Annotated in this window: 56 protein-coding genes (1 of these 56 only partly in view); 34 read left to right on the plus strand and 22 right to left on the minus strand. The window is 70.7% G+C overall.

Translation table 11 applies throughout. The features are described from left to right. Positions 1-244: 244 nt before the first annotated feature. The 8 genes from ACFQ6X_RS30860 to ACFQ6X_RS30895 form a co-directional block, all read right to left on the minus strand. Positions 245-1,702: a catalase gene (locus tag ACFQ6X_RS30860; protein WP_383186271.1), complete on the minus strand. Its 1,458-nt coding sequence runs from the start codon at positions 1,700-1,702 to the stop codon at positions 245-247. A gap of 186 nt (positions 1,703-1,888) precedes the next feature. Continuing rightward, complete coding sequence (locus ACFQ6X_RS30865; protein ID WP_383186272.1) at positions 1,889-2,782, minus strand: 2-hydroxy-3-oxopropionate reductase; 894 nt, start codon at positions 2,780-2,782, stop codon at positions 1,889-1,891. 43 nt (positions 2,783-2,825) lie between these two features. Continuing rightward, positions 2,826-3,668 (minus strand): TIM barrel protein, encoded by an 843-nt coding sequence (locus tag ACFQ6X_RS30870; RefSeq protein WP_383186274.1) that lies wholly within the window; start codon positions 3,666-3,668, stop codon positions 2,826-2,828. A 155-nt stretch (positions 3,669-3,823) separates the two neighbouring features. Next, a complete protein-coding gene (locus tag ACFQ6X_RS30875) occupies positions 3,824-5,257 on the minus strand; it encodes a cellulose binding domain-containing protein (protein WP_383186276.1) in 1,434 nt (477 codons plus the stop codon). Between the two features lie 37 nt (positions 5,258-5,294). Next, positions 5,295-6,857: a beta-N-acetylhexosaminidase gene (locus ACFQ6X_RS30880; protein ID WP_383186278.1), complete on the minus strand. Its 1,563-nt coding sequence runs from the start codon at positions 6,855-6,857 to the stop codon at positions 5,295-5,297. A gap of 53 nt (positions 6,858-6,910) precedes the next feature. Then, positions 6,911-7,750 (minus strand): carbohydrate ABC transporter permease, encoded by an 840-nt coding sequence (locus ACFQ6X_RS30885; RefSeq protein ID WP_329206068.1) that lies wholly within the window; start codon positions 7,748-7,750, stop codon positions 6,911-6,913. Next, positions 7,747-8,712: a carbohydrate ABC transporter permease gene (locus tag ACFQ6X_RS30890; protein WP_383186280.1), complete on the minus strand. Its 966-nt coding sequence runs from the start codon at positions 8,710-8,712 to the stop codon at positions 7,747-7,749. The genes ACFQ6X_RS30885 and ACFQ6X_RS30890 overlap by 4 nt, the downstream gene beginning before the upstream one ends. A 47-nt stretch (positions 8,713-8,759) precedes the next feature. Beyond that, positions 8,760-10,025 carry an extracellular solute-binding protein gene (locus tag ACFQ6X_RS30895; RefSeq protein ID WP_383186282.1) on the minus strand — a complete coding sequence of 422 codons (1,266 nt, stop codon included), beginning with the start codon at positions 10,023-10,025 and terminating at the stop codon, positions 8,760-8,762. 250 nt (positions 10,026-10,275) lie between these two features. Between ACFQ6X_RS30895 and ACFQ6X_RS30900 the strand changes: the two genes are divergently transcribed. From ACFQ6X_RS30900 to ACFQ6X_RS30935, 8 genes are all read left to right on the plus strand, one after another. After that, entirely contained in the window at positions 10,276-11,118 is an 843-nt protein-coding gene (locus ACFQ6X_RS30900) for a GntR family transcriptional regulator (protein ID WP_383186284.1), read from the plus strand. Positions 11,119-11,188: 70 nt separating this feature from the next. Beyond that, positions 11,189-11,440: a hypothetical protein gene (locus tag ACFQ6X_RS30905; protein ID WP_356420857.1), complete on the plus strand. Its 252-nt coding sequence runs from the start codon at positions 11,189-11,191 to the stop codon at positions 11,438-11,440. 53 nt (positions 11,441-11,493) lie between these two features. After that, on the plus strand, positions 11,494-11,814 hold the full coding sequence (locus ACFQ6X_RS30910; RefSeq protein WP_383186410.1) for a helix-turn-helix domain-containing protein: 321 nt from the start codon (positions 11,494-11,496) through the stop codon (positions 11,812-11,814). Positions 11,815-11,980: 166 nt separating this feature from the next. Continuing rightward, entirely contained in the window at positions 11,981-12,502 is a 522-nt protein-coding gene (uraD, locus tag ACFQ6X_RS30915) for a 2-oxo-4-hydroxy-4-carboxy-5-ureidoimidazoline decarboxylase (RefSeq protein WP_383186286.1), read from the plus strand. A 5-nt stretch (positions 12,503-12,507) separates the two neighbouring features. Continuing rightward, positions 12,508-12,900: a hydroxyisourate hydrolase gene (gene uraH / locus ACFQ6X_RS30920; RefSeq protein WP_383186288.1), complete on the plus strand. Its 393-nt coding sequence runs from the start codon at positions 12,508-12,510 to the stop codon at positions 12,898-12,900. A gap of 6 nt (positions 12,901-12,906) precedes the next feature. Continuing rightward, on the plus strand, positions 12,907-13,830 hold the full coding sequence (gene pucL, locus ACFQ6X_RS30925; RefSeq protein ID WP_383186290.1) for a factor-independent urate hydroxylase: 924 nt from the start codon (positions 12,907-12,909) through the stop codon (positions 13,828-13,830). A gap of 158 nt (positions 13,831-13,988) precedes the next feature. Then, positions 13,989-15,386: an 8-oxoguanine deaminase gene (locus tag ACFQ6X_RS30930; protein WP_383186292.1), complete on the plus strand. Its 1,398-nt coding sequence runs from the start codon at positions 13,989-13,991 to the stop codon at positions 15,384-15,386. Between the two features lie 253 nt (positions 15,387-15,639). Beyond that, positions 15,640-17,055, plus strand: coding sequence for a nucleobase:cation symporter-2 family protein (locus ACFQ6X_RS30935; protein ID WP_383186294.1), 1,416 nt, complete (start codon positions 15,640-15,642; stop codon positions 17,053-17,055). 78 nt (positions 17,056-17,133) lie between these two features. Here the strand turns inward: ACFQ6X_RS30935 and ACFQ6X_RS30940 are convergent, their stop codons facing one another. Both ACFQ6X_RS30940 and ACFQ6X_RS30945 read right to left on the minus strand, forming a co-directional pair. Continuing rightward, positions 17,134-18,021, minus strand: coding sequence for a chitosanase (locus ACFQ6X_RS30940; protein WP_383186296.1), 888 nt, complete (start codon positions 18,019-18,021; stop codon positions 17,134-17,136). A gap of 173 nt (positions 18,022-18,194) precedes the next feature. Beyond that, complete coding sequence (locus ACFQ6X_RS30945; RefSeq protein ID WP_383186298.1) at positions 18,195-18,995, minus strand: chitosanase; 801 nt, start codon at positions 18,993-18,995, stop codon at positions 18,195-18,197. A 64-nt stretch (positions 18,996-19,059) separates the two neighbouring features. On the opposite strand from ACFQ6X_RS30945, the gene ACFQ6X_RS30950 reads away from it, so the two are divergent. Next, positions 19,060-19,740, plus strand: coding sequence for an alpha/beta fold hydrolase (locus ACFQ6X_RS30950; RefSeq protein ID WP_383186300.1), 681 nt, complete (start codon positions 19,060-19,062; stop codon positions 19,738-19,740). Between the two features lie 132 nt (positions 19,741-19,872). Here the strand turns inward: ACFQ6X_RS30950 and ACFQ6X_RS30955 are convergent, their stop codons facing one another. After that, positions 19,873-20,481, minus strand: coding sequence for a TIGR03086 family metal-binding protein (locus tag ACFQ6X_RS30955; RefSeq protein WP_383186303.1), 609 nt, complete (start codon positions 20,479-20,481; stop codon positions 19,873-19,875). Between the two features lie 128 nt (positions 20,482-20,609). Here ACFQ6X_RS30955 and ACFQ6X_RS30960 point away from each other — a divergent pair, with 128 nt between their 5' ends. The 4 genes from ACFQ6X_RS30960 to ACFQ6X_RS30975 all read left to right on the plus strand — a co-directional run bounded on the left by ACFQ6X_RS30960 (position 20,610) and on the right by ACFQ6X_RS30975 (position 24,629). Further along, positions 20,610-21,602 (plus strand): fibronectin type III domain-containing protein, encoded by a 993-nt coding sequence (locus tag ACFQ6X_RS30960; protein WP_383186305.1) that lies wholly within the window; start codon positions 20,610-20,612, stop codon positions 21,600-21,602. A 96-nt stretch (positions 21,603-21,698) separates the two neighbouring features. After that, positions 21,699-22,295, plus strand: a complete 597-nt coding sequence (locus tag ACFQ6X_RS30965; protein ID WP_383186307.1) for a QsdR family transcriptional regulator — start codon at positions 21,699-21,701, stop codon at positions 22,293-22,295. Between the two features lie 106 nt (positions 22,296-22,401). Next, positions 22,402-23,757, plus strand: coding sequence for a hypothetical protein (locus ACFQ6X_RS30970; protein WP_383186309.1), 1,356 nt, complete (start codon positions 22,402-22,404; stop codon positions 23,755-23,757). 515 nt (positions 23,758-24,272) lie between these two features. Further along, positions 24,273-24,629 carry a hypothetical protein gene (locus ACFQ6X_RS30975; RefSeq protein WP_383186311.1) on the plus strand — a complete coding sequence of 119 codons (357 nt, stop codon included), beginning with the start codon at positions 24,273-24,275 and terminating at the stop codon, positions 24,627-24,629. A gap of 33 nt (positions 24,630-24,662) precedes the next feature. Here the strand turns inward: ACFQ6X_RS30975 and aceB are convergent, their stop codons facing one another. Together aceB and ACFQ6X_RS30985 are read right to left on the minus strand one after the other, a co-directional pair. After that, positions 24,663-26,282: a malate synthase A gene (gene aceB / locus ACFQ6X_RS30980; RefSeq protein ID WP_383186313.1), complete on the minus strand. Its 1,620-nt coding sequence runs from the start codon at positions 26,280-26,282 to the stop codon at positions 24,663-24,665. Positions 26,283-26,537: 255 nt separating this feature from the next. Further along, a complete protein-coding gene (locus ACFQ6X_RS30985; protein WP_383186315.1) occupies positions 26,538-27,143 on the minus strand; it encodes an NTP transferase domain-containing protein in 606 nt (201 codons plus the stop codon). 202 nt (positions 27,144-27,345) lie between these two features. Here ACFQ6X_RS30985 and ACFQ6X_RS30990 point away from each other — a divergent pair, with 202 nt between their 5' ends. After that, positions 27,346-27,648, plus strand: a complete 303-nt coding sequence (locus ACFQ6X_RS30990) for a DUF5955 family protein (RefSeq protein WP_329214973.1) — start codon at positions 27,346-27,348, stop codon at positions 27,646-27,648. Positions 27,649-27,707: 59 nt separating this feature from the next. On the opposite strand, the gene ACFQ6X_RS30995 is transcribed toward ACFQ6X_RS30990, so the two are convergent. Together ACFQ6X_RS30995 and ACFQ6X_RS31000 are read right to left on the minus strand one after the other, a co-directional pair. Next, a complete protein-coding gene (locus ACFQ6X_RS30995; protein ID WP_383186317.1) occupies positions 27,708-28,340 on the minus strand; it encodes a response regulator in 633 nt (210 codons plus the stop codon). Beyond that, positions 28,337-29,542, minus strand: a complete 1,206-nt coding sequence (locus ACFQ6X_RS31000; RefSeq protein ID WP_383186319.1) for a sensor histidine kinase — start codon at positions 29,540-29,542, stop codon at positions 28,337-28,339. The genes ACFQ6X_RS30995 and ACFQ6X_RS31000 overlap by 4 nt, the downstream gene beginning before the upstream one ends. A 110-nt stretch (positions 29,543-29,652) precedes the next feature. Between ACFQ6X_RS31000 and ACFQ6X_RS31005 the strand changes: the two genes are divergently transcribed. Beyond that, positions 29,653-30,732: an ABC transporter permease gene (locus ACFQ6X_RS31005; protein WP_383186321.1), complete on the plus strand. Its 1,080-nt coding sequence runs from the start codon at positions 29,653-29,655 to the stop codon at positions 30,730-30,732. After that, positions 30,729-31,409, plus strand: coding sequence for an ABC transporter ATP-binding protein (locus ACFQ6X_RS31010; protein WP_383186323.1), 681 nt, complete (start codon positions 30,729-30,731; stop codon positions 31,407-31,409). Before ACFQ6X_RS31005 ends, ACFQ6X_RS31010 begins: the two co-directional genes overlap by 4 nt. Before the next feature lie 83 nt (positions 31,410-31,492). Here the strand turns inward: ACFQ6X_RS31010 and ACFQ6X_RS31015 are convergent, their stop codons facing one another. Further along, entirely contained in the window at positions 31,493-32,293 is an 801-nt protein-coding gene (locus ACFQ6X_RS31015; RefSeq protein WP_383186325.1) for an IclR family transcriptional regulator, read from the minus strand. Positions 32,294-32,665: 372 nt separating this feature from the next. On the opposite strand from ACFQ6X_RS31015, the gene allB reads away from it, so the two are divergent. From allB to ACFQ6X_RS31030, 3 genes are all read left to right on the plus strand, one after another. Beyond that, a complete protein-coding gene (gene allB, locus ACFQ6X_RS31020) occupies positions 32,666-33,994 on the plus strand; it encodes an allantoinase AllB (RefSeq protein WP_383186412.1) in 1,329 nt (442 codons plus the stop codon). A 2-nt stretch (positions 33,995-33,996) separates the two neighbouring features. After that, entirely contained in the window at positions 33,997-35,112 is a 1,116-nt protein-coding gene (gene alc / locus ACFQ6X_RS31025) for an allantoicase (RefSeq protein WP_383186327.1), read from the plus strand. Between the two features lie 112 nt (positions 35,113-35,224). Further along, entirely contained in the window at positions 35,225-35,554 is a 330-nt protein-coding gene (locus ACFQ6X_RS31030) for a putative quinol monooxygenase (protein ID WP_329214970.1), read from the plus strand. Between the two features lie 54 nt (positions 35,555-35,608). Here the strand turns inward: ACFQ6X_RS31030 and ACFQ6X_RS31035 are convergent, their stop codons facing one another. The 4 genes from ACFQ6X_RS31035 to ACFQ6X_RS31050 all read right to left on the minus strand — a co-directional run bounded on the left by ACFQ6X_RS31035 (position 35,609) and on the right by ACFQ6X_RS31050 (position 38,627). Then, positions 35,609-36,445, minus strand: coding sequence for an aldo/keto reductase (locus ACFQ6X_RS31035; protein WP_383186329.1), 837 nt, complete (start codon positions 36,443-36,445; stop codon positions 35,609-35,611). Between the two features lie 77 nt (positions 36,446-36,522). Further along, positions 36,523-36,960, minus strand: a complete 438-nt coding sequence (locus tag ACFQ6X_RS31040; protein ID WP_383186331.1) for a hypothetical protein — start codon at positions 36,958-36,960, stop codon at positions 36,523-36,525. Between the two features lie 58 nt (positions 36,961-37,018). Further along, positions 37,019-37,756 carry an SDR family oxidoreductase gene (locus ACFQ6X_RS31045; protein WP_383186333.1) on the minus strand — a complete coding sequence of 246 codons (738 nt, stop codon included), beginning with the start codon at positions 37,754-37,756 and terminating at the stop codon, positions 37,019-37,021. A gap of 226 nt (positions 37,757-37,982) precedes the next feature. Continuing rightward, positions 37,983-38,627: a TetR/AcrR family transcriptional regulator gene (locus ACFQ6X_RS31050; RefSeq protein ID WP_383186335.1), complete on the minus strand. Its 645-nt coding sequence runs from the start codon at positions 38,625-38,627 to the stop codon at positions 37,983-37,985. Between the two features lie 225 nt (positions 38,628-38,852). Between ACFQ6X_RS31050 and ACFQ6X_RS31055 the strand changes: the two genes are divergently transcribed. Beyond that, complete coding sequence (locus tag ACFQ6X_RS31055) at positions 38,853-39,782, plus strand: DMT family transporter (protein WP_383186337.1); 930 nt, start codon at positions 38,853-38,855, stop codon at positions 39,780-39,782. On the opposite strand, the gene ACFQ6X_RS31060 is transcribed toward ACFQ6X_RS31055, so the two are convergent. After that, positions 39,772-39,975 carry a hypothetical protein gene (locus tag ACFQ6X_RS31060; RefSeq protein WP_383186338.1) on the minus strand — a complete coding sequence of 68 codons (204 nt, stop codon included), beginning with the start codon at positions 39,973-39,975 and terminating at the stop codon, positions 39,772-39,774. The two genes, ACFQ6X_RS31055 and ACFQ6X_RS31060, sit on opposite strands and share 11 nt — an antisense overlap. A 145-nt stretch (positions 39,976-40,120) precedes the next feature. Between ACFQ6X_RS31060 and ACFQ6X_RS31065 the strand changes: the two genes are divergently transcribed. The 4 genes from ACFQ6X_RS31065 to ACFQ6X_RS31080 are packed head-to-tail and all read left to right on the plus strand — an operon-like array spanning position 40,121 to position 43,711. Next, positions 40,121-41,341, plus strand: a complete 1,221-nt coding sequence (locus tag ACFQ6X_RS31065; protein WP_383186340.1) for a sensor histidine kinase — start codon at positions 40,121-40,123, stop codon at positions 41,339-41,341. Next, positions 41,338-42,063, plus strand: coding sequence for a response regulator (locus tag ACFQ6X_RS31070; RefSeq protein WP_383186342.1), 726 nt, complete (start codon positions 41,338-41,340; stop codon positions 42,061-42,063). Before ACFQ6X_RS31065 ends, ACFQ6X_RS31070 begins: the two co-directional genes overlap by 4 nt. Before the next feature lie 30 nt (positions 42,064-42,093). After that, positions 42,094-43,266: a cytochrome P450 gene (locus tag ACFQ6X_RS31075; protein ID WP_383186344.1), complete on the plus strand. Its 1,173-nt coding sequence runs from the start codon at positions 42,094-42,096 to the stop codon at positions 43,264-43,266. A 22-nt stretch (positions 43,267-43,288) separates the two neighbouring features. Beyond that, positions 43,289-43,711, plus strand: a complete 423-nt coding sequence (locus tag ACFQ6X_RS31080) for a PaaI family thioesterase (RefSeq protein ID WP_383186346.1) — start codon at positions 43,289-43,291, stop codon at positions 43,709-43,711. Positions 43,712-43,713: 2 nt separating this feature from the next. On the opposite strand, the gene ACFQ6X_RS31085 is transcribed toward ACFQ6X_RS31080, so the two are convergent. Next, the gene (locus ACFQ6X_RS31085) at positions 43,714-44,718 is read right to left on the minus strand and encodes a Gfo/Idh/MocA family oxidoreductase (RefSeq protein ID WP_383186348.1); all 1,005 of its coding nucleotides are present in this window, start codon (positions 44,716-44,718) and stop codon (positions 43,714-43,716) included. A 93-nt stretch (positions 44,719-44,811) separates the two neighbouring features. Here ACFQ6X_RS31085 and ACFQ6X_RS31090 point away from each other — a divergent pair, with 93 nt between their 5' ends. From ACFQ6X_RS31090 to ACFQ6X_RS31135, 10 genes are all read left to right on the plus strand, one after another. Beyond that, on the plus strand, positions 44,812-45,573 hold the full coding sequence (locus tag ACFQ6X_RS31090; RefSeq protein ID WP_383186350.1) for a GntR family transcriptional regulator: 762 nt from the start codon (positions 44,812-44,814) through the stop codon (positions 45,571-45,573). Positions 45,574-45,692: 119 nt separating this feature from the next. Beyond that, positions 45,693-46,691 carry a sugar ABC transporter substrate-binding protein gene (locus ACFQ6X_RS31095; RefSeq protein WP_383186352.1) on the plus strand — a complete coding sequence of 333 codons (999 nt, stop codon included), beginning with the start codon at positions 45,693-45,695 and terminating at the stop codon, positions 46,689-46,691. Positions 46,692-46,873: 182 nt separating this feature from the next. Next, positions 46,874-47,857: a sugar ABC transporter substrate-binding protein gene (locus ACFQ6X_RS31100; RefSeq protein WP_383186354.1), complete on the plus strand. Its 984-nt coding sequence runs from the start codon at positions 46,874-46,876 to the stop codon at positions 47,855-47,857. Then, on the plus strand, positions 47,854-48,906 hold the full coding sequence (locus ACFQ6X_RS31105) for an ABC transporter permease (protein WP_383186356.1): 1,053 nt from the start codon (positions 47,854-47,856) through the stop codon (positions 48,904-48,906). The genes ACFQ6X_RS31100 and ACFQ6X_RS31105 overlap by 4 nt, the downstream gene beginning before the upstream one ends. Next, positions 48,903-49,763 carry an ATP-binding cassette domain-containing protein gene (locus ACFQ6X_RS31110; protein ID WP_383186358.1) on the plus strand — a complete coding sequence of 287 codons (861 nt, stop codon included), beginning with the start codon at positions 48,903-48,905 and terminating at the stop codon, positions 49,761-49,763. The genes ACFQ6X_RS31105 and ACFQ6X_RS31110 overlap by 4 nt, the downstream gene beginning before the upstream one ends. Positions 49,764-49,894: 131 nt before the next feature. Next, on the plus strand, positions 49,895-51,061 hold the full coding sequence (locus tag ACFQ6X_RS31115) for an ROK family glucokinase (RefSeq protein WP_383186360.1): 1,167 nt from the start codon (positions 49,895-49,897) through the stop codon (positions 51,059-51,061). A 65-nt stretch (positions 51,062-51,126) separates the two neighbouring features. Next, positions 51,127-51,735 (plus strand): hypothetical protein, encoded by a 609-nt coding sequence (locus ACFQ6X_RS31120; RefSeq protein ID WP_383186362.1) that lies wholly within the window; start codon positions 51,127-51,129, stop codon positions 51,733-51,735. Between the two features lie 36 nt (positions 51,736-51,771). Continuing rightward, positions 51,772-53,826, plus strand: a complete 2,055-nt coding sequence (locus ACFQ6X_RS31125; protein ID WP_383186364.1) for an alpha/beta fold hydrolase — start codon at positions 51,772-51,774, stop codon at positions 53,824-53,826. A 12-nt stretch (positions 53,827-53,838) separates the two neighbouring features. Next, entirely contained in the window at positions 53,839-54,486 is a 648-nt protein-coding gene (locus tag ACFQ6X_RS31130; protein ID WP_383186366.1) for an MBL fold metallo-hydrolase, read from the plus strand. A 58-nt stretch (positions 54,487-54,544) separates the two neighbouring features. After that, positions 54,545-54,627: the start of an exodeoxyribonuclease III gene (locus tag ACFQ6X_RS31135; RefSeq protein ID WP_383186368.1), read on the plus strand. The gene runs 697 nt beyond the window's last position; the window shows 83 of its 780 coding nt (coding positions 1-83); its start codon is at positions 54,545-54,547; its stop codon lies off the right edge, out of view.

The raw sequence follows: 54,627 nt of genomic DNA on the forward strand, positions 1-54,627 counted from the left end.
CCCGCCGACCTAAACGGGGGGCGGGGCGCCGGTTTTGGCCGGGCCCCCCCGCCCCTCGGAACAGGGGGCCGCGGCGGCGGTGACCGGGCCGGCGCCCCGGCTTCTTCAGGTCAGAAGCCGGGCCGTCCGGGCCCTTCGCCACCGCACTGGCGTCGTCCGCCGCCGCGGCCTCGTCCTGCCCGCGCCGCGCATGACCCCTCATCCGGGTGTGCGCGGCACGGGCAGGGCCCATGGGGAGGGAGGGTCAGTCCTCGCGCAGCGCGCGGACCGCCTTCTCCACGCGGGTGCCGTAGTCGGCGTCCGCGGCATGGAAGTGGGCCAGGTTCTTCTCGATCACGTCGTCGCGGGTGACCTGCGAGAGGCCGCCGGCGATGTTGGCGATCAGCCGGTCCTTCTCGTCCGCCGACATCAGCCGGTAGAGCTCTCCGGCCTGGAAGAAGTCGTCGTCCTTCGTGTGGGCCGGAGCCTCGTGCGTACCCGTCCAGCCGTGGACGGCGAGCGGAGCGGCCAGGGCCGCGCCGGTCTCCGCGGGACCGGAGTACGAGTTGGGCTCGTAGTTCTTGTCCTGGCGCGAGCCGTAGCGCGTCGCGTGCAGGCCGTCGCGGCCGTAGTTGTCGACGACGGCAGCCTTCGGCGCGTTGACCGGGAGCTGGGTGTGGTTGATGCCCAGCCGGTAGCGGTGCGCGTCGGCGTACGCGAACAGCCGGCCCTGCAGCATCTTGTCCGGCGACGGGCCGATGCCCGGCACGAAGTTGTTCGGGGAGAAGGCGGCCTGCTCGACCTCGGCGAACACGTTGTCCGGGTTGCGGTCGAGGACCAGGCGGCCCACCCGCTGCAGCGGATAGTCGCTGTGCGGCCACACCTTGGTGACGTCGAACGGGTTGAAGCGGTAGTCGGCGGCCTCCGCGGCCGGCATGACCTGCACGTGCAGCGTCCACGACGGGTTGACCCCGCGCTCGATGGCCTGGAGCAGATCCGTCTGGTGCGAGGAGGCGTCCTTGCCGGCGAGCTCGGCGCCCTGGTCGGCGGAGAGGGAGCGCACGCCCTGGTTCGTCTTGAAGTGGTACTTCACGAAGAAGGCCTCGCCCGCCGCGTTCGTCCACTGGTAGGTGTGCGAGCCGTAGCCGTTCATGTGGCGGTACGAGGCGGGGATGCCGCGGTCACCCATCAGCCAGGTGATCTGGTGCGTCGCCTCGGGGGAGTGCGCCCAGAAGTCCCAGACGTTGTCCGGCTCCTGGCGGCCCGTGAACGGGTCGCGCTTCTGGGAGTGGATGAAGTCGGGGAACTTGATCGGGTCCTTGATGAAGAACACCGGGCTGTTGTTGCCGACGAGGTCGTAATTGCCCTCGTCCGTGTAGAACTTGAGGGCGAAGCCCCGCGGGTCGCGTACGGCGTCCGCGCCGCCGAGGGAGTCGGCGACCGTCGAGAACCGGATGAACGTCTCGGTGCGTCGGCCCACCTCGGAGAGGAAGTCGGCGCGGGTGAAGCCCGTGACGTCGTCCGTCACCTCGAAGTAGCCGTACGCGCCGGAGCCGCGGGCGTGGACGACGCGCTCCGGGATGCGCTCGCGGTTGAAGCGGGCGAGCTTCTCCAGCAGGTGCTGGTCCTGGAGGAGGATCGGCCCACCGGCGCCGGCCGTGGCGGAGTTCTGGTTGTCGGCGACCGGGGCGCCTGACTCGGTCGTGAGCACACGCTTCGACATGGAGACCTTCCGTACTGGGGCTGCTGACGGCCCCAGGAGCGTAGATTCGCCGGGAACGGAACGTCAACAGTTTGTTGAAATTGGAGGAGATGATTCCGGGCCGCGGCAGCGCCTGGGCGCGACAGGACAGGTGTCAGCGCCACCGCGACCCGGAGTTCGGGGGGCCCTGTGACAGGGCCGGGGGTGTCAGACCTGGGAGCCGGAGAGGCGCTCGACGGCACGCAGCAGCGCCGAGTGGTCCAGCCCGCCGTCGCCCTGTGCGCGCAGCGAGGCGACCAGCTGGGCCACGACCGCGCCGACGGGCAGGGCGGCACCGACGTTGCGGGCGGCGTCCGTGACGATGCCCATGTCCTTGTGGTGCAGGTCGATCCGGAAGCCCGGGGCGAAGTCCCGCTTGAGGAAGTTGTCCTTCTTGCGGGTCAGGACCGTCGAGCCGGCCAGTCCGCCGTTCAGGACGTCGAGGGCCGCGGCCAGGTCGACGCCGGACTTCTCCAGGAAGACCACGGCCTCGGCGCATGCCTGGATGTTGACCGCGACGATCAGCTGGTTGGCGGCCTTCACCGTCTGGCCCGAGCCGTGCGGTCCGCACAGCACGATCGTCCTGCCCAGAGCGTTCAGGAGGGGCTGCGCGGCGTCGAAGTCGGTCTGCTCGCCGCCGACCATGATGGACAGCACGGCCTCGATCGCGCCGGCCTCACCACCGGAGACCGGGGCGTCCAGTACGCGGATGTCCTTGGCCTTCGCGTTCTTCGCCAGGTCCACGGAGGTCTGCGGCGTGATCGAGGACATGTCGATCAGCAGTGCGCCGGGCCGCGCGTTCTCCAGGATGCCGTCGGGACCGTACGCGATGGCCTCGACCTGCGGCGACGCGGGCACCATCGTGATGACGACGTCGGCGTCGCGTACCGCGTCCGCGATCGAGGCGGCACCCTTGCCGCCCGCCGCGACCAGCCGGTCGATCTTGTCCTGCTCCAGGGTGTAGCCGGTGACGTCGTAACCGGCCCCGATCAGGTTCTCGGACATGGGCGAGCCCATGATGCCGAGTCCGATCCACGCGACCTTGGGGAGGTTGTTGCTCATGAGGGTGCCTTCCGATAAGCGTGTGTACGAGGGGGCCGGGGCCTCAGGGGCTGTCGGGCCGGGCCGCGGCCGGGAGCCAGCCGAAGGACTCGGCGCTCGGCCGGTCGCCCGGCTTGTACTCCAGGCCGACCCAGCCCTCGTAGCCGGCCTGCGCCAGCTCGTCGAGGAGCTGCTCCAGCGGGAGCGAGCCGGTGCCCGGCGCGCCGCGCCCCGGGTTGTCGGCGATCTGGACGTGCCCGGTCTTCGCGGCGTACGCCTTGATCACCTGGCTGAGATCCTCGCCGTTCATCGACAGGTGGTAGAGGTCCAGCAGGAAAGCGGCGTTCCCCAGCCCCGTCGCCTCGTTGACCCGGTCGACGACCTCGATCGCCGCCGGTGCGCTCACCAGCGGGTAGAGCGGCGACTCCGGCTTGTTGAGGGTCTCGATCAGGAGGGTGGCGCCGATTCCGTCGGCCGCGCGGGCGGCGGCGGTCAGGTTCTCCAGGGCGAGCGCGTCCTGTGCGGCCGGGTCCACGCCTTCGACGCGGTTGCCGTACAGCGCGTTGAGCGCCCGGCAGCCGACCGAGGCGGCGAATTCGGCCGCCACCGCGATATTGGCGCGGAAGCGGTCCGACTCCGCGCCGGGCACGGAGAGCGCGCCGCGGTCGGGGCCGGGCAGCTGCCCCGCGTAGAAGTTCAGCCCCACCAGCTGCGTGCCCGCTGCGTCGAGCGCCCCCTTCAGGGCGTCGAGCTCGGCCTGCGCGGGGGTGGGGGTCTCCGTCCAGGGCCACCAGAGCTCGACCGCGGTGAAGCCCGCGGCGGCGGCCGCCGCGGGGCGCTCCAGGAGCGGGAGTTCGGTGAAGAGGATCGAGAGGTTCACATCGAAGCGCTGGTCCGAGTAACCCATAGTGCGCTCCTTCCGTATTGCGGAAGTTAGTTTCTGCTTAACGGAAGATTGCCCGGAAGGTGGCGGGGCTGTCAAGAGGCGTCCTGACTTCCGGACACGCCGAAGCGGGGTGGAGGCCACCCGCCTCCACCCCGCCGCCGGTCACACCCGCCGGGTCAGCCGGCCGGCACCGTGTCCTGGAAGGTCGTGCCCGCCGCCCGGTACTGGCCCACCAGCGCGGACACCTGGGCCGGGGACAGGACCTGGTCCTTCACATGCAGGACGTAGTCCACCTGCTGGTCGTAGGAGCGGGGCGTGGTGCTGCTCTGGCCCGCCAGATCGATCAGCCACTGGTTGAAGTTGATCGACATCGGCCGCTCCGGCAGGTACGCCGCCCCGTGCGTACCGAAGTGCTGCCCGTCGACGTAGTACGTGATGGCGCTGTTGTCGATGGTCACCACCAGGTCGTGCCAGCCCGCATAGCTCTGCCGTGCCTCGCTGTGCTGGTTGACGGCCTCCCACGGGTCGGGGCGGTAGGTCTCCCACGACGTCGTGTAGAGGATGTTGGCCGGCTCGCCCCAGCCGCCGTTGGGCAGGTACTCGAAGTCGTACTCCGCGTAGTCGTCCGCCATCGGCGCCTTGAGGTCGTTGATGGTGAAGAACGTCTGGACGAGGTGGTCGCCGTCGGGCCCGGACCGGGGGGCGTCGCTGAACTTCACCCGGGCCGCATAGGTGCCGTTGCGGAACTTCGTGGCCTGCGTGAGGATCTCCGTGTGCTCCGTCGAGGCGCCGGTACCCGCCGTCGACGTCTCCAGGTTCATCACCGAATTGCCGCTCTGGCTGCTGAAGGTGACGTTCTCCGGAGCCCACACGGCACCCGGCACACCCGGACCGCCGGAGTTGGAGCGGACGCTCCAGCCGTGCGCCGCGATACCAGGGTCCGTGTGGCCGCTGTAGTTGAAGTCGTCGAACAGCCTGGGCCCGTCCGCCGGCGGATCGGTGGGGGGATCCGTCGGATCCGTCGGGCCGTTGCCGCCGGGAGCCTCGCCCCAGGCCGTGACGCCGCCCAGCTGGGCGGTGATCCTGGGCCAGTCGCCGTACGCGGTCCGCTCGGCGCCGAAGGAGTAGTCGTCGCTCTGCCGCAGCGACTGCCAGTCCGCCCGGTGGAAGCGCAGCTGCATGTCCCCGGTGTCCGCACCGGGGGCCAGCGAGCCCGCGCCCGAGGTGAACGCGATCTCCAGGTAGCGGTCGGCGTCGGCCGTCGGGTTCGCGAGCGTCCCGAACGTACCGGTGATGTTCCCGCAGCCCTTCACCGCCCAGGAGCAGGCGAACCGGTAGGCCGTCGACGCCGAATCGGCCTTGAAGTAGTACCGCACCTTGACGTTGCTGAGCGGCACGCTCGTACTGCCGGTGTTGCGCACCTTCAGCCAGGGTTCGCTCTGGTCGGCCGTCGCCCCGGACGCACTCGTGCGGTACTGGACGACGAGCCCGTCGGCGGCGGCAGCGGCGCCGGCGGTCGAGGGCAGGGCGGCGAGGGCGGTACAGCCCAGCGCCACGGTGACGGCGGCAGCCGCGGCCGAACGGAGCCGGCTCCTGTCGATCTTCCTCATGGGGTGTTCCTCTCCGGAACGGTGGTGGGGGATTGAGCTACCGAGGGGATGGCGCTGTACCTGCGGAAGCGGTCATGAGGGACCGCGGGGTCAGGGGGTGGTAGGGGACACCGAGGGCGTCCAGCCGCGCGGTGTGGTGGCGCAGGCGCTCGACGAACCCCGGCCAGTCACCGCCGCTGCCGGACCAGGCGCGGTCGGCCAGGGCGCACAGGCGGGGGTAGGTGAGGTACTCGATCCGGTCCGGCGTGCGCACGTACTCGGTCCACAACTGCGCCTGGGTGCCCAGGATCAGCTCGGCCTCGCCGGCCTCCCAGTCCTCCGGCACCGGCTCGTTGCCGTACACCGTGTGCAGACCGACGGGTGCACCCGGCTGCGCGGGCGGCTCGCCCGGATCCGTGGACTGGGCGTAGTCCAGGTACGTGGCACGGTGATGCGCGCTCACGACCCGGTGGCCGCGGCGGGCGGCGGCACGGGCGTGGGCCGGGTCGCGCCAGGTCATCACCGTGAAGTCGAGGGGGAGTTCGGTGCCGGTCTCGGCCCAGCCGGTGGGCTTGCGCCCCCGCTCCACGAGGAACGACCCGATCCGTCCCATGAACCAGCCGTGCAGCGCCCCGGGACCGGCGAGCCCCTCGGCCGCCGCCCGGTCACGGGCCGCGGGGCTGTTCTCCCATTCGGTGGTCGGGCACTCCTCGCCGCCGATGTGGATGTACGGGGACGGGAAGACGTCCATGACCTCCTCCAGCACGGTCCGGCAGAAGTCGAAGACCTGCTCGTGGACGCCGAGCACGGTGTCGCAGACGCCCCATTCGGTCCAGACATCGAGACTCCTGTCCGGGTGGTTGCCCAGCTCGGGGTAGGCGGCGAGGGCGGCGCGCACATGACCGGGCATCTCGATCTCGGGTACGACCGTCACCCCGCGGGCCGCGGCATGGCCGACCAGGTCACGCAGCTCCTGCTTGGTGTACGACCCCGAGTGCGGGACGCCGTCGGACAGGGACTGGGCCCGATGGCTCCCCACCGAGGTCAGCCGTGGGAAGGCGTCCACCGGCATGCGCCAGCCCTGGTCGTCCGTGAGGTGCAGATGGAGCGTGTTGAGCTTGTGGAAGGCCAGCAGGTCGACGTACCGGTGCAGATACGAGACGGGCTGGAAGTGCCGGGCCACATCGAGCATCGCGCCGCGCCACGGGTAGCGCGGCACATCGCTGATCTCGACGCACGGCAGCTCCCAGGACGCGGCCCGCGCACCGCCCGAAAGCGCTTCGGGAGGCAGCAGCTGACGGATCGTCTGCACCCCGCGGAGCAGCCCCGTCGGCCGGGCGGCGCGCAACAGCAGTGCCTGCGGTCCGACGGTGAGGCCGTACCCCTCCTCGCCGAGCCCGCCGAGCTGCGGGTCGAGGGCCAGGACGATCCGGCCGTCGGCCGCGGGGGCCAGCGGCAGGCCGGTGGCCGGGCCGAGCAGCGTACGCAGCAGCTCGGCCGCCGCTTCGGTGCCCGGCAGGGCGCGGACGCAGGTTCCGGCGTCGAGGACGAAGCGGCCGGGGCGGGGCGAGACCTTGCGGGGCCGGGGTACGAGGGAGAGCTCGGGGCGTGATGCGGGCATGGGGGGGCCTCCGGAATCGGATCTCGGGCGGTTCGCGGGTACGGCGGCGGGGGTCAGCCCTTGACGGCGCCGGCCGCGAAGCCGGAGGTGACATGGCGCTGGAGGAGCAGGAAGATGACCAGCGCGGGCAGGGCGAAGAGCGTGGAGGCGGCCATGGTGGCGCCCCAGTCCGTGCCGAAGGTGTTCTGGAAGGACGACAGCCAGACCGGCAGGGTGCGGTTGTCCTGCTGCTTGATGATCAGGAAGTTGGCGTACGCGAACTCGTTCCAGGCGGTGATGAATCCGAAGAGCGAGGTGGCCATCAGGCCGGGAGCGAGCAGGGGCAGCGCCACCCGCCGGAAGGCGCCGGTGCGGGTGCAGCCGTCGACCTGCGCCGCCTCCTCCAGTTCGGGCGGGATGGTCGCGATGAAGCCCCGCAGCACCACGATCGTGAACGGCAGCGTGATCATGAAGTAGACCAGGGTCAGCGTCGGCAGCCGGTCGAGCATGTCCGTGTCGCGGGAGATGATGTAGATGGGGATGATCAGCGACTCCCAGGGCGCCATCTGGGCGATGAAGACCAGCAGCATGAACTGGCGCCGGCCCTTCCACCTCATCCTGGCCACGGCGAACGCGGACCCGAGCGCCACGACCAGCGCCAGCAGCACCGCGCCGAGCGTGACCAGGATGCTGTTGCGCCAGAACAGCTCGAACCCGTCGGCCTGTACGGCCCGGCGGAAGTGGTCCAGCGTCCAGGTGTACGGAACGAGCTGCGGGTCGGCGGACTGGATGTCCCGGGACGGCTTGAAGGCCGTCGAGATCATCCAGTACACCGGGAAGAGGCAGACGACGACGGTCACGACAGCGGCGGCGTTCAGCGGGATCCGCCGGATCCGGGGGCGTAGCAGGGTCATCGGAGTTCGTCCTCCTGGCGGAACATCTGGCGGAAGTAGAGGACGAGCACCCCGGACATCAGGACCACGGTGACCATCGAAGCGGCGGACCCCAGGTCGTAGCGCTGGCTGGAGAGCGCCGTCTGGACCGCGTACACGGGCAGGATCGTGGTGGAGTCGCCGGGGCCGCCGCGGGTCATCACCCAGATCTGGACGAACGCCTTGAATGTCCAGATCACCTCGAGCGAGAAGACCAGCATGAAGATCGGCCGGAGCATCGGGAAGGTGACCGAGCGGAAGATCCGGACGCCGGACGCACCGTCCAGCCGGGCCGACTCGTAGAGCTCGGCCGGGACGGTGGTGAGTGCCGAGTAGAGAGTGATCGCCGCGAACGGCACGGACTGCCAGACGATGAGTACGACCAGGATCACGAAGGCCGCCGTACCGTTCGCGAACCACGGGTAGCGGTCGAACGAGCCGAAGCCGAGCGAGGTCAACAACCAGTTGACGATGCCGAACTCGGAGTGGAACAGCCACTGGAAGACCGTCGTGGCCGCGACCACCGGCATGGCCCAGGCGAGCACGAGAGCACAGAGCACCGCCGTGCGCCCCGCCCGGCCGAGCCGCTCCGTCATCAGCGCGACCAGGGTGGAGATGACCATGATCAGTACGACGTTGACGGCCATGAACACGAAGGTGCGGCCCACCACCTCCCAGAACCGCGGGTCGGACAGCAGCGTCCGGTAGTTCCGCAGTCCGACGAACTCCGCGTCCCCGCTGATCAGCTGGCGGAGCCGGAAGTCCTGCAGGGAGATCAGCACGGCCCGCGCGAGGGGGTACACGAGCAGGTAGAGCATGCCGCCGATCGCGGGGGCGATCAGGGCGTACGGCCAGAGGTTGCGCGAGGGGCGGGGCCGCCGCCCCGGCGGTGCTCCCGCGGGATGATGGATGCGTGGTGCGGTCCGTTCACGGACGACCGGCACGGCAGGCCTCCTTTCGGTGAAGGGCGGTGCAGGGCAGCAGCGGGTGGTCAGGAGCCGGCGTTCATGGCCCTGGTGATGTCCGCCGAGGCCTTGGCGGCCTCCTCCGCGGCGTTCTTGCCGGTGAGGACCGCGGTCATGTAGTCCTTGATCGGGTTCTCGGCCTCCACGGCGGCCCAGCCGGGCGTGTTGGGCGTCGCGTGGCCGTTCGCCGCGCCGACGGCCATCGCGGAGGCGCCCGGGTCACCTGCCACGGACGAGGCCAGCGTGGTCCGGTTGGGCACGTAGCTCATGGCCACGGCGAGCTTCTTCTGCCAGGCGTCGCCCGTGAGTTCCTTGATGAACGTCAGCGCCTCGTCGGGATGGCCGGCCGCGGCGGGCACGACCAGATCGGATCCTCCGGTGAACACCGCGCCCGGAGTGCCGGCCGTCTTGCCCGGGATCGGGAAGAAGCCGAGCTTTCCCTTGAGCTCCGGGTTGTTCTCCATGACCACGTTCGCCCCGCCCGGAGTGGAGATCACCTGGGCCACCTGGCCCTGCGCCATCACTTCGGCCTGCGGCGGATCGTCCTCGTCGGAGTCCTTGGGACCCTTGCCGAGTGCCTGGAGCTGAGCGTAGAACTCCATGCCGCGCAGCGCCTCGGGCGAGTCCAGTGCGCCCTTCCAGCTGCCGCCGGACTCGGTGGCGAAGTCGCCGCCCTCGTCCCAGATGAAGCCGCCCAGTGCGTACCAGAGCTGTCCGGGCAGGTAAATGCCCTGCGTACCACCCTTGTTGAGCTTGGTGGTGGCATCGATCCACTGCTCACGCGTGGTGATGGAGGCGGCGTCGACCCCGGCCTTGTCGAACAGGTCCGTGCGGTAGATGACGACCCGGTTGGCCGCGTAGTAGGGGATCCCGTACTGCTTCCCCTTGTACGAGCCGGGCTCGGCCAGGCCCTTCAGCCAGTCCTTGCCGTTCAGCTCGTCCTTCTTGTCGCTGAGGTCCAGCAGCCCGCCGCTCTCGGCGAACTGCGCCACCTGGGTGTTGCCCGCCTCGATCACGTCCGGGGCGTCGTTGCTGGCCAGCGCCGCGGTGATCTTCTGGCCGATACCGTCCCACTCCTGGATCTGGACCTTGACCTTGATCTCGGGGTGCTGGGCCTCGAAGCCCGCGACGAACTCCTTCTGGAATGCGGCCGAGACGCTGTCGCGCATCAGCCAGACGTCGACCGTCGTCACACCGCCGGCCTCACCGGCGTCGTCCGAGGAGGAACTACAGGCACTGAGGGCGGCGGCCATCACAAGCGCGCAACCACCGGCAAGCAAGCGGTACTTCACGGTTCACCTCAACGAGAACGGGACCTGACCACCTGACCAGTGAAGCCCACTGGACAGCTCACCTCTTGATGGTGGATGAAGGTGGCATAGACCAATGGGGCCGTCAACCCCTTGTGTGCAAAGGGGTTTTGATGATCTCCGAATGCCGGAGTCCTCTGCCCTTCTCGTGAAGGGCGGCTACACTGCCCTGACCAGTGAGTGTGAGTTGGTCAACTGGTAAGGTGATACCTGACGTCAGGAGGGTGAGGGCATGGCAGACGACGTACCGGGGACGGTGCTCAAACGGGAGCGGGCCCGCGACGCCGTCCTCGAGCTCATCGAGTCGCGCAGTCCGGGGGACGCCATTCCCTCCGAGCGTGCCCTCTGCACCCTGCTCGGCGTGTCCAGGCCCACGGTGCGCGCCGCGATCGACGAGCTCGTGGCCGCCGGACTCCTGGTCCGCGAACACGGCCGTGGCATGTTCGTCGCACCCGAGAAGATCACCCAGGAGCTCATCTCCGCCGACCTCGCCCTGAGCGTCCCGCAGGCGGCCGGAGCGTGGTCGAGTCGCCTGCTGGAGTTCACCACCCTCCAGGCCGGCGCCAGGGTCGGCCGCAAGCTGCGGATGTCGCCCGCCGAGGAGATCGTGTACGTCGCCCGGCTGCGCCTGGTCGACGGAGCGCCGATGGCCATCGAGCACCTGCACATCAGGGCGGCGTTCGTCCCCGGCCTGTCGGCCCGGGAGCTGGAGAGCGGCGACCTGTACGAGCATCTGCGGGACACCCACGGAGTGCACGTCCACGAGGCTGTCCAGGCCATCGAGCCCACCGTCGTCACCCGGGCGGAGGCGCGGCTCCTGGAGGTTCCGGAACTGTCCCCGGCGCTCCTCTTCGAGCGGCTGACCTCGGACACCACCGGCCGGCCCGTGGAGTACGTCCACTCGCTCTACCGGGGCGACCGGTACCGGATCGTCTCCCGGCTCGCGCTCGGTCCGGCGGCTGCCGCCGCGGGGCTGGTCAGGGACGGGCACCACCCCGGCATCCCGCCCGGCGACTTCGCGCACGGCGACCCGATCACCTCCTCGACCCGGGGGGACATCCAGTCGGGCTCCTGACCGCCGTGCCTTAGGGTCGGGAGCCAGCCGTGCGAGCAGACGACCGCGGCGGGGACATGAGGGAGGCACTGTGCGCTTGAGGGTGGAATTCACCACCGAGCCCTTCGATCTCGACGAGGCGCCCGCCCATGCGGTTGTGGCCCGCGAGGTGATCCGTACGGCCGAACTGGACTCGGTGGATGTCGGACCGTTCGGCAACACGGCCGAGGGCGGCGCCGACCAGGTCCTCACGGCCGTGGACTCCCTGCTCCGCAAGGCCCTGGCCTCGGGTGCCACCCGCGTGTCGCTCCAGGTCAACGTGATCGGGGAGGGCACCCCGTGACCGGACAGGGGGAGCACCCCCTGGTCGCCGCGGTCAAGCCGCTCGTGGACGCCATGGGCGCCGAGCTGATGGGGCCCGAGCAGGCGCAGGCCGACGATGTGGTGCTCGCCTGGGAGGGCGAGGACGTCATAGCCGTGCGGCTCCCGCAGCTGTCCGACTCGCTCGACCACATCCTGGCCGGAATGGAGCGGCGGCACGGGATGCCGCTCGCCGACCTGGACCGCAAGACGAAACAGCGGATCGTGCGGACTCTGGAGGCACGCGGTGCCTTCGCCGTGCGGCACGGCGTGGAGACCGTGGCGGGCGCCCTGGGCGTCAGCCGCTTCACCGTCTACAACTACCTCAACCGCGAAGACGGCACCAAGGGTGAGTAGTTGACCGAGGGGTGAGCCGTGCGCACCGAGAGCCGCTGTCCGCATGCCGGGACGGCGGCTCTCCGCGTTCGTGGAATTTCAACAAACTGTTGACGTGATGTTGTGAAAGGCGTTAGCTATCCGCAGCCCGTACAACGCACAGCGAAAAACAGCCACGGAGGCTCCCGTGACTTCGAGCTCCACACCGGGCCTCACCCGGTTCAACACCCTGGCGGCCGCAGAGGCCGCTGCCGCGCTCCACGAGGTGTGCGCCAGCGCGGCATGGGGGAGCACGGTCCTCGCCCACCGGCCGTACGCCACCGTCGAAGCCCTGTTCTCCACGAGCGACGCCGCTACGGCCGAGCTCTCCCCGGAGGACCTGGCCGAAGCGATGGCGGGCCATCCGCCGATCGGACGCCCGAAGCCCGGGGATCCGGCCTCCGCCCGTGAACAGCGGGGGATGGCCGGTGCGTCCGAGGAGCTCAGGACCGAGATGCTCGAACTGAACCTGGCTTACCAGGAGCGGTTCGGCCACGTCTTCCTGATCTGCGCCACCGGAGCCACCGGTGAGCAGATGCGCGACGCGGTGAAGTCCCGGATCGGGAACACGCCCGAGCAGGAGCGCGGACACGTGCGCACCGAACTGGGCAAGATCAACCGTATCCGGCTGACCCGCCTCGTACAGGAAACCCCAGAACAAGGAGCGTGACGGCCTTGAGCACCGACACCACCGCATCGGTGTCCACCCACATCCTGGACACCAGCATCGGCCGCCCCGCCGAAGCCGTCACCGTCTCGCTCGCCGCCCGCGGTAGCGACGACGCGCAGTACGTGACGCTCGGCGGATCCGCGACCGACGCGGACGGGCGCTGCAAGGACCTGCCGGCCCTGCCGGAGGGCACCACCCACGTACGGCTCGTCTTCGACACCGAGTCGTACTTCACCAGCCAGAAGCAAGCCGAGGCGCAGCAGGACGCCCCCCGCGTAAGGGACAGCGGTGCGTTTTTCCCGGAGGTGGCGATCGCGTTCGCCGTCACGCCGGGCGAGCACTACCACGTACCGCTGCTGCTCAACCCGTTCGGCTACTCCGTTTACCGAGGGAGCTAGCAGACAATGCCCACGATTCTCGGCCAGAACCAGTACGGCAAAGCAGAGAACCGCGTCGTCAGGATCACGCGGGACGGCGACACCCACCACATCAAGGACCTCAACGTCTCGGTCGCCCTCTCCGGCGACATGGACGACGTCCACTACTCCGGCTCCAACGCCAACGTCCTGCCGACCGACACCACCAAGAACACGGTGTACGCGTTCGCCAAGGAACACGGCATCGAGTCCGCCGAGCAGTTCGGCATCCACCTCGCCCGGCACTTCGTGACCTCGCAGGAGCCGATCAAGACCGCCCGGATCCGGATCGAGGAGTACGCCTGGGAGCGCATCGCGACCTCGGACGGCAACTCCAAGTTCATCGGCGCCGACGAGGTCAACCACTCCTTCGCCCGCAAGGGCCAGGAACTGCGCACCACCCAGATCACCTTCGACGGCGAGAACTGGGAGATCATCTCCGGTCTCAAGGACCTCACCGTCATGAACTCGACCAACTCGGAGTTCTGGGGCTACGTCAAGGACAGGTACACGACGCTCAAGGAGGCGTACGACCGCGTCCTGTGCACCGACGTGTCGGCCGCCTGGCGTTACAACTGGACCAGCGACGACGAGCGGATGCCCAACTGGGAGAAGTCGTACGAGCAGGCCAAGAAGCACATGCTGCAGGCCTTCGCCGAGACGTACTCCCTCTCGCTCCAGCAGACCCTCTACCAGATGGGTTCGCGGGTCATCAACAGCCGCAGCGAGATCGACGAGATCCGCTTCTCGCTGCCGAACAACCACCACTTCCTCGTGGACCTGGAGCCCTTCGGCCTCAAGAACGACAACGAGGTCTACTTCGCCGCCGACCGGCCTTACGGCCTCATCGAGGCGACGGTGCTCCGGGACGGTGTCGAACCGAGGATCCCGGTCGACATGACCAACCTCTGACACAGCGCACCGAGCCGGCCTCCCGCCCGCCCCGCAGCCAGGCGGGTGGCCGGACGTCCTCTTCACACCTCGGCACCCATGGCGTCAACGCTGTGGCACTCAAATCCTCCTAGGGTCCTGCCGTGCCCACATCGCCAGAGACAGAAGAAGGAAGCACCATGGCAGCTTCGGCGGACCCCAGGCCCACACAGCGCATCGTCATCGAGAACTGTTCGATCGCGACCGTCGACGCCCACGACACCGAGTACGCCTCGGGCCATGTCGTCGTGGCGGGCAACCGCATCGAATCCGTCGGCGCGGGCAAGGCGCCCGAGGGCCTCACCGATGTCGTACGACGCATCGACGGCACCGGCCACCTCGTCACACCCGGACTGGTCAACACCCACCACCACTTCTACCAGTGGATCACCCGTGGGCTCGCGACCGACCACAACCTCTTCGACTGGCTGGTCGCCCTGTACCCGACGTGGGCGCGCATCGACGAGCGGATGGCGGGCGTGGCCGCGCAGGGCTCGCTCGCCATGATGGCCCGCGGCGGTGTCACCACCGCGATGGACCACCACTACGTCTACCCGCAGGGCGCGGGCGACCTGTCCGGCGCGATCATCGGCGCCGCCCGCGACATGGGCGTGCGGTTCACCCTCGCCCGCGGTTCCATGGACCGCAGCGAGAAGGACGGCGGACTGCCGCCGGACTTCGCGGTCGAGACCCTCGAAGGCGCCCTCGCCGGCACCGAGGCGACCATCGACGCACACCACGACGCTTCGTTCGACGCGATGGCCCGGATCGCCGTCGCGCCCTGCTCGCCCTTCTCCGTGTCGACCGAACTCCTCAGGCAGGGCGCCGAGCTGGCCCGCCGACGCGGAGTGCGGCTGCACACGCACGGATCGGAGACCGTCGAGGAGGAGCAGTTCTGCAAGGAACTGTTCGGCATGGGCCCCACCGACTACTTCGAGTCGACGGGCTGGCTCGGTGACGACGTGTGGATGGCGCACTGCGTCCACATGAACGACTCCGACATCGCCGCCTTCGCCCGCACCGGCACCGGCGTCGCGCACTGCCCGTCCTCCAACGCCCGCCTCGCCGCAGGCATCGCCCGTGTCCCCGACATGCTCGCGGCGGGCGTCCCCGTCGGTCTCGGCGTCGACGGCACCGCGTCCAACGAGTCCGGCGAACTCCACACCGAACTGCGCAACGCCCTCCTCATCAACCGTCTCGGCGCCCACCGCGAGAAGGCCCTCAACGCCCGCCAGGCCCTGCGCCTGGGGACGTACGGCGGCGCACAGGTCCTCGGCCGCGCCGAGGAGATCGGTTCCCTGGAGGCCGGCAAGCTCGCCGACCTCGTCCTGTGGAAGCTCGACACCCTCGCCCACGCCTCCATCGCCGACCCGGTGACCGCGCTCGTCTTCGGCGCCGCGGCACCCGTCACCCTCTCCCTCGTCAACGGCAGAACCGTCGTCGAGGACAACCACCTCGTCACGGTGGACGAGGACGCCATCGCCCGCGCGACCCGCGACGAGGCCAGGCGCCTGGCGCAGATCGCCGCCGGAGCCTGACGCACTGCCGCCGGAGCCTCGGGCTCCGCACGCTCCCCCGACTGGCCGGCCGAGGGGGACGGCCCTGGGCCGGCCGCCGTGGCCCGATCCGGGTCCACGGCAGCCGTTGCGAGGGCGCGTACCCATACGTACGCGCCCTCGCACCGGTGACGAAAGCTGCCGCATCAGCTGCACGACCTGCACCAACGCACCACTCAGCACCACCTCCCTGACACCCGCGTCCCCGACGCGTACCCGACCGGAGGAAGCCGCCGTGGCAGCTACGCCCAGGTTTCGCACAGAGATATCCGAAGGAACCGACCGGAAACACCCGGTCGACGAGACACTTCCCCCACTGAAGATGTTCACCAGCGGTCTGCAGCACGTGGCCGCCATGTACGCGGGTGTCGTCGCCCCGCCGATGATCGTGGGACCCGCCGTAGGTCTCACCGCGAAGGAGACCGCCTTCCTGATGGGGGCGAGCCTCTTCACCGCGGGCATCGCCACCCTCCTGCAGACCCTCGGCTTCTGGCGCGTCGGCGCACGGCTGCCGTTCGTCAACGGGGTCTCGTTCGCGGGGGTCACCCCGATGATCGCGATCGGCAAGGACCGAGGGCACGACGGCATCGCCGTCATCTTCGGCGCGATCATCGTCGCCAGCCTCCTCGGCTTCGTGCTCGCCCCGTACTTCTGCAAACTCGTCCGGTTCTTCCCGCCCGTCGTCACCGGCACCGTCATCACCCTGATCGGCGTCTCGCTGCTGCCGGTCGCCTTCAACTGGTCCCAGGGCGGCAACGCGGGCGCCGACGACTACGGTTCGACGACCAACATCACGATGGCCGCCGTCACCCTCGTGATCGTGCTCGCCCTGCGCAAACTTCTGCGCGGCTTCCTCCAGCAGATCGCGATCCTGCTCGGCCTGGTCATCGGCACGCTCATCGCGATCCCCGTCGGCATCACCGACTTCGGGACCCTCGGGGACGCCGACCTGGTCGGCTTCCCGACGCCGTTCCACTTCGGCGCGCCGCAGTTCGAGATCGCCGCGATCGTCTCGATGTGCATCGTGATGCTGGTCTGCATGACCGAGTCCACCGCGGACATGCTGGCCCTCGGCAAGATCGTCGGGCGTCCGGCGGACGAACGGACCATCGAGGGCGGCCTGCGCGCCGACACCCTGGGCAGCGCCATCAGCCCGCTCTTCAACGGCTTCATGTGCAGCGCGTTTGCCCAGAACATCGGGCTGGTCGCGATGACCAAGGTCCGCAGCCGCTTCGTCGTCGCCGCGGGCGGAGCCATCCTCGTGGTGCTCGGACTGGTTCCGGTCGCCGCGTCCGTCATCGCCCTCGTACCGCTGCCCGTACTCGGCGGCGCCGGCATCGTCCTCTTCGGATCGGTCGCCGCGAGCGGTATCCAGACGCTGGCCGCCGCGGCCCTGGAGAAGGGCGAGAACGCGCTGATCGTCGCGACCGCCGTCGGTATCGGCCTGATCCCGATCGCCGCGCCGGACTTCTACCACGCCTTCCCCGAGGACCTGCTCGTCGTCCTCGACTCGGGCATCTCCACCGGCTGCGTCGTGGCGATCCTGCTGAACCTGGCGTTCAACCACCTGGGCCGGAAGCCGGCGGGCGGCGAGGAGGCCGCCGGAAGCGAACCGTCGAAGGATCCGTTGGCCCTGCCCGTCGCCCACTGACCGGGCGGCTTCGGCACCCGAGGCGCGTACGGCGGTCCCTTGCGGGAACCGCCGTACGCGCCATGGGCGTTGGCGGGGTCAGCCGATGTGGAAGCTGTCGCCGTACACGTGCCAGTCCAGCGGCGGGTCCAGATTCAGATTGCCGTTCCGCAGGAACACCCGCTGGGCGGTGTCCACCCGGCTGGTGTCGGAGTGGGCCTCCTCCTGCTTCATCGCCCAGACCCGCGCGTCCAGGAACGCGTCGAGGTAGGTCACCTCGTCGCCGCCCTGCGACGGCGGTCGTGCCTGCTCCAGAGCCATCCGGCGGATGGAGCCGAAACTTGTGCTGTCACTTCCGCCGCCGTGCATGACGATGGCGTCGTAGTACGCGAACTGGCCGAGCGTACCGAGGCCGTCGCTCTTGCCCTGGCTCACGGCCGGGTCGAAGTACACCCGGTCCCGCTCGTCGTTCTGGGCCTGTTCGAAGGCGGGGTCGGACGCCGCCTCGGCCCAGTCCCCGGTGAAGCCCGGGTCGAGCCCCTCGTGCGAGTCGGAGCCGTCCACCGCGCGCAGGGCGGGCAGATACTTCGCCAGTACGTTGCCCGGCTTGCGCTCCGTGTACAGCTCGACCAGACCGAGCATGTCGCCGGTGCCGGAGCAGAATCCGATGATGCCGGCGGTGTAGCCGCGGCCGTCGCCGATGTCCTCGATGTAGTCGTACTGGGCCTTCCAGTCCAGTGAGGAGTTCTCCGCGCTGGACACCAGTTGCATGGCGATGTCCTTCTTCGCGGGGTCGTCGAGCCCGGTCGCGGCGGCCTCCAGGTGTTGCGCGGCCGACGGCGTGGGGGCGCCGGCCTGAGCGGTGAACGGAATCGCCGTGAGCGTCAGCCCGAGGGCCACCGCGGCAAGAGCGAGGGGTCGGGTGAGGCGGGGGAGACGAGTGAGACGGGTGGTGCGACGTGCGGTGCCATTGTGGGGGTAGTGCACCAGTCCTCCAAACGGGAGTTCGTCGTTCCGATGTTCTGTTAGGAAGCTTTCCTATCAGGTAGTTGAGCCTGCGGTACAGACCCGGGACGCGGATGAGTGGGGCTCTTTTTCCGTACACGCAAGAGCCCCGCACTGCGTGCAGACACGCGGTACGGGGCCCGGAACGGTGACGCTCAGTAGTCGATGCGGTAGCTCTCGCCGTACATCTTCCACTGCAGCGGCGATTCCAGCTGAAGCTTTCCTTCGCGGACGAACACGCGTTGGGCGGTCTCCACGCGGCTGGTGTCGCTGTGGGAGGGCTCCTTGCGGATCGCCGTCACCCGGGCATCGAGGAAGGCGTTGAGATAGGCCTCCTCGTCCCCACCTGCGGAGGGTGGCTCGGCGGCCGCGACGGCCTGGGCGCGCATCGTGCGGAAGCCGACCGTGCCCTCCGCGTCCTCGTAACCGTGCATCACATAGGCGTCGTAGTAGATGAACTGGCCCAGGGCGCTGAGGCCGTCGGCCTCGCCCTGGCCGACCGCGGGATCGAAGTAGGAGCGGTCACGCTCCGTGTTCTGCGCGGCCCGGAACGCCGGGTCCGACGCGGCCTTCGCCCAGGCCTCGGTGAACGGGTCGCCGAGCCCCGCGTGCGAATCGCTGCCCTTCACCGCGCGCAGCGCCGGCAGGAAGCGTTCGAGCGTGTTTCCGGGGCGCGCCGCCCCGTAGCGTTCGACGACCTTCAGCATGTCGCCGGTGCCGGAGCAGAATCCGATGATGCCGGCGGTGTAGCCGCGGCCGTCGCCGATGTCCTCGATGTAGTCGTACTGGGCCTTCCAGTCCAGTGAGGAGTTCTCCGCGCTGGACACCAGCTGCATGGCGACGTCCTTCTTCGCGGGGTCGTCGAGCCCCTTCTCCGGGGCGTCGGCGTCCGGTCCGGAGCAGCCCGACAGGGCGAGGGCCACGGCGACGGCGAGGGCGCGACATAGGTGCTTCACGCGACAAGCCTGCCAGGCAGGTGGCCGGGGCCTGACCAGGCCCGGCGGCTGTAGCGTTCGGAGCATGGAAGATCAGTCTGTTGTGGATGTCGGCGATGTGCGGCTGGCGTACCGGACCTGGGGTGACTTCTTCGGCTCGCCGGTAGTGCTGCTGCACGGCCTCGGCGGCTCCGCCGCGAGCTGGGAGCCGGTGGCGCGCCTGCTCGGTGAGCAATGGCGGGTGTACGCACTCGACATGCGCGGGCACGGCGAGAGCGACTGGCCCGACGCGTACGCCCTCGAGGAGATGCGGGACGACGTCCTCGGCTTCCTCAACGAGTGCGACCTCGACCGGGTGGGCGTCGTGGGCCACTCGATGGGCGGAGTCGTCGCCTACCTGCTCGCCGAGGAGTACGCGGACCGGGTCGAGCGGCTGGTGCTGGTGGAGACCCCGCCGCCGTTCCCGGGGCAGGCTCTGGACGATCGCGCCACCGGACCGGTGGACTGCGACGAGAACGCCCTCACGGCCGTCAGGGCGCAGATCGCCGCGCCCGACCCGCGGTGGGAGGAGGAGCTGGGGCAGATCGTCGCGCCGACACTGATGATCGCCGGCGGGCCGGAAAGCGGAATGCGCCAGGAGCGTCTGCCGGACATGGCCTCCCTCATCCCCGACTGCCGGCTGATCACGCTGGGCGGCGGACACCAGGTGCACCAGCGGCACGCGGACGAGGTGGCCCAGCAGATCACCGAATTCTTCACCAGCTGAGCCGCCCCGGACTCCCGCCTTTCGTCCCGGACTCCCGCCTTTCGTCCCGGACTCCCGCCTCCGTCCCGGACTCCCGCCTCCGTCCCGGACTCCCGCCTCCGTCCCGGACTCCCGCCTCCGTCCCGCCTTCCGTCAGTCGCCCGGCTTCCAGTCCGGCCGGCGACCGCTGAGCGCGATCACGCGGTCGAGCAGCGGCGCGTCCTGCGCAACCGGGACCGGCGGGCCGAAGATCGCGTCCGGACCGGACCTGTCGTCGTCCCCGGGCGCCAGCAGCGCCTCCGACGAGCGCAGGCTCGCCTCGTCGGCCCGGAAGTCCTGACCGGTCGACCGGGCCAGGTCCCAGCCGTGCACGACCAGTTCGTTCGACACGACCAGGGCGGCCACCGAGCCGGGCAGTTCCACCCCGCCGGCCTGGGTCATGCCCTCCCGGGCGGCCGGGTCGCGCCATGCCGCGACGAGCTCGTCCAGCAGCGGAGGCAGCGAGTCCCGCCAGTCGTCGGGCAGGACCGGCAGAGCCGAGTCCGGTGAGGTGCCCGTCGTCGGCCCCAGGTCCTTGCGTGCCGCGTCGCGGAAGGCGACGGACAGTCCGAAGATGTGGGCGAGCAGGTCGCGGACCGAATACTCCGGGCAGGGGGTGGGTCCGGAGAGCTGCCGGTCGTCGACGGAGCTGATCAGTTCGCCGATCTGCCTGGTCGCCGGTTCCAGGTCGAGGTCGGGTGCGGTTCCGCTGAGCGTATCCATACTCCTCAGACTGCTCCGGCGCCCGGAACTCATCGCACGCATCGCAGGACATTGCGGAACGTTCTGATCCACGCCCTTGTGGACACCCCCACCTGCATGGCATACAGGTCTGGACCAATTGCCGCCGGATGGAAGGCATCACCGTGCAACGCCCCCACGCACGCACCGCGTTGGCCTGCTCCGCCGCCCTGCTCCTCGCCTCTCTCACCGCCTGCGCGGGCGCCGCGGAAGCGGACACCCAGAAACCGACGGCACCCCAGGGGGTGACCGCACAGGCGGGCAGCTCCACGTCGGTCCACGTCATGTGGGAGCAGGCCACGGACAACAAGAAGATCACCGGCTACGAGGTCTACCGCGAAGGGAAGAAGGCGGCGTCCGTCCCGGCCACCAAGCAGATGACGGACATCGTCGGCCTGACCCCGGCCACCGCCTACACCTTCACCGTCCGCGCCCGTGACGGCGGCGGGAACCTGTCCGCACCGAGCGCGGCCGTCCCCGTGACCACCCCCGCTCCCACACCCGCCGACGAGGAGCCCCCGACCCGTCCGGTGAAGCTCCGCGGCACGGCCGACGGCAGCCGGACGGCCACCCTCTCCTGGGGCGGCTCCACGGACAACGTGGGCGTCACCGCGTACGACGTCTACCAGGAGGACGCCAGGATCCACACCGTGCCGGGCACGCAGACGACGGCCCGGCTCACCGGACTTCGTCCCGGTACCGTCTACACCTTCACCGTCCGGGCCAGGGACGCCGCCGACAGGTCCTCACCCGACAGCGACGCGCTCGACCTCACCACCGCTTCCGCCCCCGGAGCCCCCGCGAGCACGGCACCCACCGGGCTGCGGACCAGGACGACGGCCGGGAACAAGGAGTTCCTGGTCGACCTGTCCTGGGACCAGCCGGACACCGGCGGCACCATCCCGGCGTACGAGCTGTACCTGAACGGGAAGCTGACCACCACGATCGTCTGGGGCGGCACCCCGCCCGCAGGCCGCGCGACGTACCGGCTCACCCTCAGCGATCCGCCCGGCACGCGCTACTCGCTCAAGATCCGGCCCAAACTGCCCGACGGGACGTGGGGCGACTTCTCGGCCCAGCGCACGGTCGTGCTCACCGGCTGAAAAGGCACCGCCCGGCGCGGGGGCCGCACGCGGTAAAGTACCGGCCCCCGCCCCGGGGCAGCCCGGGGCGCCGGCCCAGGAGGAGGCGAGCCGGCCATGCCGGGTGCGGCACCTGCCCGACGCGTGGTGAGCCGGGGCCACGTCGTGCACAGCGCCTGCCGGTACTTCCTGCGGCACGGCACGGTCGACATGGACGCGCTCGCCCAGGACCTCGCGATCAGCCGGGCGACGCTCTACCGCGTGGTGGGCAGCCGGGACGGCCTCCTGGCCGACGTGCTGTGGCAACTGGCGGACCACCTGCTGGACCGGGCGCGGCGCCGGCGTACCAGCGCGGGCGTGGACGGAGTCCTGGAGATCACCCGGTACTTCGTCACGGCCCTGCGCGGCTCCACCCCCTTCCGGGACTTCCTCCGTGCCGAGCCCGAGACCGCCCGCCGTCTGCTGACGGGCGGGGGCGTGCACCGGCAGGCCGTGCTGGCGCAACGGGGCATCCTGCTGGAGGAGTCGGGGGAGAGCGGACCGCTCTGGCCCGCGTCGGGCATCGACGAACTGGCCTACCTCTACGTCCGGGTGGTCGAATCCGCCCTGTACGCCGAGCTGCTGAGCAGCCGCCGGCTCGACCTCGCCCTGGCCGAACGCACTGCCCGTGCCGTACTCCACCAAACGCTCCGAACGGTGCCGGGCCGGATCTGAGACCGCTGTCTCACGCTCGCGGCGGCGACTGGTGGGCCGGCGGCGCCGGCCGTAGTTTCCGACTCCGACGGCGCAACGACCCCGCACACGCCACCCGGAGGAGATCATGACCGGTTCCTTACCGGCCCGGACCATCCTGCTCGCTGTGTTCCTGGCCATCGCAGGGACGCTCACCGCCCTGACGGCCCCGACACAGTCCGCGGCCGCACCGCGCACGACGGCCAACCCGGTGATCTTCGTCCACGGCCAGCAGGGCTCGGCGCAGCAATGGCAGTCCCAGGCCAAGCGGTTCTCCGGCAACGGCTACCGCGACGACCTGTTGTACGTCCACGAGTACGACACCTCCATCGCCACCGACGACCACGCGATCGCCGGTCTGGAGGCACTGGTCGACTCCGTCCGGGCCCGCACCGGAGCGGCGCAGGTCGACATCCTGGCGCACTCGCGGGGTACGAGGGTCGTGCACGCGTACCTCTCCGTGCCGGAACGGGCGGCGGAGGTCGCCAAGTACGTCAATCTGGACGGCCGTACGGCATCCGCACCCCCCGGCGGGGTGCCCACCCTCGCGATCTGGAGCAGCCTCCAGCCGAACGGATCGATCGGCGGAGCGGTCAACGTCCACGAGCCGCAGGCCGGACACACGGAGAGCGCCACATCCGCCGAGAGCTTCGCGCACATCTACGAGTTCCTCCGCGGCAGGCCACCGCACACCACCCGCGTGCTGCCCGAACTGCCCGGCCCGGTGAAGATCGCCGGCCGCGTCGTGCACTTCCCGCAGAACGCCGGGCTCCCCGGCCGCCTCGAGGTCTGGAGACTGGACCCCGCCACCGGCGCCCGTGCCGGCCACCTTCCGCAGCACATCGTGCGGGTGGGCGCCGACGGCAGTTTCGGCCCGCTCGGCGTCAACGGACGCGGACACTACGAACTGGCCCTCATCCGCGGCGGCGAGCGCACCAGCCACTTCTACTTCGAACCGTTCGAACGCAGCGACCGCTTCGTACGGCTCCTCGTCTCCCCGCCGGGCGGTGTCGCGGACGACATGGACACCTGCCCCGGTCACACGGCGCTCACCATCGTCCGCGCCCGCGAGTGGCGCTCGGGCACGGCGGACGACGACCGGCTCCGCATCGTCGGGACCGACGTACTCAACCCGGCCGTCTCACCCCAACTGCGACAGATCCTCGGCGTGTTCGCGTTCGACAAGGACTGCGACCGCGCGAGCCACCTCGACGCGCCGCTGCCGCCCTTCGACAGGGTCCCGTTCCTGACGGCCACCGACCTCTACCTCCCGGCCGACGCCCGGGCCGGCGGAACGATCCCCGTCACGCAGACGATGCGCGGGACCGGCGGGGCGGACGCCACCATCGCGGTGCCCAACTGGCCCTCGGACGAGCACGCGGTGTCGCTGCTGTTCAGGGACTACCCGGACATCCCGTCCGGTGAAGGCGCCGCACAGCGCTGAGGCGGAGACGCGCTGCTCCCGGACCCCTGGGAGCAGCGGAACCGGCTCCCCGGCCGCAGCTCAACCCGTTGACCCTTCCCCGGCTCGGTCCGGTGGCCGGCCCCGGCGCCCCGACGGTGTGGGCATCAGCCGCGTCAGGGAAGAGGCCAGGCCCGGGATCAGGAACCACACAGGGAGATTGTCCGCCGGCATCCCGAAGGACAAGGCGGCCGCGGACAGGAAGAGCTGAAGCACGGCAACGCATCGACCGACGGTTCGGTGCGGAGGCAGCCAGGGAAGCGCTGCCCAGGCCGCAGGCATGAGGAGCCACAGGGCTAGCGCAGCAGCCATCGGTATCTCCCGACCACCGGCGAGCCGGGGCTCGTCATTTGAAACCATCGATCGCGCATGAACCTACCGGTTCCTGATCGAGGCCCCGATGACCGGATGGTATGTTTCGAACGTGTTCAATAACGAGGGTGTCGGTTGGGGCCGCTGGTCGCTCCTCGGCGCCCCGTGACGAGAGGCCCGCAGTGATGAGCCGTACCGGTCGTCCCCCTGCCGCCCGGACCGTGGCGCTCGTGTATGTCGTCGCCATGGTCGTCGGCGGGTTGGTCATGGGGGCCCAGGGCCCCTCGCACGCAGGCCCGTTGCTGTTCTGGTTGTCGCAGCCCGGGCTGAACTTCCTGTACGTCTTCGTCCTCATGCCCCTCACCGCGGTGTTCGGCGACCTCGGCGGGGGTGGCGGTGAGGCCGGTCCGTTCAGCCTGGCTCTCTCGTGCGGGCTCGGGGCGGTCGTGAACGTCCTGCTCGTCCGGGCCGTGGTGTGTTTCGTGCGTATGGTCGCTGCCGACCTGCCCGTATGCCGGAAGCGCCGTACCCCGGCGCGGTGACGCGCGGGGTACGGCGCTTCCGGGGGTTTGTCGTCAGCGCAGCTGCTCGTACGCCGGCAGGGTCAGGAAGTCCGCGTAGTCCTGGTCCAGGGAGACCTGGAGCAGCAGGTCGTGGGCCTGCTGCCACTTGCCCGCCGCGAACGCCTCGTCGCCGACCTCCGCGCGGATCGCGGCCAGTTCCTCGGCGGCGACCTTGCGGGCCAGGTCCGCGGTGGCGTGTTCGCCGTTCTCGAAGACCACGTCCGCGTTGATCCACTGCCAGATCTGCGAGCGCGAGATCTCCGCGGTGGCGGCGTCCTCCATCAGGTTGAAGATGGCGACCGCGCCCATTCCGCGCAGCCACGCCTCGATGTAGCGGATGCCGACCGCGACGGCGTTGTGCAGGCCGTCGTACGTGGGCTTCGCGTCCAGGGTGTCGATGGCGATCAGGTCGCCCGCCGCCACCGAGACGTCCTCGCGCAGCCGGTCCTTCTGGTTCGGCTTCTCGCCGAGGACCGCGTCGAACGAGGCCATCGCGATCGGGACGAGGTCGGGGTGCGCGACCCAGGAGCCGTCGAAGCCGTCGTTCGCCTCGCGGTCCTTGTCCGCCTTGACCTTCTCGAAGGCGACCTTGTTGACCTCGGCGTCGCGCCGGGAGGGGATGAACGCGGCCATGCCGCCGATGGCGTGCGCGCCGCGCTTGTGGCAGGTGCGGACCAGGAGTTCGGTGTAGGCGCGCATGAACGGGGCGGTCATCGTGACGAGGTTGCGGTCCGGCAGGACGAACTTCGAGCCGCCGTCACGGAAGTTCTTGACGATGGAGAAGAGGTAGTCCCAACGGCCCGCGTTCAGCCCGGAGGCGTGGTCGCGCAGCTCGTAGAGGATCTCCTCCATCTCGTACGCGGCGGTGATCGTCTCGATGAGGACGGTCGCGCGGACCGTTCCCTGCGGGATGCCGACGTAGTCCTGGGCGAAGACGAAGATGTCGTTCCAGAGGCGGGCCTCCAGGTGCGACTCCGTCTTCGGGAGGTAGAAGTACGGGCCCTTGCCGAGGTCGATCAGCCGCTGCGCGTTGTGGAAGAAGTAGAGCCCGAAGTCGACCAGTGCGCCGGGCACCGGGGTGCCGTCCAGCTGGAGGTGGCGCTCGTTCAGGTGCCAGCCGCGCGGGCGCGTGACGACGGTCGCGAGCTCCCCGGCGGGCTTGAGGGCGTACGACTTGCCGGACTTCGGGTCGGTGAAGTCGATGTTCCGGGTGTACGCGTCGATCAGGTTGAGCTGGCCGGTGATCACGTTCTCCCACGTGGGGGCGGACGCGTCCTCGAAGTCGGCGAGCCAGACCTTGGCGCCCGAGTTCAGGGCGTTGATGGTCATCTTGCGGTCGGTCGGACCGGTGATCTCCACCCGGCGGTCGTCGAGCGCGGCCGGGGCCGGCGCGACCTTCCAGGAGCCGTCCGCGCGAATCGCCGCCGTTTCCGGCAGGAAGTCCAGCGTGGAGGTGCGGGCGATCTCGGCGCGGCGCTCGCCACGGCGGGCGAGCAGCTCGTCACGCCGGGGCGTGAACTGCCGGTGCAGCTCCGCCACGAACGCGAGAGCCGCATCGGTCAGGACCTCGTCCTGCCTCGGCAGGGGCTCGGCATCGACGATGGCCAGCGGGGACGGCGCTGGTGCGGACATGAGCTGTCACTCCTTCAGCGGGTGGTGCGGGCGGCGGCCCACAGCCGCCGGGTCGCCTGGGACGGCACTGCGTGCCATGGCTCCGGGATGCGGCTGTGAGTGCCGTCCGGGTGCGGAACTGGTACTCCGCGCTTCTGATCAGTGGATATTAGTTTCCTCATGGTGGAAGTTCAATGGTTTGTTGATATCGAGATTCTCCGGGTCGACAGAAGTGGGGAGGAGATGGCGCACCGTGCCAGGGCGGGTACCCTCCGTTCATTCCAGGTGCCCCAGGTCCTCCGCCGTGTCGATGTCGTACGCCTGAGCCACATCGGAACACTCGACGAGCGTGATCGCATCGCGGTGCGTCCGCAGATACGCCCGCGCCCCCTGGTCGCCGACCGCTCCCGCCCCGACGTCCGCCCACCGCTCGGCGCCGAACATCACCGGATGGCCCCGCTGCCCGTCGTACGTCGCCGCGACCAGGCTCGTCCGGGACCGGTACGCCGACCGCACCCGCGCCACCGCCTCCGCGCCGATGCCCGGCTGGTCGACCAGCAGGACGAGCGCCGCATCCGCGTCCGAACCGGTGAGCGCGGCGAGCCCCGCACGCAGCGAGGAGCCCATGCCGTCCTCCCAGCGGGGGTTCACGGTCACCGTGCACCTGGAGAGGTCCGCCCGGGACCGTGCCTCGTCGGCCGAGGCGCCCAGCACCACATGGACCGGGCCGCACCCGCCGTTGCGCAGTGCGCGGACCGCGTGCTCGACCAGGGGGCGCCCGCGGTGCTCCAGCAGGGCCTTCGGCCGGCCGCCGAGCCTGCGGCCGCCGCCTGCGGCGAGCAGCACGCCGGCGACCACGGGGATCCTTTGTTTGTCAGCCATGCGCTCTGGATACCACTGCTCCGTTCGCACTGGCGACATGGCGGTCACTCTCAGGGAGTACCCTCATTTTCCGGCCGCGGAGTGGCGCACGCCACCTTTCATGGCGTTAACTTGACGACGGCCCCAGGCACTTGACCGCCGCCCGGGACCTGGTCGGTACACCGGCACAGAACGTGCGAGGGGGAGTGCTTTGTTGCGAAGCGTGGGGCAGAAGCGGTTGACCGGCAGTGATGAGGATCCGAGAGTCGCGGAGTTGCGTACGGCCGTGTCCCGGCTCCGCCGTGAACTGGCCGGACACCCCGTGGAGTTCCCCGACCGCGGAATCGCCGAGGACGAGCTGGCCGCGCTGGACGCCATGGCGGTCAGCGGAACGCCCGAGATTCCCCGGCTGCGCCGCTCCCTCCTCCTGGTCGCGGGGGCGATCGGCTCGGTCAGCGCACTCGCTCCCGGCCTGCGGGACGTCAGGATCGCCGTGGACCTCTTCGGGGAGCCGCCGCGCCCGTGAGGGCGGCGTGACGGCCGGTCCGCCGGAGCTGCCGCCGCGCCCCGGGGGAGCGCGCCCGGTCAGCGGCGGATCAGGCGGCGTGCGGTCGCCGCGGCGACGGCCGAGGTGCGTGAGTCGACGCCGAGCTTGGCGTAGATGTGCACCAGATGGGACTTCACCGTTGCCTGGCTCAGGAAGAGCCGCTTGCTGATCTGCTGGTTCGACAGCCCCTCACCGACCAGCTGGAGCACCTCGAGCTCACGTTTGGTCAGGGCCTGGGCAGGGGTCCGCATCCGGTCCATCAGGCGGTGCGCGACCGCCGGGGCGAGCGCCGAGCGGCCGGCAGCCGCCGTACGCACCGCTGCCGCGAGCTCCACCGGCGGGGCGTCCTTCAGCAGGTAGCCGCCGGCTCCCGCCTCGACCGCGGCCAGGATGTCCGCGTCCGACTCGTACGTGGTGAGGATCAGCACCCGGGGCGCGTCCGCCGCCGCCGTGATCGCGGCCGTGGCCTCAGCGCCGTGCATCCCCGCGCCGAACTGCAGGTCCATCAGGACGACGTCGAACTGCCCGGTCGCGGCAAGGGCCACTGCCTGCTCCGCCGTGGACGCCTCGGCGACGACCCGGAAGTCCGGCTCGGTGTCGAGGAGGGCGCGCAGGCCTGCCCGGACCACCGGGTGGTCGTCGGCGAGCAGCAGCCTGATCGGGTCGGTCATGCGGCGGCGCCCTCCGGCTCGGCGGACGGCAGCGGCAGCGTGACGGCGACGGCCGTACCCTGATCCGGCGCCGACTCGACGCTCAGCGTGCCGCCCAGCGAGCGGGCCCGCGCGCGCATGGCGGGCAGCCCGAAGCCTCCGCTCTCCGTGCCCCCGCGCCCCCCGTCAGCCGTCGGGTCGAAGCCCTTCCCGTCGTCCACCACGTCCAGGGCCACCGACGTCTCCATGAAGCTGAGGGTGATCTCCGCCCGCCGCGCACCCGAGTGGCGCACCGCGTTGGCCAGCGCCGACTGGGCGGTACGGAGCAGCGCCACCTCGTACGGGGTGGGCAGCTCCACCGGCGTACCGCTGACCGCGAACTGCACGGTGAGCTCCGGTACCGAGGTGCGCGACGAGAGACGGGACAGGGCCGCGGCCAGCGAACCGTGCTCCAGGTCCGGCGGGGTCAGGGCGCGTACGAAGCGGCGGGCCTCGGCCAGATTCTCCTGCGCCGCCTGACGGGCCCGGCGGACATGTGCGGTGGCCGGAGCGTCCTCCGGCAGCGTGCGTTCGGCGGCCCGAAGGAGCAGCTGGATGCTGGACAGGCCCTGGGCGAGGGTGTCGTGGATCTCGCGGGCCAACCGCTCCCGTTCGGCCAGGGTGCCCGCGGTGCGTTCGGCGTCGGCGAGCTCCGCCCGGGTGGAGACGAGCTCCTCGATGAGCTCGCGGCGTCGCTCGCTCTCCCGGAACAGCGCGTCGTACCCGAACACGGTCGCCACGGCCACCGCCGCACCGAGCAGCGGCCCGATGAAGGTGCCGGGTGTGACGGCGTCGCCGTGCAGGACGAAGCTGGTGATCGCGGCCGCCGCCGTGGCCGCCACGGCGGGCAGGCCCCACCGCGCGGGGAGCAGGTGCAGGTGCAGGAAGTAGAGCGGGAAGGCCACCCACAAGGCGTCGGACGACAGCGCGAGCAGGGCGAGCCAGACCGCGCCGAGGGCCGCGAGCCAGACGGCGGCGGCACGGGTCCGCGGCTGTACGAGGGGGGCGAGCGCGCCCGCCGCGTACAGCGCGGCCATCACTCCCGCCACGACGACGACGGCCGTGGAGTGTGTCGTGCCGTCGCTCACCGCGCGTGCCGCGGCCAGCGCCAGCAGGCCCATCAGCAATGCGTGCAGGCAGAGCCGCAGCGCGGCGGTGACGGGGGTGTGCGAACGCGAATGCATGGTCGGTCCAGCGTAGACGCGCCGGACGCGCGGCCGGTCAATCGAAAGGTTGATGTCAGCCCCCTCCGGCGCGCGATGTCTCCCGAGGCCCGCGGCCCGAGCCTGGAGTCATGTTCGTTGCATGGAGAGACCTGCGGTTCGCCAAGGGACGGTTCGCCCTCATGGGCACCGTCGTGGTGCTGATCACGCTGCTCGTGGGCCTGCTGTCCGGTCTCACGGCCGGCCTGGCCAGGGAGAACACCTCGGCCGTGACAGGGCTGAACGCCGACCGTCTCGCGTTCGCCGCCCCGCCGGACGGCCAATCGGAGTCGTTCACGAACTCGACCGTCGAGGAGAGCGCCTGGCGTACCTGGGCCGGCCTGCCCGGGGTCACCGCCGCGGAGCCGCTCGGGATCCGGACGCTGAACGCCGGGACGGCCGACGGCGACCGCACGGCCGCGGTCTCGGCGTTCGGCGTCGAGCCGCACGGAGGGCTCGCGCCCGGCACCGTGGGTGCAGGCCGGGTCGTGCTCTCCGAGAAGGCTGCGGACGACCTCGGCGCCGGGGCCGGCGACACGATCCTGCTCGGCGCCGCGGAAGTGACCGTGGACGCGGTTCGGGGCGACGCCTCGTACAGCCATACGCCGGTGGTGTGGACGTCCCTCGCCGACTGGCAGCGCATCGGCGGCACAGGGAATCAAGCCACCGTGGTCGCCCTGACCACGACCGCCGACGCCGATCCGGCCGCCGGTGACAGGGCAGCGGGCACGAGCACCCTGACGCTCGACGGCTCCCTGGCGGCGATCGGTTCGTACCAGGCCGAGAACGGCTCGCTCCAGCTGATGCGCGGCTCCCTCTTCGCCATCTCGGCGCTGGTCATAGGGGCCTTCTTCACGGTGTGGACGATCCAGCGCAGCGGCGATGTCGCCGTACTCAAGGCCCTGGGCGCCTCCACTGCGTACCTGCTGCGGGACGCGCTCGGGCAGGCCGTGGTGATGCTCGCCCTCGGTACGGGGGCGGGCACCGCGCTCGCCGCGGGCATCGGTGCGCTGGTCGGGGGACCGGACGGCACCGTGCCGTTCGTCCTCGACGTGTCGACCGTCCTCGTGCCCGCCGCGGTGATGATCGCCCTCGGATTGCTCGGGGCCGCCCTGTCCATCCGGCGGATCACCTCCGTCGACCCGCTCACCGCACTCGGGAGTGCCCGATGACCCTCACCCTCAGCGATGTCACCCTGACCTACCCCGACGGGGATGCCCGGCTCACGGCGCTCGACCGGGTCTCGCTGGACGTCGCCGCGGGCTCGCTGACCGCGGTGGTCGGACCGTCCGGCTCCGGCAAGTCCAGCCTCCTCGCGGTGGCGGCCACCCTCGTCACTCCGGACCGTGGACGCGTCGTCGTCGCGGGTACGGAGACCGCCGGGCTCAGCCGCGCGGACAGGGCGGCGCTGCGCCGGGAGCGCATCGGCATCGTCTTCCAGCAGCCGAACCTGCTGCCTTCACTGACCGCTGCGGAGCAGTTGCAGGTCATGACCCACCTGTCGCGCGGCTCGGCACGGGCAGCACGGCGCCGGGCACGGGAGCTGCTGGACGCGGTGGGCCTGGCGGACAAGGCCGACCGCAGACCGCACCAGCTGTCCGGCGGTCAGCGCCAGCGGGTCAATATCGCGCGTGCCCTGATGAACGAACCTGCGGTGCTGCTCGTCGACGAACCGACGAGCGCGCTCGACCACGAGCGGGGCGCAGCGGTCCTCGACCTGCTGACCGGGCTGACCCGGCAGTGGTCGACGGCGACGGTGATGGTCACCCACGACCGGGCCCACCTGGACCGGGCGGACGGGACGGTGACGATGGGGGACGGCTGCCTGTCGGCACCGTCGCGGGTCTGACCTCCGAGGCTCCGGGGCCTCCGGGGCCTCAGAGACCTTCCGCGACCTTCTGGGACCTCCGGGGCCGTCCCGGCCCCGGAGGTTCAGCTCGTCGAGCCGTTGCTGGCCAGGGCCTCGGAGAGTTCCTTCGAGATCTGCTGAAGGATCGGCACGATCCGCTCCGTCGCCGCCTCCGTCACCCGTCCCGCCGGCCCCGAGATGGAGATGGCGGCCGAGGTGGGGGAGTTGGGCACGGATACCGCGAGGCAGCGGACCCCGATCTCCTGCTCGTTGTCGTCCACCGCGTAGCCCGCCCTGCGCACCTGTTCGAGCGCGTCCAGGAAGCCGTCCGGTGTGGTGATCGTCTTCTCGGTGGCCGCGGGCATTCCCGTACGGGCCAGCAGCGCCCGGACCTCGTCCGCCGGCGTGTTCGCGAGCAGGGCCTTGCCCACCCCCGTGGAGTGCGGGAGAACCCTGCGGCCCACCTCGGTGAACATGCGCATCGAGTGCTTCGAGGGCACCTGTGCGACGTAGACGATCTCGTCCCCGTCGAGCAGCGCCATGTTCGCCGTCTCGCCGGTCTCCTCGACCAGGCGCTGGAGATACGGACGCGCCCAGGTGCCCAGCAGCCGGGACGCGGACTCGCCGAGCCTGATCAGCCGCGGGCCCAGCGCGTAACGGCGGTTGGGCTGCTGGCGTACGTAGCCGCACACGACCAGCGTGCGCATCAGCCGGTGGATGGTCGGCAGCGGGAGACCACTGCTCGCGGAGAGTTCGCTGAGCCCGACCTCGCCCCCGGCATCCGCCATGCGCTCCAGCAGATCGAAGGCGCGCTCGAGAGACTGCACCCCGCCACTGGGACCGGCGGGCTTGGAGTCGGATGTGCTGGCGTGGGACGGCGGCACGTCAACGGTCCTTTCGAAGCGGAGGCAAGGCAGCAGCCTACCGGGCTGCTCCCGATCGGCCCACTGCTCCCGGTGCGGCGTCCTTGCCGGTCAGAACCTGTTTTGTCCTGGTGTCGACAGTCGGAGCCGCAGTCTGTCCGGGGTGGGGTGGTGCCGCTCCTGGCCCATTCTACGTTCCGCCTGGCGAAATGTGACTTCTACTTTGTGGAATTCTCCAATCGGTGCCGCCCCGGGGCCGCCGGTGGCCCGCTCGTCGCCCCGCGAGGAAAGTGAGGTCTTGACGGGGTGCTTTCCCGAGTGAAGACTCCTTCAACAATTCGTTGAAATTCTGAGTGAGGAGCACGGGTGCCCGGTGCGGACGTGAAGGCGGACATGAAACTGGTACTGCGCTCGACGCGCGTCGTCACCCCCGAGGGGACCCGTGCGGCCGCGGTCGTCGTGACCGGCGGCACGATCGAGGCGGTCCTGCCCTACGACACCGAGGTGCCCGACGGGGCCCGCACCGAGGACTTCGGCGACGACGTACTGCTCCCCGGCCTCGTCGACACCCACGTCCATGTGAACGACCCCGGCCGCACCGAGTGGGAAGGCTTCTGGACCGCCACCCGGGCGGCCGCGGCAGGCGGCATCACCACGCTGCTGGACATGCCGCTCAACTCCCTCCCGCCGACCACCACCGTTCCGCACCTGCGTACCAAGCAGCAGGTGGCGGCACCCAAGGCGCACGTCGACACCGGATTCTGGGGCGGTGCGATCCCGTCGAACACGAAGGATCTGCGTCCGCTGTACGAGGCCGGGGTCTTCGGCTTCAAGTGCTTCCTCTCGCCCTCCGGGGTCGAGGAGTTCCCCGAGCTCGACCAGGAGCAACTGGCCCGCTCCATGGCCGAGATCGCCGGATTCGGCGGACTCCTGATCGTGCACGCGGAGGACCCGCACCACCTGGCGTCCGCTCCGCAGCGCAGCGGCCCCGCGTACGCAGACTTCCTCGCCTCCCGGCCGCGCGACGCCGAGAACACCGCCATCGAGGGCCTCATCGCCCACGCCAAGCGGCTGAACGCCCGCGTCCACGTCCTGCACCTCTCCTCCAGCGACGCCCTGCCGCTGATCGCCGCCGCCAAGCGTGAGGGCGTACGCGTCACCGTCGAGTCCTGCCCGCACTTCCTCACCCTCACGGCGGAGGAAGTCCCGGACGGAGCGACGGAGTTCAAGTGCTGCCCGCCCATCAGGGAGGCCGCCAACCAGGACGCGCTGTGGGCGGGCCTCGCGGACGGCACCATCGACTGCATCGTCTCCGACCACTCGCCCTGCACCACCGACCTCAAGACACCGGACTTCGCCTCCGCGTGGGGCGGCATCTCCTCCCTCCAGCTGGGCCTCCCCGCCATCTGGACCGAGGCGCGCAGGCGCGGCCACACGCTCGACGACGTGGCCCGCTGGATGTCCGCCGCCCCCGCCGCGCTCGCCGGTCTCACCCGCAAGGGCGCCATCGAGGCCGGGCACGACGCGGACTTCGCGGTCCTCGCCCCCGACGAGACCTTCACCGTCGACCCGGCCGAGCTCTTCCACCGCAACCAGGTCACCGCCTACGCGGGCCGGACGCTGTACGGCGTCGTCAGGTCGACCTGGCTGCGCGGGCAGCGGATCGCGGCCGACGGCGTACTCGGCGAACCCACCGGCCGCCTCCTCGAAAGGAACCACTGACCATGACGGCGACACCCCGCTTCACCGGCGACGCGAGCCCGTACGGAGGTGGCGACCCGTACGCCGACTACCGGACCGCGGAATTCCCCTTCACCCATCTCGTGGACCTCGCCGACCGCCGGCTCGGCGCCGGCGTGATCGCCGCCAACGACGAGTTCTTCGCCGAGCGCGAGAATCTGCTGAAGCCGGAGCCCGCCGCGTTCGACCCGGAGCGCTTCGGCCACAAGGGCAAGATCATGGACGGCTGGGAGACCCGCCGCCGACGCGGTACCGGTGCCGCCGAGCCGCACCCCACCGACGAGGACCACGACTGGGCGCTCGTACGCCTCGGCGCACCCGGCGTCGTGCGCGGACTCGTCGTCGACACCGCCCACTTCCGTGGGAACTACCCGCAGTCGGTCTCCGTCGAGGCGACCTCGGTCCCCGGCTCCCCGTCGCCCCAGGACCTCCTCGCACCCGACGTGAAGTGGACAACGCTCGTACCCCGTACGGCCGTCGGCGGCCACGCGGCCAACGGCTTCACGGTCGACTCCGGGCAGCGCTTCACCCACCTCAGGGTCAACCAGCACCCGGACGGCGGCATAGCCCGGCTGAGGGTCCACGGCGAGGTGGCCCCCGACCCGGCCTGGCTGTCCGCCCTCGGTACGTTCGACCTCGTGGCCCTGGAGAACGGCGGCCAGGTCGAGGACGCCTCCGACCGCTTCTACTCCCCGGCCACCAACACCATCGCACCGGGCCGCTCCCGCAAGATGGACGACGGCTGGGAGACGCGGCGCAGGCGGGACAAGGGCAACGACTGGATCCGCTACCGGCTCGCCGAGCAGTCGGAGATCCGCGCCGTCGAGATCGACACCGCCTACCTCAAGGGCAACGCGGCGGGATGGGCGACCCTGTCGGTGTGCGACGGGAGCGGCGGCGACTGGACCGAGATCCTGCCCCGCACCCGGCTGCAGCCCGACACGAACCACCGCTTCGTCCTTCCGGAGCCCGCGCTCGGCACGCACGTCCGGATCGACATCTTCCCGGACGGCGGGATCTCCAGGCTGCGGCTGCTCGGCTCGCTGACCGCACAAGGGGCGGACCGTCTGGCCGCCCGTCACGAGGAGCTGGGCGGTTAGGAACCGCAGGGCCCGTCGGCGGCACACGGGTGTGCCGGGCATGCCCTGATTGAAGCCATATGGGACCCTGGTCGACGCCCGCACCGCGGCACGCCGTCGACCAGGAGTCGCCATGATCTTCATCGCCGTCAGGTTCACCGTCCGTACCGCCGAGCGTGACAACTGGCTCCCGGCGGTCGACGACTTCACCCTCGCCACCCGTCAGGAGCCGGGCAACCTCTTCTTCGAGTGGTCGTACAGCGTCGAGAATCCGGACCAGTTCGTCCTGCTCGAAGCCTTCGCCTCGCAGGAGGCGGGTGTGGCGCACGTGAACTCGCAGCACTTCAAGGCGGCGATCGAGACGATGTCCGGGCTGGTCTCCGAGGTTCCGGAGATCATCAACGTCGAGGTGCCGGGCGACGACTGGTCCCGGATGTCGGAGGTCACCCCCCGCAACCGCTGACCCGGGCATCGGACGGCCGCCTGCGGCAACCGTCTCGCGGCACCCGGCCCGACGTCAGAACTCCTCGTGCGTCTCGGGGTCGCCGCCGAAGCGATGCTGCGGCCGGCCCCCGATCAGTGCCAGTTCCTCGGGCGTCAGCTCGAACCCGAACAGGTCCAGGTTCTCGCGCTGCCGCCCGGGATCGGCCGACTTCGGGATCGGTACCGCACCGAGCTGCGTGTGCCAGCGCAGCACGACCTGGCCCGGTGTCACCCCGTGTGCCCCGGCGGCCGCCACGACCTCCGGGGCCTCGAGCACCTTGCGCCCCCGGGCCAGCGGGCTCCAGCTCTCCGTGACGATGCCCTTCTCGGCGTGCACCGCCCGCAACTCCTCCTGAGGCAGCAGCGGATGCATCTCGATCTGGTTCACCGCGGGCAGCACGCCCGTCTCCTGCTCCAGCCGGGCCAGGTGGGCCGCGGTGAAGTTGGAGACGCCGATGGAACGTACGAGCCCTTCCTCGCGGAGTTTGATCATCGCCTTCCAGGTGTCCACATACTTGCCGACACCGGGGAGAGGCCAGTGGATGAGGTACAGGTCGACGTACTCCAGCCCGAGATTGCCCCGGGACTCCTCGAAGGAGGCCAGCGTCCGCTCGTACCCGTGATGCCGGCCGGGCACCTTGGTCGTCACGAAGACGTCCTCGCGCGGTACGCCGCTGCGGGCGATCCCGCGTCCGGTGCCGGTCTCGTTGCGGTAGTTCAGAGCGGTGTCCACGAGCCGGTAGCCGAGGCCCAGCGCCCCGGCGACCGCCTGCTCGGCCGCCTCGTCGTCGAGCGGCCAGGTGCCGAGACCCACCGCAGGGACGGTGCGGCCGTCGTTGAGGGTGTGGACCGGGGTCGGGGTCTGGCTCATGGGCTCCCACTTCGTTCGCTGTCGTCCCGGCCAGCGTATGACCGGCAGCGGGCAGGGGCAGCGCGGCGCGGCCCCGGTCAGCAGAGGTCGTTGTGCCACCCGCCGTCCTCCAGGACCCATGTGGACGTCTCGTCGAATCTCGGCTCACCGACGCCGTAGGTCACTTGTGCGGTGTCCTTCGTGACCCTGCCCACGGTCAGTCGCCGCAGGGTGTACGTCGTTGCGAGCTGTCGGGCCGTCGACGTCGCCCGCTCGGGGAGTTCGGCGAAGGACTCCTCGGTCCACTGGTCCCGGCACGTCGCGGAGAGGAGCCGGTAGGCGGCGGCGGTGTCGGGCTCGTAGTAGGCCTTCACATAGGCGCGTACGGACGATTCCAGAGCCGCTGTGTCCACCGGTGCGCTCGTGGGCGCCGAAGTGGTCGGCCGCTGCCCGGGCGAAGTCGCCGCCCCGTGCGTGCAGGCGGTGAGTGCCACCAGTGCGCAGACGCCGGCGGCGGTGGTGGGAAGGGCTCGCATGGAGCCATCCCACCCCACCCCCGTGCCGGCCGCGGCCGAAGTGTTCGATCCGTGACGGTCAGGCCGCGTGGCCGCCGTCCGCCACCACCTCGGTCCCGGTGATGTACGCGGCCTCGTCGCTCGCCAAGTAGGCGATCAGGGAGGCCACTTCGTCCGTCGTGCCGAATCTGTCCAGTGCGGTGGCGGACCGCTGGCCGGCGGCGAACGGGCCGGACGCCGGGTTGAGGTCGGTGTCGACCGGGCCCGGCTGGACGATGTTCACCGTGATGCCGCGCGGGCCGAGCTCGCGGGCGAGCGGCTTGGTGAGACCGGCCAGGGCGGACTTGCTCATGGCGTAGAGCGTGCCGCCGGGACCGCCCGCGTGCCTGCTCAGCGCGGTGCCGAGCGAGATGATGCGTCCGCCGTCCGCCATCCGTCCCGCGGCCGCCCGGCAGGCCAGGAACACGGCGCGCACGTTGACGGCGAGTACCCGGTCCACATCGGCTGTGGTCAGATCCGTGATGGGGCCGAGGACACCGATTCCCGCATTGTTGACGAGGATGTCGAGCCGCCCCAGCGTGTCCGCCGCCTCGTGCACGGCCGCCTCGGCCGCGCCGGCGTCGGCCGCGTCCGAGTGAAGGGCGACCGCACGGCGTCCGTACGCCTCGATCCGGCGGACGACGGCCTCGGCGGCCTCCTTGTCACGGACGTACGTCAGTGCCACGTCGACACCGTCCCTGGCGAGCCTGAGTGCGGTCGCCGCACCGATGCCGCGGCTTCCGCCGGTCACGAGGGCGGTCCTGTTGGTGCTGGTCATCGTGTATTTCCCTGTCTGCCGGAGCTGCCGCGCCCGTTCGGCGGCGGCAAGAACAAGCAAAGCCCTCCGGACGCCCACCCACCGGCGGGAAACGGACAGGAAGCCCCCGGCGCCCGGCTTCGCGGGCCACCGGGAGCGGGATCGCGATCGCCACCTACCGGCCCGCAGGACGCGCACGGTACGGGACGTTCTCGCAGGACGTCCGAACGCTCCGGAGGACCGGCGTTCAGGGAGTTGCGGGCAGCAGCGAGACGTCCGTCGCGGCGCCGCGCAGGCGCGCGAGGATCGCCCGCGCCGCCTTCGTGTAGCCGGGGGTGTTGTTGTGCAGGACAGACTCCGCGTTGGCCAGCTCCATGAACGCGATGAGTTCGAAGGCCAGTTGGGAGACGTCCGTGTCCTCGGCGAGCTCGCCACGGACCCTGGCCTCGTCGATGGTCTCCTCCACGAACGTGACCCAGCCGGTCTGTGAGGAGGCCAGCGCGTCGTGCACCTTGCCGTCACGGGAGTCGAACTCGGCGATCGTCGAGTAGAAGAAGCAGCCGCCGAGGAACACCCGCCGGCTCGAGTAGGAGAGCCAGCTCTCGCACATGCGCCAGACGCGGCCCAGCCCCGGGGCCGCTGCCCTCGTCGGTGTCAGTACGTGCTCCACGAAGACCGTCACGGCGGCGCGCACCGTGGCGAGCTGGAGCTCCTCCTTGGAGCCGAAGAGCGCGAACACCCCGCTCTTGCTCAGCTTCAGTTCCGTGGCCAGCCTCCCGAGCGACAGGCCCTCCAGGCCCTCCGTCGAGGCGACCTGGACCGCGCGCTCCAGAACCAGCTGCCGGGTCTGGTTGCCCCGCTCGACCCGTCCGTCCGGCCGCGCTCCAGCCATGCGTCAACTCCGTGTCTCAGAGGACCATAAGACCGACATTCTAGGAGGTCCCGCCACCGGCGGAAGACCGCTTCGACGGGGGACAACCCCTGAGGACACGCGACAGGTCCGGTCACCGGACGGTGTTCCCGCAGGTGGCGCGCGCCGGGTAGCGTGATCGCTCCGCGTGTGAGCCGGCGAGGTCTCCACATCGTTTCCCGCTGTGGAGAACCAGGAGAAGCCGACGTGTCCTCTGTCGTCCTGCCCGTCCTCGCCCCGCCCCGCCGCGCGTGGGCCACCGATCTTCCCGTCCTGCTCGTCGCCCTTGTCTGGGGCGCCAGCTACCTCGCGGCCAAGGGCATCACCACCACGCACACCGTGATCGCCGTCCTCGTGCTCCGCTTCGCGATCGTGCTGCCGGTCCTCGCCGTGGCCGGCCGGCGCAAGCTGCTGGCCCTGAGTGCGGAGCAGTGGCGGGGCGCCGGGCTGCTGGGACTGGTACTCAGCGGGATCTTCCTGCTGGAGACGTACGGCGTCGTGCACACCTCGGCGACCAACGCCGGTCTCATCATCAGCCTCACCATGATCTTCACGCCGCTCGCCGAAGCCGCGGTCACCCGGATCCGGCCGCCCAGGGCCTTTCTCGCCGCGGCCGGTCTCTCGGTCGCCGGTGTGGTGCTCCTGACCCAGGGCGGCGGGTTCACCAGCCCCTCGGCGGGTGACTTCCTGATGCTGCTCGCCGCCCTCGCCCGTACGGTCCATGTCCTGGCCATGGCCCGTATCGGAGCGGTCCAGGAGGCGGACTCGCTGTCGCTGACCACCGTGCAGCTCGGCAGTGCGGTCGCCGTCTTCGCCGTGCTTGCCGCGGTTCCCGGAACGGGCCCCGCCCCCTGGACGGTGGCGGCGGACTTCGGTGCCGCCGAGTGGGCCGGGCTGGTCTTCCTCTCCGTCTTCTGCACGCTCTTCGCGTTCTTCGTGCAGGCGTGGTCCGTACGCCGTACCTCGCCGTCCAGGGTCAGCCTGCTGCTCGGTACGGAACCGCTCTGGGCGGCCGCGGTGGGCATCTCCCTCGGGGGCGAGCGGCTGGGCCTCCTCGGGGGGCTGGGCGCGGCGCTCGTACTGGGGGGTACCGCCTGGGGACGCCGCAGCGTGGACAGCCGGACGGCTACGGCCTGATGCTGTCCGCCGCGATCATCACCGCCCCGCCGGTCACCACCAGCACGATGCTGACGAAGAGCCCGTGGTCGTCGAGGAAGTCCAGCCTCGCCACCACGGCCCACAGCCGGAACCAACCCGTCCACTCGTAGAGCAGTCCGGCGGCTCCCTGGACGAACACGATGAACCCGGCCGTCTCCACGAATTTCTTCATGATCCGAGCCTGTCGCGCACGGACCTGCCCCGGCATCGGCCACCGGTCGTGCGGGGCCCGCCGAAAGTCTGGGATCGTGCGACTTTGGTCTCTGCCCCGGCCGCAACAGGCCTGCGGCGGGTCCGGCCTGCGTAGCTTTGTCGATATGACGCGCACGGAGTACCGCTGGCTGCTGCCCTCGGCCCTGGCCGACCACGAGCTGTCCGGCGGCGACCGGGGCCGGTCGCGCCGGACCGTACGGGACTGGATCGACGACATCACGGCCTTCCTCTGCGCCGCCTTCATCGGGGTGCTCGCCCTCGCCGCGATCGACGCGGACCACACCACCCCGGACGGCGTCGTCTTCGTCGACTCCCTGGTCGGAGCCGCGGCCTGCTGCGCCCTCTGGCTCCGGCGCCGTTGGCCCGTGGGGCTCGCGGTGTCACTGACCGTCGTCGGCATCGTGGAACCCGTCGCGGCCGGCGCGCTCCTGATCGCCCTGTTCAGCCTGGCCGTGCACCGGCCGTTCAAGCCGGTGGCGATCGTCGGCGCGGGCGCCCTCGCCGTGGCCCCCCTGCAGCCCCTGCTGCGCCCGGACCCGACCACCTCCTTCATTGCCTCCACGATCATCGGGGTGCTGCTGGTCCTGCTGGTGGTCAGCTGGGGCATGGTCGTACGGTCACGGCGCCAGCTCGTGGTCACCCTGCGCGAACGGGCGCGCCGGGCGGAGGCCGAGGCGGCGCTCCGGGCGGAGCAGGCCCAGCGGCTGGCCCGTGAGGCCATCGCCCGCGAGATGCACGACGTCCTCGCCCACCGCCTGACCCTGCTCAGCGTCCACGCGGGCGCCCTCGAATTCCGGCCCGACGCGCCCCCCGCCGAGGTCGGCAGGGCCGCCGGCGTCATCAGGGACAGCGCGCACGAGGCGCTCCAGGACCTCCGCGAGATCATCGGCGTCCTGCGCGCCCCGGGGGAGGGCGACGAGGGCAACCGGCCGCAGCCCACGCTCGTCACCCTGGACGCGCTGGTCGAGGAGTCGGTGTCGGCCGGGATGAAGGTCACCCTGGACAACCGCGTCGCCGAGCCGGCCGAGGCGCCCGCGGCCACCGGACGCACCGTCTACCGCATCGCGCAGGAAGCCCTCACCAACGCCCGCAAGCACGCACCCGGCGCCCCGGTCACCGTGGCCGTGACCGGCGGCCCGGGCGACGGACTCACGATCGAGGTCCGCAACCCCGCCCCCACCGAACCCTTCGAGAGGGTCCCCGGATCGGGCCAGGGCCTCATCGGCCTCACCGAGCGCGCCACCCTGGCCGGGGGCGGTCTGGAGCACGGACCCGGGCCCGACGGCGGATTCGGTGTCCGGGCCTGGCTACCGTGGCCCGCATGAACACCCCCACGCCCGCGGTGCCGCCAGGACCGGTCCGGCTGCTCATCGTCGACGACGACCCGCTCGTACGGGCCGGTCTCACCCTGATGCTCGGCGGAGCCGAGGGCATCGACATCGTGGGGGAGGGCGCCGACGGCACCGAGGTCGACGGCCTGGTCGACCGGCTGCGCCCCGATGTGGTGCTGATGGACATCCGGATGCCCGTCATGGACGGACTGGCCGCGACCGAGGCACTGCGGAGCAGGCCCGAGGCCCCCGAAGTCGTCGTCCTCACCACCTTCCACGCCGACGAGCAGGTGCTGCGGGCCATCCGCGCGGGAGCGGCAGGATTTGTCCTGAAGGACACCCCGCCCGCCCAGATCGTCGAGGCGGTCCGGCGGGTCGCAGCCGGCGAGCCCGTCCTCTCACCCGCCGTCACCCGCCGCCTCATGGCCCACGCCGCGGGCGCCACGGCGGACGACCGTCCGGCCCGCGCGGACCGTGCGCGGCAACGGTTCGCCGAGCTCGCCGACCGCGAACGGGACGTTGCGCTGGCCGTCGGACGCGGCAGCTCCAACGCGGAGATCGCCGCCACGCTCTATCTGAGTGTCGCCACCGTGAAGACACACGTCTCCCGGATCCTCGCCCGACTCGGGCTCAACAACCGTGTCCAGATCGCGCTGCTGGTCCACGATGCCGGTCTGCTGGACGAGGACGGACCGCCCGAGGGCGGCCTACGCTGAACGGATCAGACCGGAACAGGGGGCGGGCCGATGTCCGTGATCGATCTGCGTGGGATGCCGGACTTCACGGCGAATCCGTATCCGCACTACGCGAAGTTGCGCGCCGAGGGCCCGGTGCACGCCGTCCGCACCGACACCTTCGACCGTGTGTGGCTGATCGTCGGATACGAGGAGGCCCGCGCGGTCCTCGCGGACCAGCGGTTCAGCAAGGACTGGCGGGTGACGGAGCGCTGGTCGGCGGCGGACAATCCGATCAACGCCAACATGCTGGAGATGGACGCACCCCATCACACCAGGCTGCGGCGGCTCGTCGCCCGTGAGTTCACCCCCCGGCGGATCGAGGCGCTGCGCCCGAGGGTCGAGCAGATCACCGACGGACTCCTCGACACGATGGTGACCGCCGGGAGCGCCGACCTCGTCGACGCGCTCGCCTTCCCCCTGCCGATGACGGTGATCTGCGAACTCATCGGCGTACCCGACCTGGACCGGGACGCCTTCCGGCAGATGTCGAACGCCATCGTCGCGCCCGTCTCGCACGAGAAGGAGGACGCGGCGGTCCACGCCATGGGTGCCTACCTCGACGAGCTGATCGAGGACAAGCGCTGCGCACCGGGCGACGACCTGCTGAGCGCCCTGATCCAGGCGCGCGACGAGGGGGGCGACCGGCTGTCGTCCGACGAACTGGTCGGCATGGCCTTCCTGCTCCTGGTGGCGGGCCACGAGACGACGGTGAACCTGATCTCCAACGGGGTACGCGCACTGCTCGACCACCCGGACCAACTCGCCCTGCTCCGGGCCGATCCGGAGCTCATCGACGGGGCCGTCGAGGAGATGCTCCGGTACGACGGACCGGTCGAGAACGCGACCCTCCGCTTCACCAGGGACCCGGTCCCCGTCGGCTCCCGTGTCATTCCGGCGGGGGAGGCGGTCCTTGTCGCCCTCGGCTCGGGGGACCGTGACCCCGACCGCTACCCGGACCCGGACACCTTCGACATACGGCGCGAGGCCCAGGGACACCTCGCGTTCGGGCACGGCATGCACTTCTGCATGGGCGCACCGCTGGCCCGGATGGAGGGGCGGATCGCGATCCGCGCCCTGCTGGACCGGTGCCCCGGCCTCGTACGGGATCCGGGCGGCGCGGAGCCGGACTGGCTGCCGGGGATGCTGATCAGGGGGGTCCGTAGTCTGCCCGTGAGCTGGTAGGAACGGAATCGGGAGAAGCGCCATGACGGAACCATCTCTGCGGATGGCACAGAAGATCCTCGACAGCCAGCCCTTCAGCGGGCTCGTCGGTGCGCGGATCACGGAGTTCGGGGAGGGGGCAGCCACCCTCGAGATCGACGTCCGTGAGGACCTGGAGCAACAGAACGGATACCTGCACGGAGGTGTGCTGGCCTACGCGGCCGACAACTCGATCACCTTCGCGGCCGGGACGACGCTCGGCCCGGCCGTGCTCACGGGCGGCTTCTCCATCCAGTACGTCCGCCCCGCGGCCGGCCGCACCCTCGTGGCCAGGGCCGCCGTCGTGCACACCGGACGCAGGCAGGCCGTCGTGCGATGCGAGCTGCACACCGTGGACGACGAAGGGGCCGAAGTGCTGTGCGCGGTGGCCCAGGGGACGGTTCTCTCCACCGGCCCGGCAGCCTGACGTCAGCCCCCGGCGAGCTCGGTCATCATCACGGGGCGGCGCTCGCGGCGCGACAGTTCGCAGGCCTCGGCGATGCGCAGGGCGTGCAGCGCCTCCCGGCCGTCGCAGGGGTTCGTCAGTTCCCCGCGGACGACGCGTACGAAGGCATCCAGCTCCGCCTCGTACGCCGCGGCGAACCGCTCCAGGAAGCCCGGCCACGGCTTGTCGGGAGCCGCGGGCCCCTGCGGCTCGGCCGACGTGAGCGGCGTACGGTCGTCGAGGCCGACCGTGATCTGGTCCTGCTCGCCCGCCAGTTCCATCCGTACGTCGTATCCCGCCCCGTTGCACCGGGTGGCGGTGGCCGAGGCGAGTGTTCCGTCGTCCAGGGTCAGCAGGGCGGCCGCCGTGTCGACATCGCCCGCCGCCCGGAACATCGGGTGCCCGGCGTCCGACCCGGTGGCGTACACCTCGGTCACCTCACGGCCCGTCACCCAGCGCAGGATGTCGAAGTCGTGCACGAGGCAGTCCCTGAACAGGCCCCCGGAGAGCGGCAGATACGCGGCGGGCGGCGGAGCGGCGTCGGAGGTCGTCGCCCGTACGGTGTGCAGCCTGCCCAGAGCGCCGCCGCGCACGGCCGCGCGTGCCGCGGCGTAACCGGGGTCGAACCGCCGCATGAAACCGAGCTGGAGCACAGTGCCCGCCCGGTCGACCTCGCGCAGTGCGCTGAGCGTCCCCGGCAGGTCCAGTGCGATCGGCTTCTCGCAGAAGGCGGGCAGACCCGCCCGTGCCACCCGTCCGATGAGCTCCGCGTGCGCGGAGGTGGCCGAGGCGATCACCACGGCGTCCACCCCCGCGCCGAGGACGTCGGCGGCGGAAGCGAGGGCCGTGGCCCCCGTCGTGCCTGCGACCTGTGCGGCACGGGCCGCGTCGGGATCCGTCACCACCAGGGTGTCGACCCCGGGATGGCGTGCCAGGACGCCCGCGTGGAAGGAGCCGATCCTGCCGGTGCCGATGAGTCCGATGCGCATGGACCCAACGTGCCGCCCGCCGGATGCCCTGTCAACTATATGTCCTGACAAATTGAAGGGTGCTGTGGTGCGGGACGGGGTACGCTCCCTGCCGTGTCCAAACCCACCGCCGACTCCGCCGCTCTGGGGCTTGGCGTGGACCGCACCAGCCCCGTCCCGCTCTACTACCAGCTGGCCCAGCAGCTGGAGGCGGCCATCGAGCAGGGCCGGCTCACACCCGGCAGCCTCCTCGGCAACGAGCTGGAACTCGCCGCACGGCTCGGCCTGTCCAGGCCCACCGTCCGCCAGGCCATCCAGTCGCTCGTCGACAAGGGGCTGATGGTGCGCCGCAGGGGTGTGGGCACCCAGGTCGTCCACAGCCGGATCAAGCGCCCGCTCGAGCTGAGCAGCCTCTACGACGATCTGGAGGCGGCCGGTCAGCACCCCGCGACCCGGGTCCTGCGCAACACCGTCGCGGCGGCGACGGCCGAGGTCGCCGCGGCGCTCGGCGTCGAGGAGGGCAGCGACGTCCATCTCGTGGAACGGCTGCGCTACGCGCACGACGAGCCCATGGCCCTCCTGCGCAACCATCTGCCCCCGGACCTGCTCGACCTGACCACCGAGCGGCTGGAGTCGACCGGGCTCTACCGGATGATGCGCCTGTCGGGGATCACGCTGCACAGCGCCCGCCAGTCCGTCGGGGCGCGGGCCGCGACCGCGGAGGAGGCGAAACGGCTCACCGAGGCCGAAGGGGCGCCGCTGCTGACGATGGAGCGGACCACGTTCGACGACGGAGGCCGGGCAGTCGAGTTCGGCTCCCACGTCTACCGTGCCTCGCGGTACGCGTTCGAATTCCAGCTGCTCGTACGGCCCTGAGCTCTCCTCCCGCCCCCTCCTGCGTAAGAATGTTCGGACAAACTCTTGACGTGATCATGCAAGACCGCTAGAACTCCCCCAGCCGCACTCGGGCGGCCGGGAGAGAAGGCGGGCCCACGATGCGTACGACTCGCACGGCAGCAGTCCTGATCGCCGTATGCGCCCTCGCGGTCGCCGGATGCAGCGGCTCCGGCGGCAAGGACTCCGAGGCCGACTCCGGGGACGGCGCCCCGAAAGGCCCCCGGGGTGTCTCCACCCCGGAGATGAGGATCGCGATGGTCACGCACTCGGGCGAGGGCGACACCTTCTGGGACATCGTCCGCAAGGGCGCCGAGCAGGCCGCGGCCAAGGACAACGTCGACTTCCTCTACTCGGCCAACAAGGAGGGCAAGGAGCAGGCCCAGCTCGTCCAGGCCGCCATCGACCAGAAAGTCGACGGAATCGTCGTCACCCTCGCCAAACCGGAAGCCGTCCGGGACGTGGTGGCCAAGGCCGTGAAGGCCGGCATCCCCGTCGTCACCATCAACTCGGGCGCGCAGCACTCCCAGGCGGTCGGCGCCATCAGCCACATCGGGCAGGACGAGGCGGTCGCGGGCCAGGCGGTCGGCGAGGAGCTCAACGGACGCGGCCGGAAGAAGGCCCTGTGCGTCATCCACGAACAGGGCAACGTGTCCCTCGAGGAGCGCTGCGCGGGCGTGAAGAAGACGTTCGGCGGCACGGTGGAGAACCTCGGCGTCGAAGGCACGAACATGCCCGCCGCCACCTCCTCCATCGAGGCGAAGCTGCAGGCGGACAAGGGCATCGACACGGTCGTCACCCTCGGCGCCCCCTTCGCCGCCGCCTCGGTCAAGGCCAGGGAGGGCGCCGGGAGCACGGCCGAGATCGACACCTTCGACCTCAACGCCGAGGTCGTCAAGCAGCTGAAGGCGAAGGAGATCGGCTTCGCCGTCGACCAGCAGCCCTACCTCCAGGGCTACCTCGCCGTCGACGAGCTCTGGCTCAACCGGTCCAACGGAAACGTCATCGGCGGCGGGAAGCCCGTACTCACCGGTCCCGCGATCGTCACCGCCGACGACGTACCCCTGCTCGAGAAGTACACCGCTCGCGGAACCCGATGACGGGCCGGGCCGTGGCCGTGCCGAATCGCCGCCGAGCCCCTGCCGAGCGACGGCGGCACCGGCTCGGGGATACTTGGGCGGCCGGGCCGGGAGTCCACTCTCCCCGGCTCCACCAGGCAGCACAGCGAGCAGCACAAGAAGGGCACGGCGTCGTGGCAAGGGTTCGGACAGGGGTACGTGCGATGGGGGCCGTGCTGGCAGCGGTGCTGGGAGCCTCCCTCATGGGATGCAGCAGCACCGGTGGCAAGCGGGCGGAGGAGCGCGCGGCCGAGGAGGCCGCAGAGGGCCGGTCCGCGGTGAACACGCCCCGCTGGACCTTCGCCATGGTCACCCACTCGGGCGACGGCGACACCTTCTGGGACATCGTCCAGAAGGGCGCCGAGCAGGCAGCCCTCAAGGACAACATCAACTTCCTCTACTCGCACAACGACGAGGCGCAGCAGCAGGCCCAGCTCGTCCAGACCGCGATCGACAAGGGCGTCGACGGGCTGATCGTCTCGCTGGCCAAGCCCGACGCGATGAAGGCCGTCGTCGCCAAGGCCACCAAGGCCGGCATCCCCGTGATCACGGTGAACTCCGGCTCCGCCGAGTCCAAGGCCTTCGGCGCCCTCACCCACATCGGGCAGGACGAGGCCATCGCGGGCGAGGCCGTCGGCGACGAGCTCGACAAGCGGGGCCGCAAGAAGGCGCTCTGCGTCCTGCACGAACAGGGCAACGTCGGCCATGAACAGCGGTGCGGCGGAGCGAAGGAGAGCTTCGACGGCACGATGCAGAACCTGTACGTCGACGGCACCAACATGCCCGACGTCCAGGCCTCCATCGAGGCGAAGCTCGAGGCCGACAAGAGCATCGACGCGGTCGTCACCCTCGGCGCCCCGTTCGCCGCTGCCGCGGTCAAGGCGAAGCAGACCGCGGGCAGCAAGGCCGAGATCGACACCTTCGACCTGAACGCCAGTGTCGCCACAGGCCTGCAGAACAAGACGCTCGGCTTCGCCGTCGACCAGCAGCCCTACCTCCAGGGGTACGAGGCCGTCGACCTGCTCTGGCTCTACCGGTACAACCGCAACGTGCTCGGCGGAGGCCTGCCCGTCCTGACCGGCCCGCAGATCATCACCGCCGACGACGCCGACGAGCTCGCCGAGTACACGAAGCGGGGGACCCGATGACAGCGACCGGGCAACCGGTGGCCCCGGAGAAGACCGACGAACGGCTGGTGCGCACCTCACCGCTGCGCAGGCTCCTCGGCCGACCCGAGCTCGGCTCCGTCGTCGGCGCCGTGGCCGTCTTCCTCTTCTTCGCGATCGTCGCCGACAACTTCCTGCAGATGTCCAGCTTCGGCACGGTGCTGTACGCGGCGTCCACCATCGGGATCATGGCGGCGCCCGTGGCCCTCCTGATGATCGGCGGCGAGTTCGACCTCTCCGCCGGTGTGATGGTGACCAGCTCCGCGCTGATCTCCTCGATGTTCAGCTACCAGATGACGGCCAACGTCTGGGTCGGCGTCTTCGTGTCGCTGCTGGTCACCCTGTGCTTCGGTGCGTTCAACGGGTTCATGCTGACCCGCACGAAACTGCCCAGCTTCATCATCACGCTCGGCACGTTCCTGATGCTGACCGGCCTCAATCTCGGCTTCACCAAGCTGATCAGCGGCACCGTGTCGACCAAGGCGATCGGCGACATGGAGGGCTTCGACTCGGCCCGCAAGGTCTTCGCCTCCCACCTCACGATCGGCGACATCGAGCTCAAGGTCACCATCCTGTGGTGGGTGGTGATCGTCGCCGTGGCCACCTGGATCCTGCTCCGCACCCGCTTCGGGAACTGGATCTTCGCCGTCGGCGGCGAGGCCGACGCCGCGCGGGCCGTCGGTGTACCGGTGATCCGTACGAAGGTCGGGCTCTACCTCGGTGTCGCCTTCGCCGCCTGGGTCTCCGGACAGCACCTGCTGTTCTCCTACGACGTGGTGCAGTCGGGCGAGGGCGTCGGCAACGAGCTGACGTACATCATCGCGGCCGTCATCGGCGGCTGTCTCATCACCGGCGGCTACGGGTCCGCGATCGGGTCCGCGGTCGGCGCGATCATCTTCGGCATGACCAGCAAGGGCATCGTGTACGCGGAGTGGAACCCCGACTGGTTCAAGTTCTTCCTGGGAGCGATGCTGCTCCTGGCCACCCTGCTCAACGCATGGGTACGCAAGCGCGCGGAGGCGACGAAATGACGGCCCCCCAGGATCCGGCTCCCCGGGACACGGCCCAGCGGGCGCTCGTCGCGCTCGAGCACGTCAGCAAGTTCTACGGCAACATCAAGGCCCTGGAGAACGTCTCGCTGGAGGTCCACGCGGGCGAGATCTCCTGTGTCCTCGGGGACAACGGCGCGGGCAAGTCCACCCTCATCAAGATCATTGCGGGACTGCACCGGCACGACTCCGGGACATTCCTGATCGACGGCGAGGAGACCACGCTCGCCAACCCGCGCGACGCCCTGGACCGGGGCATCGCCACGGTCTACCAGGACCTCGCCGTCGTCCCGCTGATGCCGGTCTGGCGCAACTTCTTCCTCGGCTCCGAGCCGACGAAGGGGGCCGGCCCCTTCAAGCGCCTCGACGTGGAGCTGATGCGCAGGACGACCCGCGCGGAGCTGCTGCGCATGGGCATCGACCTGCGGGACGTCGACCAGCCGATCGGCACCCTGTCCGGCGGTGAGCGCCAGTGCGTGGCCATCGCCCGCGCCGTGTACTTCGGCGCCAGGGTCCTCGTCCTGGACGAGCCCACCGCGGCGCTCGGCGTCAAGCAGTCCGGTGTCGTGCTGAAGTACGTCGCGGCCGCCCGGGACGCGGGGCTCGGCGTGGTTCTCATCACGCACAACCCGCACCACGCCTACCTCGTGGGCGACCGCTTCGTCCTGCTCAAGCGCGGCACGATGTCCGGCAGCCACACCCGGGACAGCATCACGCTCGACGAACTGACCCGTCAGATGGCCGGTGGCAGCGAGCTGGAGGAGCTCAGCCACGAGCTCGAGCGGGCCCCCGCGCCGGACCACATCGGCGGCCGTCCGGCCGGCGACGACACCCCGTAGCCGTCCATGATGTTCCCCGCCCCCGGGCCGTCCAGCGGTTCCGGGGGCCCGGGAATGGCAGAATCGAGCACGGCGGGCACCGTCCGCCGCCGGAAGAACGACCAGCCGGCCCCCCGACCTGCGCAGGGACGATGAGCACGTACCGCGACTTCGCACACCGCGGCTCCGCCCGCGCCACCGTCCTGCGGACCGTAGGAACCCGGGAGCGGCGCTCGCACCTCACAGCGCCCCGCGTCCCCACCGTCGGCATCGACATCGGGGGTACGAAGGTGATGGCCGGCGTCGTCGACGCCGACGGCAACATCCTGGAGACCCTGCGCACCGAGACGCCGGACAAGTCCAAGAGCCCCAAGGTCGTCGAGGACACCATCGTCGAACTGGTCCTGGACCTCTCCGACCGGCACGACGTGCACGCCGTCGGCATCGGCGCGGCGGGCTGGGTCGACGCGGACCGCTCCAAGGTGCTGTTCGCCCCGCACCTGGCCTGGCGCGACGAACCCCTCCGGGACGCCATCGCCTCCCGCCTCGTGGTCCCCGTCATGGTCGACAACGACGCCAACACGGCGGCCTGGGCGGAATGGCGCTTCGGCGCCGGCCGCGGCGAGGACCATCTGGTCATGATCACGCTGGGCACCGGTATCGGCGGCGCGATCCTGGAGGACGGGCACGTCAAGCGCGGCAAGTACGGCGTCGCGGGTGAGTTCGGGCACATGCAGGTGGTGCCCGGCGGGCACCGCTGCCCGTGCGGGAACCGCGGCTGCTGGGAGCAGTACAGCTCGGGCAACGCCCTGGTGCGCGAGGCCAGGGAACTGGCCGCGGCGGACTCCCCGGTGGCGCACGGCATCATCGAGCGGGTCAAGGGCAACATCCCCGACATCACCGGACCGCTCATCACCGAACTGGCCCGCGAGGGCGACGCGATGTGCGTCGAGCTCCTCCAGGACATCGGCCAGTGGCTGGGTGTCGGCATCGCCAACCTCGCCGCCGCGCTGGACCCGTCCTGCTTCGTCATCGGCGGCGGTGTCAGCGCGGCGGACGACCTCCTGATCGGCCCGGCCAGGGACGCCTTCAAGCGCCACCTCACCGGCCGCGGCTACCGCCCCGAGGCCCGGATCGCGAAGGCCCAGCTCGGCCCGGAGGCAGGTATGGTCGGCGCCGCGGACCTGGCACGCCTGGTCGCCCGCAGATTCCGCCGGACCAATCGCCGGCGCGTCGAGCGGTACGAGCGGTACGCGCAGTTCTACGACCAGGCGGCGAGCACCATCCGCAACTCGCGGAGCACCCGCGCCGCCGACTGATCAGCGGCACCTTTGGCCACCCGTACTCCGCAACTCCGCACCGTAGCCTCGAGGGACCACCGACCATGACCGCAGCCGAGCACCGCGCCGTGCCGCGCCAGTCCCCATCTTCCGGTTCTTCGATTTCCGGCGGTGACGGGACTCCTCCGCCGGACCGGCGCCGGGTGATCCGCCGACGGATCATCACCCTGACGATCATCGTGCTGCTGATCGGCATCCCGGCCGGCTACCTGGTGATCTCCGCCGGCCAGAGCCGGCGCTCGGGCAAGGACAAGGAGGCCGAGGCCGCCGCGCAGGGACTGCGCGAGAGCTGGCCGTCCGGCATGCAGCGCCGGATCTTCGAGTTGCCGATCCCCGGCAATGCGGTCGGCGTCCAGTACTACGAGACGAACAACTGGAAGGCCAGCCGGATGTACGTGAAGTTCCGTACGACATCCGCAGGACTCGACCGGTTCCTGAGCGGAGTCGGGACCGGGCGCGCGGCGCTGGAGACCGGCAAGGTCACCATCGGCGAACGCGATGTCAAGATCACCGGCTGGTACTTCGGGCCGGGCGTCGACTGGGCGGGAACCGTCCACAAGAACAAGGACCCGCGCCCCACGCAGGACATCACCGTCAACATGACGGACCCGGCCGCCCCGGTCGTCTACGTCGTGTCTGCGGCGACCCCCTGACGGGGAGCGGCCGGGCGGCTCATTACCCTGGAGCGAGTGAGTGAAGTGAGCGAGACGACCCCGCAGCCCGCCCAAGCCCCCCACCCCTTGCAACCGCAGCCCCCGCAGCCCGTGAACCCCGGACAGGGCGAGCAGGCCCGGCAGCCCGGCCCCGCGCAGGGTCCGGCGCCGCAGCCCCCGCACCGGGACGGCGTGCCGCAGACGGCCGCACTGCCGGTGCAGGACGGGCTGATCCAGCGGATCCCGCAGGCGATACCCGGGCAGCAGTACGCCGGCGCGGCACCGGTGCACGGGGAGGTCGTCCCGCCGCAGCACCTCGGTACGCCACCGGGCCCGCAGCACGCGGAGCCGGGTCCGTCCGTCGAGACCACTCAGCCGCTTTCGGCGGAGCAGCTCGCACCCCTGCAGGGTGAGCTGCTCCGGCCGCTCCAGCCGTACCCAGGGGCCCCGCTGGAGGCGCAGCCGGCCCGGACGCCGCAGCATGCCCCGCCTCCGCAGTACCCCGGGCCGTCGCAGGGCCCGCAGCACGCGGAGCCGTCGCGGCAGCCGGGGCTCCCGCAGACACCGCTGTACCCCGGGCTGCCGCAGGCGACGCACAGCGCCCCGCAGCACACGCAGGCGCCGCACGGCCAGCAGCCCCAGGGCCAGCAGATCCCGCAGCCCCAGAGCCAGCTGGACCAGCAGCCCCAGAGCCCGCAGATCCCGCAGCCCCAGGGCCAGCAGGGCGCGCAGCCGCAGAGCCAGCTGGACCAGCAGCCCCAGAGCCCGCAGATCCCGCAGCCCCAGGGCCAGCAGGGCGCGCAGCCCCAGGGCTCGCAGGCGGGGCAGCTGCTCCAGTACCGCTTCGACGGGCCGGACGATGCGCCTGTCCTGGTCATCGGTCCTTCCCTCGGCACGACCTGGCACATGTGGGACCGCCAGATACCCGAGCTCTCGCAGCACTGGAGAATCTTCCGGTACGACCTGCCGGGGCACGGCGGAGCCCCCGCACACCCCGCGGCGGCCGTCACCGACCTCGCCGACCGTCTGCTCGCCACACTGGACAGCGTGGGCGTCCAGCGCTTCGGGTACGCAGGCTGTTCCATCGGCGGCGCGGTGGGCGCCGACCTCGCGCTGCGCCACCCGCACCGGGTCGCCTCGCTCGTGCTGGTCGCCGCCTCGCCCCGTTTCGGCACCGCCGACGAATTCCGGCAGCGTGGCGTGATCGTCCGCAGCAACGGTCTGGAGCCGATCGCCCGCACGGCCCCGGAGCGCTGGTTCACCCCCCACTTCGCCGCCGCCCAGCCGGCCATCGTCGAGTGGGCCGTCCAGATGGTGCGTACGACCGACCCCGGTTGCTACATCGCCTCCTGCGAGGCCCTGGCCGCCTTCGACATCCGTACGGAGCTCTCCCGGATCGGCGTCCCGACCCTCGTCCTGGTCGGCGCCGAGGACAAGGTCACCGGACCCGCGGAGGCGCGCACCCTCGTCGCCGGCATCCCGGACGCCCGGCTCGCCCTCGTCCCCGGAGCCTCCCACCTGGCCCCCGTCGAGCAGCCCGGCGCCGTCACCGATCTGCTCCTCATGCACTTCTCCACGGCCTGGCAGGACACCCTGGCCTCGATCCCGGTACCGGCAGCCCCGGGGCTCGCCGCTTCTTTCGTGCCCGTGGTGCCCGTCGCGGAGATCGGATCCGCGACTCCCGGACCCGAAGCGGCCACGATGGGCCGGCCGGACCGGTACGACAGCGGGATGAAGATCCGGCGCGAGGTGCTCGGCGACGCCCATGTGGACGCCGCCACGGCGGCGTCGGACGCCTTCACCGACGACTTCGAAGAGCTCGTCACCCGCTACGCCTGGGGCGAGATCTGGAACCGTGAGGGCCTCGACCGCCGGGCCCGCAGCTGCGTCACGCTCACCGCCGTGGTCGGCTCCGGACATCTGGAGAGCCTTGCGCAGCACGTAAGGGCCGCGCTGCGCAACGGACTCACCCCCGTCGAGATCAAGGAGGTGCTGCTCCAGACGGCCGTCTACTGCGGCATCCCGGCTGCCGGCGCCGCATTTGCCATCGCGCAGTCCGTGATCCAGGAGGAAACCACACCTCCCGCGTAGCAGGATGTGGGTATGAACGCACCGTCTCTCACCCTCACGAAGAACACGCACTCCTGCATCCGGCTGGAGCGGAACGGCCAGGCGCTCGTCATCGACCCCGGCGGCTTCTCGGAGGACGACGCCGCAGTCGGCGCCGACGCGGTCCTGGTGACGCACGAGCACCCGGACCACTTCGACGAGGCCCGGGTGCGGGCGGGGCTGGAGTCCAACCCGGCCGCGCAGGTGTGGACCCTGCGCAGCGTGGCCGGGCAGCTCTCCGCCGCGTTCCCCGGGCGGGTCCACACGGTCGGCCACGGCGACACGTTCTCCGCCGCCGGGTTCGACGTACAGGTGCACGGCGAGCTGCACGCGGTGATTCACCCGGACATCCCGAGGGTCACCAACATCGGCTTCCTGGTGGGCGGTTCGGTCTTCCATCCGGGCGACGCCCTGACGGTGCCGGACCACCCCGTGGACACGCTGATGCTGCCGGTGATGGCCCCCTGGAACAAGATCTCGGAGGTCATCGACTACGTACGTGAGGTGAAGCCGCGCCGCGCGATCGACATCCATGACGCCCTGCTCACCGATCTCGCCCGCCCGATCTACGACCGGCAGATCGGCGGCCTGGGCGGAGCCGACCACGGCCGGCTGACTCCGGGGGACACGACCCGGCTCTGACCCGCCGGGAGCGGCGGACCGTGGGACGACTGTCAGTGGGAGCGGATAGGTTTACTGCATGCGCATTGCCACCTGGAACGTCAATTCGATCACCGCCCGGCTCCCGAGGCTGCTGGCCTGGCTGGAGAGCACCGGCACGGA

Source organism: Streptomyces sp. NPDC056452 (assembly GCF_042796085.1).
Lineage (GTDB): Bacteria > Actinomycetota > Actinomycetes > Streptomycetales > Streptomycetaceae > Streptomyces.

What these genes read in the sequence shown, in the direction of transcription:
- ACFQ6X_RS30860 (WP_383186271.1), bottom strand. Translation starts at nt 1,702, where the DNA reads ATGTCGAAGCGTGTGCTCACGACCGAGTCAGGCGCCCCGGTCGCCGAC.
- ACFQ6X_RS30865 (WP_383186272.1), bottom strand. Translation starts at nt 2,782, where the DNA reads ATGAGCAACAACCTCCCCAAGGTCGCGTGGATCGGACTCGGCATCATG.
- ACFQ6X_RS30870 (WP_383186274.1), bottom strand. Translation starts at nt 3,668, where the DNA reads ATGGGTTACTCGGACCAGCGCTTCGATGTGAACCTCTCGATCCTCTTC.
- ACFQ6X_RS30875 (WP_383186276.1), bottom strand. Translation starts at nt 5,257, where the DNA reads ATGAGGAAGATCGACAGGAGCCGGCTCCGTTCGGCCGCGGCTGCCGCC.
- ACFQ6X_RS30880 (WP_383186278.1), bottom strand. Translation starts at nt 6,857, where the DNA reads ATGCCCGCATCACGCCCCGAGCTCTCCCTCGTACCCCGGCCCCGCAAG.
- ACFQ6X_RS30885 (WP_329206068.1), bottom strand. Translation starts at nt 7,750, where the DNA reads ATGACCCTGCTACGCCCCCGGATCCGGCGGATCCCGCTGAACGCCGCC.
- ACFQ6X_RS30900 (WP_383186284.1), top strand. Translation starts at nt 10,276, where the DNA reads ATGGCAGACGACGTACCGGGGACGGTGCTCAAACGGGAGCGGGCCCGC.
- ACFQ6X_RS30910 (WP_383186410.1), top strand. Translation starts at nt 11,494, where the DNA reads ATGGGCGCCGAGCTGATGGGGCCCGAGCAGGCGCAGGCCGACGATGTG.
- pucL (WP_383186290.1), top strand. Translation starts at nt 12,907, where the DNA reads ATGCCCACGATTCTCGGCCAGAACCAGTACGGCAAAGCAGAGAACCGC.
- ACFQ6X_RS30930 (WP_383186292.1), top strand. Translation starts at nt 13,989, where the DNA reads ATGGCAGCTTCGGCGGACCCCAGGCCCACACAGCGCATCGTCATCGAG.
- ACFQ6X_RS30950 (WP_383186300.1), top strand. Translation starts at nt 19,060, where the DNA reads ATGGAAGATCAGTCTGTTGTGGATGTCGGCGATGTGCGGCTGGCGTAC.
- ACFQ6X_RS30955 (WP_383186303.1), bottom strand. Translation starts at nt 20,481, where the DNA reads ATGGATACGCTCAGCGGAACCGCACCCGACCTCGACCTGGAACCGGCG.
- ACFQ6X_RS30960 (WP_383186305.1), top strand. Translation starts at nt 20,610, where the DNA reads ATGGAAGGCATCACCGTGCAACGCCCCCACGCACGCACCGCGTTGGCC.
- ACFQ6X_RS30965 (WP_383186307.1), top strand. Translation starts at nt 21,699, where the DNA reads ATGCCGGGTGCGGCACCTGCCCGACGCGTGGTGAGCCGGGGCCACGTC.
- ACFQ6X_RS30970 (WP_383186309.1), top strand. Translation starts at nt 22,402, where the DNA reads ATGACCGGTTCCTTACCGGCCCGGACCATCCTGCTCGCTGTGTTCCTG.
- ACFQ6X_RS30975 (WP_383186311.1), top strand. Translation starts at nt 24,273, where the DNA reads ATGAGCCGTACCGGTCGTCCCCCTGCCGCCCGGACCGTGGCGCTCGTG.
- aceB (WP_383186313.1), bottom strand. Translation starts at nt 26,282, where the DNA reads ATGTCCGCACCAGCGCCGTCCCCGCTGGCCATCGTCGATGCCGAGCCC.
- ACFQ6X_RS30985 (WP_383186315.1), bottom strand. Translation starts at nt 27,143, where the DNA reads ATGGCTGACAAACAAAGGATCCCCGTGGTCGCCGGCGTGCTGCTCGCC.
- ACFQ6X_RS30995 (WP_383186317.1), bottom strand. Translation starts at nt 28,340, where the DNA reads ATGACCGACCCGATCAGGCTGCTGCTCGCCGACGACCACCCGGTGGTC.
- ACFQ6X_RS31000 (WP_383186319.1), bottom strand. Translation starts at nt 29,542, where the DNA reads ATGCATTCGCGTTCGCACACCCCCGTCACCGCCGCGCTGCGGCTCTGC.
- ACFQ6X_RS31005 (WP_383186321.1), top strand. Translation starts at nt 29,653, where the DNA reads ATGTTCGTTGCATGGAGAGACCTGCGGTTCGCCAAGGGACGGTTCGCC.
- ACFQ6X_RS31010 (WP_383186323.1), top strand. Translation starts at nt 30,729, where the DNA reads ATGACCCTCACCCTCAGCGATGTCACCCTGACCTACCCCGACGGGGAT.
- allB (WP_383186412.1), top strand. Translation starts at nt 32,666, where the DNA reads ATGAAACTGGTACTGCGCTCGACGCGCGTCGTCACCCCCGAGGGGACC.
- alc (WP_383186327.1), top strand. Translation starts at nt 33,997, where the DNA reads ATGACGGCGACACCCCGCTTCACCGGCGACGCGAGCCCGTACGGAGGT.
- ACFQ6X_RS31030 (WP_329214970.1), top strand. Translation starts at nt 35,225, where the DNA reads ATGATCTTCATCGCCGTCAGGTTCACCGTCCGTACCGCCGAGCGTGAC.
- ACFQ6X_RS31035 (WP_383186329.1), bottom strand. Translation starts at nt 36,445, where the DNA reads ATGAGCCAGACCCCGACCCCGGTCCACACCCTCAACGACGGCCGCACC.
- ACFQ6X_RS31040 (WP_383186331.1), bottom strand. Translation starts at nt 36,960, where the DNA reads ATGCGAGCCCTTCCCACCACCGCCGCCGGCGTCTGCGCACTGGTGGCA.
- ACFQ6X_RS31045 (WP_383186333.1), bottom strand. Translation starts at nt 37,756, where the DNA reads ATGACCAGCACCAACAGGACCGCCCTCGTGACCGGCGGAAGCCGCGGC.
- ACFQ6X_RS31050 (WP_383186335.1), bottom strand. Translation starts at nt 38,627, where the DNA reads ATGGCTGGAGCGCGGCCGGACGGACGGGTCGAGCGGGGCAACCAGACC.
- ACFQ6X_RS31060 (WP_383186338.1), bottom strand. Translation starts at nt 39,975, where the DNA reads ATGAAGAAATTCGTGGAGACGGCCGGGTTCATCGTGTTCGTCCAGGGA.
- ACFQ6X_RS31065 (WP_383186340.1), top strand. Translation starts at nt 40,121, where the DNA reads ATGACGCGCACGGAGTACCGCTGGCTGCTGCCCTCGGCCCTGGCCGAC.
- ACFQ6X_RS31070 (WP_383186342.1), top strand. Translation starts at nt 41,338, where the DNA reads ATGAACACCCCCACGCCCGCGGTGCCGCCAGGACCGGTCCGGCTGCTC.
- ACFQ6X_RS31075 (WP_383186344.1), top strand. Translation starts at nt 42,094, where the DNA reads ATGTCCGTGATCGATCTGCGTGGGATGCCGGACTTCACGGCGAATCCG.
- ACFQ6X_RS31080 (WP_383186346.1), top strand. Translation starts at nt 43,289, where the DNA reads ATGACGGAACCATCTCTGCGGATGGCACAGAAGATCCTCGACAGCCAG.
- ACFQ6X_RS31085 (WP_383186348.1), bottom strand. Translation starts at nt 44,718, where the DNA reads ATGCGCATCGGACTCATCGGCACCGGCAGGATCGGCTCCTTCCACGCG.
- ACFQ6X_RS31095 (WP_383186352.1), top strand. Translation starts at nt 45,693, where the DNA reads ATGCGTACGACTCGCACGGCAGCAGTCCTGATCGCCGTATGCGCCCTC.
- ACFQ6X_RS31100 (WP_383186354.1), top strand. Translation starts at nt 46,874, where the DNA reads ATGGGGGCCGTGCTGGCAGCGGTGCTGGGAGCCTCCCTCATGGGATGC.
- ACFQ6X_RS31105 (WP_383186356.1), top strand. Translation starts at nt 47,854, where the DNA reads ATGACAGCGACCGGGCAACCGGTGGCCCCGGAGAAGACCGACGAACGG.
- ACFQ6X_RS31110 (WP_383186358.1), top strand. Translation starts at nt 48,903, where the DNA reads ATGACGGCCCCCCAGGATCCGGCTCCCCGGGACACGGCCCAGCGGGCG.
- ACFQ6X_RS31115 (WP_383186360.1), top strand. Translation starts at nt 49,895, where the DNA reads ATGAGCACGTACCGCGACTTCGCACACCGCGGCTCCGCCCGCGCCACC.
- ACFQ6X_RS31120 (WP_383186362.1), top strand. Translation starts at nt 51,127, where the DNA reads ATGACCGCAGCCGAGCACCGCGCCGTGCCGCGCCAGTCCCCATCTTCC.
- ACFQ6X_RS31130 (WP_383186366.1), top strand. Translation starts at nt 53,839, where the DNA reads ATGAACGCACCGTCTCTCACCCTCACGAAGAACACGCACTCCTGCATC.